General features: G+C 73.1%; 50 protein-coding genes, 4 pseudogenes and 1 riboswitch (1 of these 55 only partly in view). Of the genes and pseudogenes, 25 read left to right on the top strand and 29 right to left on the bottom strand.

From position 1 onward, the window contains the following. A protein-coding gene (locus ACGF5U_RS00390; RefSeq protein ID WP_392714419.1) for a MarR family winged helix-turn-helix transcriptional regulator crosses the window boundary here: on the bottom strand, positions 1–23 show its beginning. It extends 460 nt beyond the left edge of the window; 23 of the gene's 483 nt are visible here — the first part of the coding sequence; its start codon is at positions 21–23; its stop codon lies beyond the left edge, outside the window. A gap of 313 nt (positions 24–336) precedes the next feature. Here ACGF5U_RS00390 and ACGF5U_RS00385 point away from each other — a divergent pair, with 313 nt between their 5' ends. Beyond that, entirely contained in the window at positions 337–1,410 is a 1,074-nt protein-coding gene (locus ACGF5U_RS00385) for an alkene reductase (protein ID WP_392714308.1), read from the top strand. Between the two features lie 69 nt (positions 1,411–1,479). Here ACGF5U_RS00385 and thpD read toward each other — a convergent pair whose 3' ends face one another. The 4 genes and pseudogenes from thpD to ectA form a co-directional block, all read right to left on the bottom strand. Next, entirely contained in the window at positions 1,480–2,334 is an 855-nt protein-coding gene (thpD, locus tag ACGF5U_RS00380; RefSeq protein WP_392714310.1) for an ectoine hydroxylase, read from the bottom strand. A gap of 2 nt (positions 2,335–2,336) precedes the next feature. Beyond that, a complete protein-coding gene (locus ACGF5U_RS00375; RefSeq protein ID WP_392714311.1) occupies positions 2,337–2,735 on the bottom strand; it encodes an ectoine synthase in 399 nt (132 codons plus the stop codon). Between the two features lie 199 nt (positions 2,736–2,934). Beyond that, the gene (gene ectB / locus ACGF5U_RS00370) at positions 2,935–4,203 is read right to left on the bottom strand and encodes a diaminobutyrate--2-oxoglutarate transaminase (protein WP_392714421.1); all 1,269 of its coding nucleotides are present in this window, start codon (positions 4,201–4,203) and stop codon (positions 2,935–2,937) included. Between the two features lie 176 nt (positions 4,204–4,379). Further along, positions 4,380–4,970: pseudogene (ectA, locus tag ACGF5U_RS00365) on the bottom strand (diaminobutyrate acetyltransferase); the annotation flags it as partial. A gap of 629 nt (positions 4,971–5,599) precedes the next feature. Between ectA and ACGF5U_RS00360 the strand changes: the two are divergent. Further along, a complete protein-coding gene (locus ACGF5U_RS00360) occupies positions 5,600–6,550 on the top strand; it encodes a LysR family transcriptional regulator (protein WP_392714312.1) in 951 nt (316 codons plus the stop codon). Positions 6,551–6,598: 48 nt separating this feature from the next. Here the strand turns inward: ACGF5U_RS00360 and ACGF5U_RS00355 are convergent, their stop codons facing one another. Beyond that, positions 6,599–7,699, bottom strand: a complete 1,101-nt coding sequence (locus ACGF5U_RS00355) for a pyridoxal-phosphate-dependent aminotransferase family protein (RefSeq protein WP_392714314.1) — start codon at positions 7,697–7,699, stop codon at positions 6,599–6,601. 95 nt (positions 7,700–7,794) lie between these two features. On the opposite strand from ACGF5U_RS00355, the gene ACGF5U_RS00350 reads away from it, so the two are divergent. Together ACGF5U_RS00350 and ACGF5U_RS00345 are read left to right on the top strand one after the other, a co-directional pair. Continuing rightward, complete coding sequence (locus ACGF5U_RS00350; protein ID WP_392714316.1) at positions 7,795–8,886, top strand: amidohydrolase family protein; 1,092 nt, start codon at positions 7,795–7,797, stop codon at positions 8,884–8,886. 386 nt (positions 8,887–9,272) lie between these two features. Then, positions 9,273–10,304, top strand: a complete 1,032-nt coding sequence (locus tag ACGF5U_RS00345) for an SCO1860 family LAETG-anchored protein (protein WP_392714318.1) — start codon at positions 9,273–9,275, stop codon at positions 10,302–10,304. A gap of 100 nt (positions 10,305–10,404) precedes the next feature. On the opposite strand, the pseudogene cobC reads toward ACGF5U_RS00345, so the two are convergent. The 8 genes and pseudogenes from cobC to ACGF5U_RS00305 form a co-directional block, all read right to left on the bottom strand. Then, a pseudogene (cobC, locus tag ACGF5U_RS00340) lies at positions 10,405–12,146 on the bottom strand (Rv2231c family pyridoxal phosphate-dependent protein CobC). A 61-nt stretch (positions 12,147–12,207) separates the two neighbouring features. Beyond that, a complete protein-coding gene (locus tag ACGF5U_RS00335) occupies positions 12,208–13,566 on the bottom strand; it encodes a cobyrinate a,c-diamide synthase (RefSeq protein WP_392714320.1) in 1,359 nt (452 codons plus the stop codon). Beyond that, positions 13,560–14,168, bottom strand: coding sequence for a cob(I)yrinic acid a,c-diamide adenosyltransferase (gene cobO / locus ACGF5U_RS00330; protein WP_392714322.1), 609 nt, complete (start codon positions 14,166–14,168; stop codon positions 13,560–13,562). The genes ACGF5U_RS00335 and cobO overlap by 7 nt, the downstream gene beginning before the upstream one ends. Beyond that, entirely contained in the window at positions 14,168–16,234 is a 2,067-nt protein-coding gene (locus tag ACGF5U_RS00325) for a putative cobaltochelatase (RefSeq protein ID WP_392714324.1), read from the bottom strand. Before ACGF5U_RS00325 ends, cobO begins: the two co-directional genes overlap by 1 nt. Next, complete coding sequence (locus ACGF5U_RS00320; RefSeq protein WP_392714325.1) at positions 16,231–17,796, bottom strand: cobyric acid synthase; 1,566 nt, start codon at positions 17,794–17,796, stop codon at positions 16,231–16,233. The genes ACGF5U_RS00325 and ACGF5U_RS00320 overlap by 4 nt, the downstream gene beginning before the upstream one ends. Beyond that, on the bottom strand, positions 17,793–18,743 hold the full coding sequence (locus ACGF5U_RS00315; protein ID WP_392714327.1) for a cobalamin biosynthesis protein: 951 nt from the start codon (positions 18,741–18,743) through the stop codon (positions 17,793–17,795). The genes ACGF5U_RS00320 and ACGF5U_RS00315 overlap by 4 nt, the downstream gene beginning before the upstream one ends. Before the next feature lie 130 nt (positions 18,744–18,873). Continuing rightward, positions 18,874–18,952: riboswitch (cobalamin riboswitch) on the bottom strand. Between the two features lie 216 nt (positions 18,953–19,168). After that, the gene (locus ACGF5U_RS00310) at positions 19,169–19,390 is read right to left on the bottom strand and encodes a hypothetical protein (RefSeq protein WP_392714329.1); all 222 of its coding nucleotides are present in this window, start codon (positions 19,388–19,390) and stop codon (positions 19,169–19,171) included. 12 nt (positions 19,391–19,402) lie between these two features. Beyond that, positions 19,403–20,686: an anion permease gene (locus ACGF5U_RS00305; protein ID WP_392714331.1), complete on the bottom strand. Its 1,284-nt coding sequence runs from the start codon at positions 20,684–20,686 to the stop codon at positions 19,403–19,405. Positions 20,687–20,953: 267 nt separating this feature from the next. Between ACGF5U_RS00305 and ACGF5U_RS00300 the strand changes: the two genes are divergently transcribed. From ACGF5U_RS00300 to ACGF5U_RS00290, 3 genes are all read left to right on the top strand, one after another. After that, positions 20,954–21,604, top strand: a complete 651-nt coding sequence (locus ACGF5U_RS00300; protein ID WP_392714333.1) for a class II aldolase/adducin family protein — start codon at positions 20,954–20,956, stop codon at positions 21,602–21,604. A gap of 101 nt (positions 21,605–21,705) precedes the next feature. Further along, the gene (locus tag ACGF5U_RS00295) at positions 21,706–22,833 is read left to right on the top strand and encodes an alpha/beta hydrolase (RefSeq protein WP_392714334.1); all 1,128 of its coding nucleotides are present in this window, start codon (positions 21,706–21,708) and stop codon (positions 22,831–22,833) included. Positions 22,834–22,976: 143 nt separating this feature from the next. Beyond that, positions 22,977–24,422 carry a hypothetical protein gene (locus tag ACGF5U_RS00290; protein WP_392714335.1) on the top strand — a complete coding sequence of 482 codons (1,446 nt, stop codon included), beginning with the start codon at positions 22,977–22,979 and terminating at the stop codon, positions 24,420–24,422. A gap of 58 nt (positions 24,423–24,480) precedes the next feature. Here the strand turns inward: ACGF5U_RS00290 and ACGF5U_RS00285 are convergent, their stop codons facing one another. Beyond that, positions 24,481–24,882 (bottom strand): VOC family protein, encoded by a 402-nt coding sequence (locus tag ACGF5U_RS00285; RefSeq protein ID WP_392714336.1) that lies wholly within the window; start codon positions 24,880–24,882, stop codon positions 24,481–24,483. 270 nt (positions 24,883–25,152) lie between these two features. Here ACGF5U_RS00285 and abc-f point away from each other — a divergent pair, with 270 nt between their 5' ends. From abc-f to amaP, 8 genes and pseudogenes are all read left to right on the top strand, one after another. Next, positions 25,153–26,751, top strand: a complete 1,599-nt coding sequence (gene abc-f, locus ACGF5U_RS00280; protein WP_392714337.1) for a ribosomal protection-like ABC-F family protein — start codon at positions 25,153–25,155, stop codon at positions 26,749–26,751. Between the two features lie 324 nt (positions 26,752–27,075). Further along, positions 27,076–27,297 (top strand): helix-turn-helix domain-containing protein, encoded by a 222-nt coding sequence (locus ACGF5U_RS00275; protein WP_006123601.1) that lies wholly within the window; start codon positions 27,076–27,078, stop codon positions 27,295–27,297. Between the two features lie 168 nt (positions 27,298–27,465). Next, entirely contained in the window at positions 27,466–28,266 is an 801-nt protein-coding gene (locus tag ACGF5U_RS00270) for an enoyl-CoA hydratase/isomerase family protein (RefSeq protein WP_392714339.1), read from the top strand. Between the two features lie 178 nt (positions 28,267–28,444). After that, positions 28,445–28,868 (top strand): annotated as a pseudogene (locus tag ACGF5U_RS00265) (Asp23/Gls24 family envelope stress response protein). A gap of 21 nt (positions 28,869–28,889) precedes the next feature. Further along, a complete protein-coding gene (locus ACGF5U_RS00260) occupies positions 28,890–29,081 on the top strand; it encodes a hypothetical protein (protein ID WP_392714340.1) in 192 nt (63 codons plus the stop codon). A gap of 8 nt (positions 29,082–29,089) precedes the next feature. After that, entirely contained in the window at positions 29,090–29,713 is a 624-nt protein-coding gene (locus ACGF5U_RS00255; protein ID WP_392714342.1) for a hypothetical protein, read from the top strand. Further along, positions 29,710–30,318, top strand: a complete 609-nt coding sequence (locus ACGF5U_RS00250; RefSeq protein WP_392714343.1) for a DUF6286 domain-containing protein — start codon at positions 29,710–29,712, stop codon at positions 30,316–30,318. Before ACGF5U_RS00255 ends, ACGF5U_RS00250 begins: the two co-directional genes overlap by 4 nt. Before the next feature lie 5 nt (positions 30,319–30,323). Then, complete coding sequence (gene amaP / locus ACGF5U_RS00245) at positions 30,324–30,905, top strand: alkaline shock response membrane anchor protein AmaP (protein ID WP_392714345.1); 582 nt, start codon at positions 30,324–30,326, stop codon at positions 30,903–30,905. A gap of 160 nt (positions 30,906–31,065) precedes the next feature. Here amaP and ACGF5U_RS00240 read toward each other — a convergent pair whose 3' ends face one another. From ACGF5U_RS00240 to ACGF5U_RS00220, 5 genes are all read right to left on the bottom strand, one after another. Next, the gene (locus tag ACGF5U_RS00240) at positions 31,066–31,821 is read right to left on the bottom strand and encodes an SDR family oxidoreductase (RefSeq protein WP_392714347.1); all 756 of its coding nucleotides are present in this window, start codon (positions 31,819–31,821) and stop codon (positions 31,066–31,068) included. Positions 31,822–31,826: 5 nt separating this feature from the next. Further along, on the bottom strand, positions 31,827–33,611 hold the full coding sequence (locus tag ACGF5U_RS00235; RefSeq protein ID WP_392714349.1) for a glycoside hydrolase family 15 protein: 1,785 nt from the start codon (positions 33,609–33,611) through the stop codon (positions 31,827–31,829). Positions 33,612–33,641: 30 nt separating this feature from the next. After that, entirely contained in the window at positions 33,642–34,430 is a 789-nt protein-coding gene (locus tag ACGF5U_RS00230) for an SURF1 family protein (RefSeq protein ID WP_392714351.1), read from the bottom strand. A 199-nt stretch (positions 34,431–34,629) separates the two neighbouring features. Further along, positions 34,630–34,863, bottom strand: coding sequence for a hypothetical protein (locus ACGF5U_RS00225; protein ID WP_392714353.1), 234 nt, complete (start codon positions 34,861–34,863; stop codon positions 34,630–34,632). Between the two features lie 132 nt (positions 34,864–34,995). Then, on the bottom strand, positions 34,996–35,973 hold the full coding sequence (locus ACGF5U_RS00220) for a DEDDh family exonuclease (RefSeq protein ID WP_392714355.1): 978 nt from the start codon (positions 35,971–35,973) through the stop codon (positions 34,996–34,998). A 279-nt stretch (positions 35,974–36,252) separates the two neighbouring features. Here ACGF5U_RS00220 and ACGF5U_RS00215 point away from each other — a divergent pair, with 279 nt between their 5' ends. Then, positions 36,253–36,891, top strand: coding sequence for a VIT family protein (locus ACGF5U_RS00215; protein WP_392714423.1), 639 nt, complete (start codon positions 36,253–36,255; stop codon positions 36,889–36,891). Between the two features lie 46 nt (positions 36,892–36,937). Here ACGF5U_RS00215 and ACGF5U_RS00210 read toward each other — a convergent pair whose 3' ends face one another. Then, a complete protein-coding gene (locus ACGF5U_RS00210) occupies positions 36,938–40,051 on the bottom strand; it encodes an NACHT domain-containing protein (RefSeq protein WP_392714357.1) in 3,114 nt (1,037 codons plus the stop codon). 178 nt (positions 40,052–40,229) lie between these two features. Between ACGF5U_RS00210 and ACGF5U_RS00205 the strand changes: the two genes are divergently transcribed. Both ACGF5U_RS00205 and ACGF5U_RS00200 read left to right on the top strand, forming a co-directional pair. After that, a complete protein-coding gene (locus tag ACGF5U_RS00205; protein WP_392714359.1) occupies positions 40,230–41,114 on the top strand; it encodes a sterol desaturase family protein in 885 nt (294 codons plus the stop codon). After that, positions 41,111–41,827 carry a lysoplasmalogenase gene (locus ACGF5U_RS00200; protein ID WP_392714361.1) on the top strand — a complete coding sequence of 239 codons (717 nt, stop codon included), beginning with the start codon at positions 41,111–41,113 and terminating at the stop codon, positions 41,825–41,827. Before ACGF5U_RS00205 ends, ACGF5U_RS00200 begins: the two co-directional genes overlap by 4 nt. Here ACGF5U_RS00200 and ACGF5U_RS00195 read toward each other — a convergent pair. Together ACGF5U_RS00195 and ACGF5U_RS00190 are read right to left on the bottom strand one after the other, a co-directional pair. Beyond that, entirely contained in the window at positions 41,749–43,257 is a 1,509-nt protein-coding gene (locus ACGF5U_RS00195) for a CoA transferase (RefSeq protein WP_392714363.1), read from the bottom strand. The two genes, ACGF5U_RS00200 and ACGF5U_RS00195, sit on opposite strands and share 79 nt — an antisense overlap. 153 nt (positions 43,258–43,410) lie before the next feature. Continuing rightward, positions 43,411–44,946, bottom strand: a complete 1,536-nt coding sequence (locus tag ACGF5U_RS00190; RefSeq protein WP_392714365.1) for a S8 family serine peptidase — start codon at positions 44,944–44,946, stop codon at positions 43,411–43,413. A gap of 234 nt (positions 44,947–45,180) precedes the next feature. Between ACGF5U_RS00190 and ACGF5U_RS00185 the strand changes: the two genes are divergently transcribed. From ACGF5U_RS00185 to moaA, 3 genes are all read left to right on the top strand, one after another. Then, the gene (locus ACGF5U_RS00185) at positions 45,181–45,546 is read left to right on the top strand and encodes a DUF485 domain-containing protein (protein WP_392714367.1); all 366 of its coding nucleotides are present in this window, start codon (positions 45,181–45,183) and stop codon (positions 45,544–45,546) included. Further along, positions 45,543–47,189 (top strand): cation acetate symporter, encoded by a 1,647-nt coding sequence (locus tag ACGF5U_RS00180; RefSeq protein WP_392714369.1) that lies wholly within the window; start codon positions 45,543–45,545, stop codon positions 47,187–47,189. The genes ACGF5U_RS00185 and ACGF5U_RS00180 overlap by 4 nt, the downstream gene beginning before the upstream one ends. A 153-nt stretch (positions 47,190–47,342) precedes the next feature. Beyond that, on the top strand, positions 47,343–48,332 hold the full coding sequence (moaA, locus tag ACGF5U_RS00175) for a GTP 3',8-cyclase MoaA (protein WP_392714370.1): 990 nt from the start codon (positions 47,343–47,345) through the stop codon (positions 48,330–48,332). Positions 48,333–48,338: 6 nt separating this feature from the next. Here the strand turns inward: moaA and ACGF5U_RS00170 are convergent, their stop codons facing one another. Next, the gene (locus tag ACGF5U_RS00170) at positions 48,339–48,569 is read right to left on the bottom strand and encodes a hypothetical protein (RefSeq protein WP_392714372.1); all 231 of its coding nucleotides are present in this window, start codon (positions 48,567–48,569) and stop codon (positions 48,339–48,341) included. 184 nt (positions 48,570–48,753) lie between these two features. Next, a complete protein-coding gene (locus ACGF5U_RS00165; protein WP_392714374.1) occupies positions 48,754–49,209 on the bottom strand; it encodes a DUF3099 domain-containing protein in 456 nt (151 codons plus the stop codon). A gap of 193 nt (positions 49,210–49,402) precedes the next feature. On the opposite strand from ACGF5U_RS00165, the gene ACGF5U_RS00160 reads away from it, so the two are divergent. After that, a complete protein-coding gene (locus ACGF5U_RS00160) occupies positions 49,403–49,678 on the top strand; it encodes a GlsB/YeaQ/YmgE family stress response membrane protein (RefSeq protein WP_392714376.1) in 276 nt (91 codons plus the stop codon). Positions 49,679–49,808: 130 nt separating this feature from the next. On the opposite strand, the gene tyrS is transcribed toward ACGF5U_RS00160, so the two are convergent. From tyrS to ACGF5U_RS00145, 3 genes are read right to left on the bottom strand one after another with little or no spacing between them, the layout of a single operon-like run. Next, entirely contained in the window at positions 49,809–51,077 is a 1,269-nt protein-coding gene (gene tyrS, locus ACGF5U_RS00155) for a tyrosine--tRNA ligase (RefSeq protein ID WP_392714377.1), read from the bottom strand. 51 nt (positions 51,078–51,128) lie between these two features. Beyond that, positions 51,129–52,523: a metallopeptidase TldD-related protein gene (locus ACGF5U_RS00150; protein ID WP_392714424.1), complete on the bottom strand. Its 1,395-nt coding sequence runs from the start codon at positions 52,521–52,523 to the stop codon at positions 51,129–51,131. Between the two features lie 5 nt (positions 52,524–52,528). Beyond that, entirely contained in the window at positions 52,529–54,091 is a 1,563-nt protein-coding gene (locus tag ACGF5U_RS00145) for a TldD/PmbA family protein (RefSeq protein WP_392818301.1), read from the bottom strand. A 146-nt stretch (positions 54,092–54,237) separates the two neighbouring features. Between ACGF5U_RS00145 and fabG the strand changes: the two genes are divergently transcribed. From fabG to ACGF5U_RS00130, 3 genes are all read left to right on the top strand, one after another. Next, positions 54,238–54,957: a 3-oxoacyl-[acyl-carrier-protein] reductase gene (gene fabG / locus ACGF5U_RS00140; protein WP_392714380.1), complete on the top strand. Its 720-nt coding sequence runs from the start codon at positions 54,238–54,240 to the stop codon at positions 54,955–54,957. 4 nt (positions 54,958–54,961) lie between these two features. Next, positions 54,962–55,729, top strand: coding sequence for an enoyl-ACP reductase FabI (gene fabI, locus ACGF5U_RS00135; RefSeq protein ID WP_392714382.1), 768 nt, complete (start codon positions 54,962–54,964; stop codon positions 55,727–55,729). Positions 55,730–55,908: 179 nt separating this feature from the next. Further along, positions 55,909–56,301 (top strand): hypothetical protein, encoded by a 393-nt coding sequence (locus tag ACGF5U_RS00130; RefSeq protein ID WP_392714384.1) that lies wholly within the window; start codon positions 55,909–55,911, stop codon positions 56,299–56,301. Here the strand turns inward: ACGF5U_RS00130 and ACGF5U_RS00125 are convergent. Next, positions 56,264–56,611 (bottom strand): annotated as a pseudogene (locus tag ACGF5U_RS00125) (FadR/GntR family transcriptional regulator); the annotation flags it as partial. The gene ACGF5U_RS00130 and the pseudogene ACGF5U_RS00125 sit on opposite strands and share 38 nt — an antisense overlap. Between the last annotated feature and the right edge of the window lie 132 nt (positions 56,612–56,743).

Genomic DNA, 56,743 nt, shown 5'->3' with positions numbered 1-56,743 from the left:
CCCCGCGCCGCCGTGGGCAGCAGCCCGTCGGGGCACGTGCCGGTTCGCGGCCCGGCGACCCGGGTGGCGGTACGCGGCTCCGCCTCCCCGGCGGCCCCGGCGGCGGTGCGCGGTGAAGGCGGCGACGGCTCGGCCGGTCCCGTGCCGGTTCGCGGGGCCTCCGGGCCGGTGCCGGTTCGCGGCGCCTCGGGGCTGGTGGCGGGCATCGGTCGTCCTCCCGGTCGGGTGCCTTCAGTCTATCGACGTCGGCCGCTATTGCTTGGTCGGCCAACCATTGGGGTAGGGTGGCGTCACCGGCACATAGTTGGCCGACCACATATTTCTTTGGGGGCATCCGTGACCACCGCGTTCGACCCGATCGACCTGTCCGGTACGCAGCTGTCCAACCGCATCGCCATGGCACCCATGACCCGGGGGCGGGCGGCCGGCGGCCGCGTACCCACCGACCTCATGGCCACGTACTACGCCCAGCGCGCCTCGGCCGGGCTGATCATCAGCGAGGGCATCCAGCCGTCACCCGCGGGCCAGGGCTACCCGAACACCCCCGGCCTGCACTCCACCGAGCAGACCGCCGCCTGGCGCACCGTCACCGACGCCGTCCACGCCGCGGGCGGCCGGATCTTCGCCCAGCTCATGCACACCGGCCGCATCGGCCACCCGTCGCTCGTCGCCGACCACCCCGGCGACCTCCACCCCGTGGCGCCGTCCCCCGTACGGGCCGCAGGACAGCTTTTCACCGCCGACGGCCTGAAGGACTTCGTCACGCCCCGCGAACTCACCGACGCCGAGGTGCGCGAGGTGATCGCCGACTTCGCGGCGGCCGCGCGCAACGCCGTCGACGCGGGCTTCGACGGCGTCGAGCTGCACGGCGCGAACGGCTATCTCATCCACCAGTTCCTGGCGCCCGGCACCAACCGGCGCACCGACGCGTGGGGCGGCTCCGTCGAGGGCCGCGTCCGCTTCGCCGTCGAGGCCGTCCGGGCCGTCGCCGCCGAGATCGGCGCCGCGCGCACCGGCCTGCGCGTCTCGCCCGGGAACCCGTACAACGACATCGACGAGCCCGAGCCCGAGGCCACGTACACCGCGCTCGTCACGGCGATCGAGCCGCTCGACCTGGCCTACCTGCACGTCCTGGAGGCCGCCCCCGGCACGCGCGACCTCACCGTCGCGCTGCGCAAGCGGTTCCCGGGCACGTTCATGCTCAACCCGTTCACCGAGGAGGCGACCGGCACCGAGTCGCTCGCGCTCATCGAGAACGGCACCGCCGACATGCTCGCGTACGGCAGGCTGTTCCTCGCCAACCCGGACCTCCCGGCGCGGCTCGCCGCCGGTGGCCCGTTCAACACGCCGGACGAGCGCACGCTCTACGGCGGCGACCACACGGGCTACACCGACTACCCGTCGCTGTAGCCACCGGGGGAGCGGGGCCCGCCACCGTTTTCAGGTCGGTGGCGGGCCCCGCCGCCGTGGACGCGCGGCTCACCGCACCGGGGTGAAGTCCCGTGCCCCGATGAACTCGGGCCGGCGCACCGGCGCCGCGAACGGCTCCACCGCCGCGTTCTCCACGCTGTTGAACACGATGAAGACGTTGCTGCGCGGGTACGGCGTGATGTTGTCGCCGGAGCCGTGCATGCAGTTGCAGTCGAACCAGGTCGCCGACCCGGCCCTGCCCGTGAACAGGCGGATGCCGTGCGCGTCCGCCAGCTTTGTCAGCGCCTCGTCCGACGGCGTGCCCGCGTCCTGCATCTGGAGCGACTTCTTGTAGTTGTCCTTCGGCGTGGCGCCCGCACAGCCCAGGAACGTCCGGTGCGACCCGGGCATGATCATCAGGCCGCCGTTGGTGTCGTGGTTCTCGGTCAGCGCGATCGACACGGACACGGTCCGCATCCGCGGCAGGCCGTCCTCCGCGTGCCACGTCTCGAAGTCCGAGTGCCAGTAGAACCCGGACGCGCCGAAGCCCGGCTTCACGTTGATCCGCGACTGGTGGACGTACACGTCCGAGCCGAGGATCGCCCTGGCCTGCCCGACCACGCGCTCGTCGCGCACCAGCCGCGCGAACACGTCGCTGATCCGGTGGACCTCGAACACCGACCGTACGTCCTGGGACGTGGGCTCGATGATCGCGCGCTCGTCCGCCCGTACGGCCGGGTCGGCGATCAGCCGGTCGAGTTCGGCGCGGTACACCGCGACCTCGTCGTCGGCGAGCAGGTTCTCGACCGCGAGGAAGCCGTCCCGGTCGTACGACTCGAGCCCGTCGCGCGGGCCCCAGACGACCGGGTCCTGACGAGGCGTCAACACCTCGGCGGCTCCGCGAGTGGGGTACAGGTCCTCCATGGTCAGTCCTCCTCCGTCAGCAGCGGGTAGACACCGTTCTCGTCGTGGTCCTCCCGTCCCGTGACGGGCGGGTTGAAGACGCACACGCACCGGAAGTCGGTCTTCGGACGCAGGGTGTGCCGCTCGTGGCCGTCCAGCAGATACATCGTGCCGGGCGAGATCCAGTGCGTCTCGCCCGTCTCGCCGTCGGTCAGCTCGGCCTCGCCCTCGACGCACAGCACGGCCTCGATGTGGTTGGCGTACCACATGGACGTCTCCGTGCCCGCGTACAGCACGGTCTCGTGCAGCGAGAAACCGACCTTCTCCCGGGCGAGGACGATGCGTTTGCTCTCCCACGTCCCTGACGCGGACCTCACATGACGCTCGGTGTTCTCGATGTCCTTGAGCGATCGGACGATCACTGCGGCTTCCTTCCTTCGTCCCTGTGTACGTACGCTTCGGGTGGTGCGGGGCGCGCCGTTTCCTCCGCCGCTGTCTCCGGCCGCCACTCCCGACCGCTCCTCCCGCCGTGTGGCGGGCCGTGTGGCGGGTCGTGTGGCGGGCCGGGTGTCGCGGGTCGTGTCGCGGGGCGGCTCACGCGGCCGCGCCCCGGGTCGTGTCTCAGGCCGTTTCGCGGACCGCGCGGGCCAGCGTGCGCAGCCCCTCGTCCAGCTCCTCCGGCGTGACGGTCAGCGGCGGCAGCAGCTTGACCACCTCGCTCCGCGGGCCCGACGTCTCCAGCAGCAGCCCCAGGTCGAACGCGCGCCGGCAGATCGCGTCGGCGCGCGCCTTGTCCGAGAACTCCAGGCCCCAGACCAGGCCCCGGCCCCGGTAGTGGGCGCCGTCGGCGGAGTTCTCGTCGCAGATCGCCAGCAGCGTCTGCTCCACCTGCTCGCCCCGTACGACGGTCTGCTTCTCCATCTGGCCGTCGGCCCAGTAGGTGTCCAGCGCGGCCGTGGCGGTCACGAAGGCCGGGTTGTTGCCGCGGAACGTGCCGTTGTGCTCGCCCGGCCCCCACACGTCCAGCTCGGGCCTGAACAGGCAGAGCGACATGGGCAGTCCGTACCCGCTGATCGACTTCGACAGGGTGACGATGTCCGGGGTGATGCCCGCCTCCTCGAAGGAGAAGAACGCGCCGGTACGCCCGCATCCCATCTGGATGTCGTCGACGATCAGCAGCATGTCCTGGCGCCGGCACAGCTCGGCCAGGGCCCGCAGCCACTCCGGGCGGGCGACGTTGATGCCGCCCTCGCCCTGGACGGTCTCCACGATCACGGCGGCCGGCTTGTTGAGGCCGGAGCCCTGGTCCTCCAGGAGCCGCTCGAACCAGAGGAAGTCCGGGACGCGGCCGTCCAGGTAGTTGTCGAAGGGCATCGGTGTGCCGTGCACCAGCGGGATGCCGGCCCCGGCGCGCTTGAACGCGTTGCCGGTGACGGCGAGCGAGCCCAGCGACATGCCGTGGAAGGCGTTGGTGAACGACACGATCGACTCGCGGCCCTTCACCTTGCGGGCCAGCTTCAGCGCCGCCTCCACGGCGTTGGTGCCGGTCGGGCCGGGGAACATGACCTTGTACGGCAGGTCGCGCGGGCGCAGCACCACGTTCTGGAAGGACTCCAGGAACGCGCGTTTCGCGGTCGTCGCCATGTCCAGGCCGTGGGTGATGCCGTCGCGCTCCAGGTAGTCGAGCAGCGCGCGTTTCAGCACCGGGTTGTTGTGGCCGTAGTTGAGGGATCCGGCCCCGGCGAAGAAGTCCAGGTAGGTGTGTCCGTCCTCGTCGGTGAGCCGGGCGCCCTGCGCGCGGTCGAACACGGCGGGCCAGCCGCGGCAGTAGCTGCGCACCTCCGACTCCAGGGTCTCGAAGACACTCAGGGCGGGCGGGGTGATGGTCACAGCGGTCACTCCAGAAGGGGGTGAGGGGTGGTCGGGGCGGCCGGGGCCGCTCAGACGGCCGGGGTGCCGGCCTGGGTGGTCGCGGGGGCCGACGGCGCGGACGGCGAGGGGGCCGGTGGCGCGGAGGGCGACGGCGAGGGGGCCGAGGGCGCGGACGGCGGCGCCGGGGTGTCGGCGGCGACCGGGCTGATGCGGTACAGCACCTCGGGCTCGTGCGTGCCCTCGGGGAACAGGCCACCGTCGAAGAGGACTTCGCGCTCCAGTGACGCGCCCCGGCGCTGTGCGAACGACGTGAACAGCCGGTCGGACGCGATGTTGTCCGGCGTGACGGTGGTCTCGACGGTACGGATGCCCTGCGGCGCCAGACGCGTGGTCAGCGCGTCCAGCAGCACACCGGCCAGGCCCTGACCCCGGTGGTCGTGGTCGACGGCCACCTGCCACACCACGAGCGTCCCCGGCCGCTCGGGCCGGACGTAACCGGTGACGAAGGCGACCGGTTCGCCGTCGGCGCCCCGGGCCACGAGCGAGGTGGCGGCGAAGTCCCGGCACCAGAGGAGGTAGCTGTACGAGGAGTTGAGGTCCAGGACCTCGGAGTCGCGGGCGATGCGCCAGATCGCGGCCCCGTCCTCGACGCGTGGCGTGTCGACGCCGATCGCCTCAGGGAATTCGCTCGGTGATTCGGTTCGGTGCGCCGTTCGGGACGCTGTTCCGGATGTGGTGGGTGAATCGGTACGGGCACGTGCAAGGTCTGCTTGTGCGGCGGTCATGCGGAGAAAACTTACCGAGCAATTTCTTTTATTGCATGGGGGTGAGGGGTTGGGTGACGTGCCGTTCTGTGTTATCACGCGGGCGTGAGATCCCAGCGAATGCCCTGGTGGATCGTGTCGTTTGTCCGGGTATTACCGGACGAAAGGGATGTGATGTGGAGTGCGTCACACTGCGGCAACCCGCTTGACATGTAACCGTATTGCCCGTCGAATCGTGTTGAAATCTTGGCGTTTAAGGCCGGGGAAACCGGGCAGAAGAATGCGGGGAGCTGCCCACTGGAAAAGGATGCCGGAATTGCGCCGGGAATTCGGTGTCGATTCCCGTTCCCCCCTTGTTCGGCCTCTGTTCCGGCCTCTGTTCCGGCTCCTGTTCCTGCGGCGCCGGCCCATGTCCGCCCCGCGTCGACATCCCGTCCGGCATCGCGTCCGGCATCGCGTCCGGCATCGCGTCCGGCACCCTGTCCGGTCGGCGCCCGCCGCGTCTCCGCCGGCCCTTCCACCGGGCGTTCCGTCGCGCTTCCGCCGCGCTTCCTCCGCGCGGCGACGGCCGATACGCCCTGGCAGAGGCGCCGGACCTGTCATCCTGGCCTCATCGTCGTCACGAACAGCGGTGGGTGGGGGGCCCGGCAGTGGAACTGCGTCAGCTGGAGTACGTCGTCGCCGTCGCGGAGGAACTCGGCTATGGCCGGGCCGCCGAACGGCTGCGCACCGACCCGGACAGCGTGCGCGTCCGGATCGCCCATCTGGAGCGCGAGCTGGGGGTGCGGCTCTTCGACGGCGCGTCGGGCCACCTGCGGCTCACCTCGGCGGGCGAACGGCTGCTGCCCGAGGCGCGGGCGGCGCTCGCGGCCGCCGCCCGGGTCCGGGAGACGGCCGCCGGTATCACCGCGGGCACCGTGGGCCTGATCCGGCTCGGTACGAGCCGTGCCTTCGCCGACCGCGTCTACCGCGCCCTCGGCACGCTCACCGCGCACCGCCCCCGGCTGCGCGTCCGGCTGGAGCGCGCCCCCCAGGCGGCGCGGCTCGCGGCGGTGCGCTCCGGCACGTTCGACGCCGCGCTCGTCCGTACCGTGGCCCATGCCGACGGGGTGGCCCTGCACCCCGTCTGGTCGGACCCCCTGATCGCCGCGCTGCCGGCCGGGCACCCCCTCGCCGACGACGATCCGCCCCGGCTGGAACGGCTGGCCGCGCTGCCGCTGCGGCTCGCCCCGCGCGAGGCCAATCCGGCCTTCCACGACCTGATCACGGCCGCGCTCCCGGACTGGACGCCGGGGCCGCCGTTCACCACCCTCCGGGAGACGCTGCGCGAACTCGCCGCCACCCCGCAGCCCTCCTGGACCGTCTTCTACCCGATGGGCGTCCTGGCGCCGACCCGGCGGCTGGTGTTCCGTACGCTCCCCGGCCTCCGGGTCCCCGTGTCGCTGGCCACCCCGCCGGGCCCGCTGACCCCGCCGGTGCGCGCCCTGCTGGACGCCCTCACCAGCGGCCCTGTGACCGAGCCGGATACGCCCGCGCGGGGCACCCGACCCGTCGTGCCAGGCCCCACCGCGCCCGGCGGGAGCAGGGTGCCGAGACCCTGACCCGCCCCCGACCCCCCGGCCCCCGCTCCGACCCCGCTACCGCTACCGCTACCGCCACGCCTCGTCCACGGCGCGCCGCGCCGCCGCCGGGGTGACCGTCGCGCCCGTACCGCCGAGTGCCGCGCCCAGGGCGTCCAGGCAGGCCCGTACGGTGTCCGGGGTGGCGTCCATGCCGTAGTGGTTCACCCGGATCATCTCCCGGGCGAGCGCACCGCCGCCCGCGACCAGCGGCAGCGACGGGTCCGCGGCCAGCGCCTTCGCGACCAGCTCCGCCGCGTCGACGCCCGCCGGGGTGCGCAGCGTCGTCGCCACCGGGGCGGCCTCCCGTGCCTCGTACACGTACGGCTCCAGGCCGCCGCCGAGGGCGAGCGCCCCCGCGCGGGTCGCCGCGGCGGCCGCCGCGTGCCGGGCCATGGTCGTCTCCAGGCCCTCCGCCTCGATGCGCTCCAGGCACGCGTCCAGCGCGAGCACCTCCAACTGCGCGGGGGCGTGCGGCAGCGTCGTACGGCCCCGGTCGATCCAGCGCTCCTTCCAGTCGACGAGCGACAGATACGAACGCCGGGGCGCCGCCGGGTTGGCCGCGAACCGCTGCCACGCGCGCTCGCTCACCGACACCGCCGAGACGCCCGCCGGGCCGGCCATGGCCTTCTGCGCGCCGATCACGCACAGGTCGACGCCCCACGCGTCCGGCAGCAGCGGCTCCGCGCCCACCGACGCGACGGCGTCCAGCATGAACAGCGCGCCGTGCGCCCGGACGACCTCGCCGATCTCCGCGACCGGGTTGGTGTTGCCGGTCGCCGCTTCGGCGTGCACGAGCGACACGAAGTCGATCTCCGGGTGCTCGGCGAGCGCCCGCTCCACCTGCTCGGCGGTGACGGCCGTGTGGAACGGCACCGCCAGGTCCACGACCGTCGCGCCGCAGTCGCGCAGCCAGTCGCCGAAGGTCTGTCCGTACGGGCCGGTGACCACGTTCAGCGCGGTCGAACCGGGCCGTGCGCCGCCGCGGATACAGCCCTCCAGCGGCAGCAGCGCCTCGCCCTGGGTGATCACCACGTCCTGCTCGGTGCCGAGCAGCGCGGCCACGCGCCGCTCGACGGCCGCGAAGCGGGCGGCGGTCAACGGGGGGAGGTCGAGGAGGGGGTGGACCACGGTGATCTGCTCTCTTCTCTCATACGGAGGCTGCGGCGAACGCTGCGACGGGACTGCTCCGCCGAGCGTACCCAGGGCCTCGTACAGTGCTGGATATGAGCGATCACGTGGTGCTGCATGTGAAGGGGCGGGTGCTCGTCGGCCCGGAGGACGTGCGCGACGAGCTGTGGGTCGTGGACGGTCGCGTGAGCTACGACAGGCCCGCCGTCGCGGCCGACATCAGGACGGTGACGGGCTGGGCCCTGCCCGGCCTGGTCGACGCGCACTGCCACGTGGGGCTCGACCGGCACGGCGCCGTGGACGAGCAGACCAGCGAGAAGCAGGCGCTGGCCGACCGGGACGCGGGCACGCTGCTCATCCGCGACGCGGGATCCCCGGCCGACACCCGGTGGATCGACGCCCGCGACGACCTGCCGAAGATCATCAGGGCGGGCCGGCACATCGCCAGGACCCGCCGCTACATCCGTAACTACGCGCATGAGATCGAGCCCGCCGACCTCGTCGCGTACGTCGCGCGGGAGGCGCGGCGCGGCGACGGCTGGGTCAAGCTGGTCGGCGACTGGATCGACCGGGACGCGGGCGACCTGGCGGCCTGCTGGCCGCGCGCGGAGGTCGAGGCCGCGATCGCCGAGGCGCACCGGCTGGGTGCCCGGGTCACCGCGCACTGCTTCGCCGAGGACTCCCTGCGCGATCTGGTCGAGGCGGGCATCGACTGCGTCGAGCACGCGACGGGCCTGACCGAGGACACCATCCCGCTGTTCGCGGAGCGCGGTGTCGCGATCGTGCCGACGCTCGTCAACATCGCCACGTTCCCGCACCTCGCCGCCGGGGGAGAGAGCAGGTTCCCGCGCTGGGCCGACCACATGCGCCGACTGCACGAGCGCCGGTACGACACGGTCCGCGCCGCGTACGACGCGGGCATCCCCGTCTTCGTCGGCACCGACGCCGGCGGCTCGCTGCCGCACGGCCTGGTCGCCGCCGAGGTCGCCGAGCTCGTCACGGCCGGCATCCCGCCGCTGGATGCCCTGTCGGCGACCACCTGGGCCGCCCGTGCCTGGCTGGGCCGCCCGGTCCTGGAGGAGGGCGCACCGGCGGACCTGGTCGTCTACGACGAGGATCCGCGCGCCGACGTCCGCGTCCTCGCGGCACCGCGCCGCGTCGTCGTGAACGGGCGGGTCGTCGACTAGGCCGGCCGTGGACACGGGTGGTGCCGTGGACACAGGTGGTGCCGTGGGCCCGTCGTGCCGCCCGCCAGGTGGTGCCGTGGGCCCGTCGTGCCGCCGCCAGGTCGTCTCGTGGGGAGCCGGCGGCCGTCCCGCCTTGACGGCACGTCAACCTTCCCGTCAACCGCCCGCGCCGCACGTCATGCGACCGGGGGGCGTCCGGGAACGTCCGTGCCGAAAGATTCGAATGCGTACGCGGAAATCCCCCTTTGGGGTGAACTCACGTCAGGTGCCCGCCCGTTCACCCTCCGTGCGTCAGGATGCCGGTGTCTCACGTCGCCGCACCGGCCGCACACGTGTCCCCGTGGCGGATGTCCGGCGACACCGTCTTCCGTGGGGGTTCCACCACCGTGAACAGCACCACCTTCCGCATGCCCGCACGCGGCCGTCGCGCCCAGGCCCGCTCCCGGCGCTGCGGCGCGGCCGCGGCCGCCGTCGCCCTGGCCGCCGCGCCCTCGGCCATCGCCGCCCCGGCCGCCCACGCCACCGGCGGCGAGGGCCGCGCGAGCGCCGTCGTCCTGCGGACGGAACTCGACGTCTCCCTGCTCGACAAGGGCGCGCGGATCCCGCTCGAAGCCACGCTCAACGAGGTCACCGCACCGGCGACGGCCGAGCGGACCGCGCTGACCGTACGGCTGGACGGCGTCCACCAGGGCGGCACCGTGCGGCTGCTGCGCGCCGACGCCGCCACCGCGAGGGCGACGTCCGACGCGCACCGCGCCGAGGGGTACGCCCGCCTCGCCAAGGCGAAGGTCCATGTCCCCGGGCTGCCGCTGCTGTCCCTGATCGAAGTCGAGAACGTCACGTCCCGGGCGGTGTGCGTGGCCGGCGAGCGGCCGGTCGCCGAAGCGAACCTGCTCGGCCGCGTGACCGTGCTCGGCAAGCGGGTCACCCTGACCGCCGACGGCCCGACCGTCGTCGGTGTGCCGGGCGTCGGCACGGTCACGGTCGACCTGTCCAGGACCCGTACGACCTCCCGTACGGCCGCCGCGACCGCGCTGGAACTCAAGGTGGCGGTCGACCCGTTGAAGCTGAACGTCGCCGCGGTCCAGGGGACCGTCACCCTCGCGGGGGCCACCTGCGAGGCGCCCGCGCCCACCGCCTCGGCCCCCGGCGGCGGGAGCCCCGAACCCGGCGCCACACCCGGGACGTCCGGGACGACGGGCTCGACGGGCGCGACGGGGACGTCCGGCGCGGCCGGTGGGCCGGATGCCCGGACGGGCGGCGAGAGCCCGGTACGGGAGGCGGCCGCGACCGAGACGCTCGCCGAGACCGGCGGCGGCTCCAGGACCCCGTACATCGCGGGCGCCGCCGTCGCCCTCCTCGCGGCGGGCGGCGCCTCCCTGGCCCTCACCCGCCGGAAGGCCCGTGCCCGGAACTGAGACCGGACCCACGACCGGCGCGGCGCCGTCCTTCCGGCGCACCGGAACCGGCCGCCGCCGCCCCTCGTCGAACGGGCGGCGGCGGCCGGGGGAGCCGGGCTCACGCGTACGGGCCGTCGTCCTCCGGGTGGTCGGTCGCGCAGCCCGCCATCACCAGCGCCTGGTCCAGGGCCTGGAGGAAGCGGTTCGTGGTGGCCCGGTCCCGGACCGCGAGCCGCAGCCACTGCGGGCCGAGCCCGGGGAACGTGTCACCGCGCCGCGCCGCGAACCCCAAATCCCGCAGCCGCTCCCGTACGACGTCCGCGCCCTCGATCCGGACCAGCACGAACGGCCCCTCGGCCGCCTCCACCGCCTGCACCTCGGCGAACTCCGCCAGACCCGCCAGCAGATGCGCCCGGTCCAGCGCGCCCCGGTGCGCCGCGTGCTCCGCCTCGGCGAGCGCCACGCGCGACATGCACGCCTCGGCCGCCACCAGCGCCGGCGTCGACACCGGCCACAGCGGCTGCGCCCGCTCCAGCAGGGCGACCGTCTCCGGCCGCGCCAGCACGTAGCCGATCCGGAGTCCGGCCAGGCCCCAGGTCTTCGTCAGGCTGCGCAGCACCACCAGGCCCGGCACGTCCGTCCGCCCGGCCAGCGCCTCGCGCTCGCCGGGAACGGCGTCCATGAACGCCTCGTCCACCACGAGCGTGCGCCCCGGCCGGGCGAGCCGCGCCAGGGTCTCCGCCGGGTGCAGCACCGACGTGGGGTTCGTCGGATTGCCGACCACCACCAGGTCCGCGTCCTCCGGGACCAGGTCCGGGTCCAGCCGGAACCCGTCCTCCTCCCGCAGCAGCACCCGCCCGACCTCGTGCCCGGCGTCCCTGAGCGCCGCCTCGGGCTCCGTGAACTGCGGATGCACGACGACGGGCCGCCGTACCGGCAGCGCCCGCGCCAGCAGGACGAACGCCTCGGCGGCGCCCGAGGTCAGCAGGACGTGTTCGGGCGGCAGCCCGTGCCGCTCGGCGACCGCCGCCCGCGCGGCCCGGCCGTCGGGGTAAGCGGCCAGCCCGTCGAGCGCGTGCGTGATGCGTTCTCGCAGCCAGTCCGGCGGCGTGTTCGTGCGGACGTTGACCGCGAGGTCGGTCAACTTCTCGTCCCTGACCTCCACGTCGCCGTGGTGCCTCAGGTCGTGCGACGGGTTGTCGTCGTCGATGCGTCTGCCGGTTCCGGTGTCAGTGTGCGTACTCATGGCCGCCATGGGGGTGGGTGAAAGTGGGGGGTGACCGGAAGGCCGACGACAGCGGCGGCCATCCGGTAGCGCTCCATGACCAGGTCGGACATATCCGGTGTGGACGTGTGGTGCGGGCAGTGACACGTACGCCGCCTCCCCACCGGGATACCCGTGCCCTCCGCCGGACAACCGCCGGAGGAACGTGGCTGTCAGTATCTCGCCTTACTCATGGACCACACAGATCGCGTGCATCACATTCTGCGGGCCGCGACCGCACAGGTGACCCGCCCGTTCGCCGCTTTCTGCTTCGGTACGAGGAGTTCGCCGCCGCCCGCGAGCGCCGCAGCCTCCGCCACCGACGGCGTCCCGGCGGCGGACAGCACGGCGTCCGAGGGATGCGGTACGGCGACCAGGGCCAGCTCCCGCGCGGCGTGGGCCCGCAGGGGCACGCCCAGCCGCGCCGCGGCCGCCACGATCCCCGGTTCCCGGGCCTTCGTGTCCACGGTCGCCACCTCCACGACACCGGCCGGCGGCAGCCCGGCGCCGCGCAGGGCGTCCACGACCGCCGCCAGCACATCGGCGGCGGACACGCCTTGGCGCGCACCCACACCGACGACCAGACCGACCGTCACAGCGGCCCCCGCACCGCGCCCGTCACGGCGCCCCGCCTCACCGCGCCCGTCACGACGACTCTCAGCGCTCGCCTGGCCCGGCGCAGAACCCGACGAACCGGCGCGCCGTCTCCGGTACCGCCGCCCAGTGCGTATGCACGTAACTCGCGTGCACCCCGCCCCGGACGAAGCCCTCCACCCGCCGTTCCGGCACCCGCATCCCCCAGGCCGGCGAAGGACCCGCGCCCGGCTCCAGCACCGTGCGGTGGAACTCGTGGCCCCGCATCCGCGTCCCGGACGCCGCCACCGGACTGTCGTGCAGCGCCACCGCGTCCCGGTAGCCCAGCGTCAGCCGCTCCGACATCCGCGCGTCCGCGTCCAGCACCCCGCACATGGGGCGGCCGTCCAGGGACCTGGCCAGGTACAGCAGCCCCGCGCACTCGGCCGCGACGGGCGCACCCGACCGTGCCAGCGTCGCGACCGCCTCGCGCAGCGCCGCGTTCGCCGACAGCTCGGGCCCGTACATCTCGGGGAAGCCGCCACCGATCACCAACCCGCGCGTGCCGTCGGGGAGTCTCTCGTCCCGCAGCGGATCGAACGGCACCACCTCGGCGCCGGCAGCGGTCAGCAGCTCGGCGTGCTCCGCGTACGAGAACGTGAACGCGGCCCCACCGGCCACGGCGACGACCGGCCGCTCGGCCGTGACCGGCTCCACGTCCGGCGACCACGCGGGCCCCGGCAGCTCCGGCGCGCTCCGCGCCAGCGCCAGCAGCGCGTCCAGGTCGCACCCCGCCCGTACCTGCTCGGCCTGCGCCCGCACCGCGTCCACCGCGTCGGCGTGCCGCTCCGCCACCGGGACCAGGCCCAGGTGCCGGGACGGCGTCGACACGGCGGGCGCCCGCCGCAGCACGCCCAGCACCGGCACTCCCGACTCGCCGAGCGCCTCGCGCAGCAGGTGCTCGTGCCGGTCCGTGGCGACCTTGTTCAGGATCACCCCGCCGATCCGCACCTCCGGGTCCCAGGACGCGAACCCGTGCACCAGCGCGGCCACCGACCGCGACTGGGACGACGCGTCCACCACCAGCACCACCGGTGCCTTCAGCAACTTCGCCACCTGCGCCGTCGACGCCAGTTCGCCCTGGTCGGCGGCGCCGTCGTACAGACCCATGACCCCTTCGACCACGGCCACGTCACAGCCGCGCGCACCGTGCGCGAAGAGCGGCGCGACCAGGTCCGTACCGCACATGAACGCGTCGAGGTTCCGGCCGGGGCGCCCCGTCGCGAGCGCGTGGTAGCCCGGGTCGATGTAGTCGGGTCCGACCTTGTGCGGCGACACCGCGAGACCCCGCCCCGCGAGCGCGGCCATCAGACCGGTCGCGACCGTGGTCTTGCCCGCCCCCGACGACGGCGCGGCGATGACGAGACGTGCTACCGCTACCACTCGATGCCCCGCTGGCCCTTCTGACCCGCGTCCATCGGGTGCTTGACCTTCGACATGTCGGTGACGAGATCGGCGAAGTCCACCAGCTCCGGAGGCGCGTTGCGCCCGGTGATCACCACATGCTGCTGACCGGGACGGTTCCGCAGCACCTCGACCACCTCGGCCGTGTCCACCCAGCCCCAGTGCAGCAGGTAGGCGAACTCGTCCAGCACGTAGAACCGGTACGTCTCCGCGGCCAGGTCCCGCTTGACCTGCTCCCAGCCCTCCCGGGCCTTCTCCTCGTGCGACGGCTCGCCGTCCTTGGGGTCGCGCTGGATCCACGACCAGCCCTCGCCCATCTTGTTCCAGGTGACGGTCCCGCCCTTGCCGGTCTCGCCGAGGGCCTTCAGCGCGTTCTCCTCGCCGACCTTCCACTTCGCCGACTTGACGAACTGGAACACCCCGACGGGCCAGCCCTGGTTCCAGGCGCGCAGCGCCATCCCGAACGCGGCCGTCGACTTGCCCTTCCCGACGCCCGTGTGCACCATCACCAGCGGCCGGTTGCGGCGCTGACGTGTCGTCAGACCGTCGTCAGGTACGACGGTCGGCTGTCCCTGCGGCACTATGCGGCCCTCCTGCTTCCTTGAACGTCCTTGACCAGCCCGGCGATCGAATCGGCGCGCAACTCGTCCAGCGTGACGGCGGAGCCCCCGAGGTTACGGGCCAGTTCCCCGGCGAGACCCAGCCGTACGGGCCCCGTCTCGCAGTCCACGACGACCGACGCCGTGCCGTCGGCGGCGTGCAGACCCGCGGCACGCGCCGCCAGCCGCAGCGGGTCCGGGCCACCGCCGGTCGCCCGGCCGTCCGTGACGACGACGAGCAGCGGCCGCCGCGCCGGATCGCGCAGCCGCTCCACCCGCAGCACCTCATGGGCCTTCAGCAGCCCCGCCGACAGCGGGGTCCGCCCACCGGTCGGCAGCCGCTCCAGCCGTACCGCCGCCGCGTCCACCGAGGACGTCGGGGGCAGCGCCACATCGGCGCCCTTGCCCCGGAACGTCACCAGACCGACCTTGTCGCGCCGCTGGTAGGCGTCCAGCAGCAGCGACAGCACCGCGCCCTTCACGGCGCCCATCCGCTGCCGGGCCGCCATCGAACCGGACGCGTCCACCACGAACAGCACGAGGTTGCCCTCGCGCCCCTCGCGCACCGCCTGCCGCAGATCGTCGCGCCGGACGACCAGCCCCGGGCCCGACCGGCCCCGAGCCCGCTGGTGCGGGGCGGCGGCGTGCACGGTCGCCGCGAGGTGCAGCTTCGTCAGGGCGCCCTGCGGGCGGCGCGCCCCGGTCGTCCGCCCCTGCTCGGTGCGGGCCCGGGAGCGGCGCCCGGCGGCACCGTCGCCGAGACCAGGCACGGTCAGCACCTTCGTACGGAACGGCTCGGCCGCCTTGACGGGTTCCCCCGAGCTCTCGGCTTCGCTCGGGCGGGGGGTACCCCCCTGCTCGGGGGCGGGGCCCGCACCGGGGGAGGGGGCGGCACCCGGGGACGACTCGGGCTCCGGCTGCTGCCCTTGCCCCTCTCCCGCGTCGGGCCCCTGCGACTGCGGCGGCACGCCACCACCGCCACCGGGACCATCCCCCGGACCCTCCGGGTCAGGCTCGGGCTCGTCGTCCCCGCCGCCGAACTCCTCCAGCGTCTGGTCCAACTTGTCCTCGTCCAAGCCCGGCGCGTCGAAGGGGTTCCGCCGCCGCCGGTGCGGCAGCGCCAACAGCGCCGCCTGCCGTACGTCGTCCACGGTCACATCGGTCCGCCCCGCCCACGCGGCGAGCGCCGTCGCGGTCCGGGCCATCACGATGTCGGCGCGCATGCCGTCCACATCGAACGCCGCGCAGGTGGCGGCGATCTGGCGCAGCGCGTCATCGCCCAGCACCACCTGCGGCAGCAGCGCTCGCGCGGCCACGATCCGCTCCCGCAGCGCGGCCTCGTCACCGGCCCAGCGCGCCGTGAACCCGGCCGGGTCGTCGTCGTACGCGAGCCGCCGCCGCACGACCTCGACCCGCTGCTCCGGGTCCCGCGAAGCGGCCACCTCCACGGTCAGCCCGAACCGGTCGAGCAGCTGCGGCCGCAGCTCACCCTCCTCGGGGTTCATGGTCCCGACGAGCAGGAACCGCGCGGCATGCCGCACGGAGACGCCTTCACGCTCGACGTGGGAGGCCCCCATGGCGGCGGCGTCCAGCAGGTGATCGACGAGGTGGTCGTTGAGGAGATTGACCTCGTCGACGTACAGGATCCCCCGGTGCGCCCGCGCCAACAGCCCCGGCTCGAACGCCTTCACGCCCTCGGACAGCGCCCGTTCGATGTCGAGCGCGCCGACGAGCCGGTCCTCGGAGGCGCCTACGGGCAGCTCGACCAACCGCGTCGGACGCGAGACGCCCGCCCCCCGCTCGTGCGGCCCGTCAGGGCACTCCAGGTCGGGCGCTTCGGGTGCGCAGGAGAATCGGCAGCCCGGGACGACGTCCATGGCGGGCAGCAGAGAGGCGAGAGAGCGTACGAGCGTCGACTTGGCGGTGCCCTTCTCACCTCGGACCAGCACACCGCCGATGTTTGGTGCGACGGCGTTGAGCAGCAGGCTCAGCCGCATGTCGTCCATGCCGACGACGGCGGTGAACGGATAGTGGGGTGCGTGGCTCATGCGAGTGCTCCGAGGGTTCCGGGTGCTCCGGGTGCGGCGGACGGTGCGGGTGTTCCGGGTGCTCCGGGCGGGATGAAGGGGAGTCCTGAGGGTGCGCCGGACTCGATGAGCTTCCACAGCGCGTCCGTGTCCGCGTGTTCCTCGATCAGGTCGCCGAGCCTGTCCAACTGCTCCTCGCGCAGCGCGCCGAACGAGGTGTCGGGCGCCGGGACGAACCGTCGCCCGGCGGCGCTGGCGACCTCGCGCAGGAACGCCCGGCGGAAGCCGTCGCTCTCCAGCGAGCCGTGCCAGTGGGTGCCCCAGACGGCGCCCACCCGGCAGCCGTCCAGGAACGGCTCACCGCCGGTCACCTCGGCGACACCGTGGTGGATCTCGTACCCCTCCACCCGCTCGCCGAGCGCCTCGCCCACCGGTCTCGCGAGGGTCTTCTCGGGCGCGAACCGCACGCGTACGGGAAGCAGTCCGAGCCCGGCCACCTCGCCCGCCCGGGACTCGACGTCGTCCCGGATGTGCTCGCCCAGCGCCTGGAAGCCGCCGCAGACGCCGAGTACGGGCCGCCCCTCGGCCGCGCGCCGCGCCAGCGCGTCGGCGAGGCCCCGTTCGCGCAGCCACGCCAGCGCCCTCACCGTGCCGCGCGTACCCGGCACGACGACGAGGTCGGCGTCCACGAGCTCTTCGGGCCGGTCGACGAACCGCACGACGACACCCGGCTCCGCGGCCAGCGCGTCGACGTCCGTGAAGTTCGACATCAGCGGTACCGCGCACACGGCGACGCGCAGCACGTCCTCACCGACCGGCGGCGCGACGACCGACTCGCGGACGGCCCCCCGCAGGGAGACGCGGAGCCCGTCCTCCTCGTCGATGCCGAGCCCGTGCGCGTACGGCAGGACGCCGAACGTCCGCCGCCCGGTCAGGTCGTACAGCATGTCCAACCCGGGCTCCAGCAGCGTCACGTCACCGCGGAACTTGTTCACCAGGTATCCGGCGATCAGTCCCTGGTCCTCCGGGGCCAGCAGCGCCGTCGTCCCGAAGAACTGCGCGAAGACGCCGCCCCTGTCGATGTCGCCGACCACGACGACGGGGAGGCGCGCGGCCCGCGCGATGCCCATGTTGACGATGTCGTTGCGGCGCAGATTGATTTCGGCGGGGCTGCCGGCGCCCTCGCAGACGACGGCGTCGTGCGTGGCCCGCAGCTCTTCCAGGCACTCCACGACCGTGCCGAGCAGCGCCTGCTGCCGGCCCCCGTGGTAGCCGCGGGCGGTCAGCTCGCCGACCGGCCTGCCCATGAGGACGACCTGGCTGGAGCGGTCGCTGCCGGGCTTGAGCAGCACCGGGTTCATCAGCGCGGTCGGCTCGACGCGCGCCGCCTGCGCCTGCATGGCCTGCGCCCGCCCGATCTCCGCGCCCTCGCGCGTCACGAACGAGTTGAGGGACATGTTCTGCCCCTTGAACGGCGCGACCTTCACGCCCTGCCGGACCAGCCAGCGGCAGATGCCGGCCGTCACGACACTCTTGCCCGCGTCGGAGGTCGTCCCCGCGACGAGCAGCCCCCCACCCCTCATGAAGTCCTCCGCTTCCACGCGCCGTACGCCAGCCGCCCGCCGGCGCAGACCGCCAGCGCCAGCACGCTCACCCGGCGCGACAGCCGCACCGCCCGTTCGATGTCCGCCACGTCGACGGCCCGTCCCTCCTCGTTCAGGACCGGCCGGTGCTCGACCCGCCCCCCGTACGAGAGGGTTCCCCCCAGCCGTACGCCCAAGGCTCCCGCGAACGACGCCTCCACGGGGCCCGCGTTCGGGCTCGGGTGCCTGCGGGCGTCGGCCCGCCAGGCGCGAACGGCTCCGCGCGGGTCGCGGCCCGCGAGTACGGCGAGCCCGGCGGTGAGCCGGGCGCCCGGCCAGCCGGCCACGTCGTCGAGCCGGGCCGACGCCCAGCCGAAGCGGCGGTGGCGCGGCGACTTGTGACCGACCATCGCGTCCAGGGTGTTCACCGCCCGGAACCCGGCGAGGCCCGGCACGCCGCCGAGCGCGCCCCACACGAGGGCGCCGACCACGGCGTCGGAGGTGTTCTCGGCGACGGACTCCACGACCGCCCTGGCGATGCCGGGACCGTCCAGCGCCTGCGGGTCGCGGCCGCACAGGTGCGGCAGCCGTTCACGGGCGACGTCCAGGTCTCCGGCGGCCAGCGCCCCGCCGACGGCGCGCGCCTCGCGCCCCAGCGACGTACCGCCGACGACGGCCCACACGGTGGCGGCGGTCAGCGCGACGGACGCGGCGTTCCGGCCCCGTACGGCCCGCGCGGCGAGCGCGGCGGCACCCACCGTGCCTCCGGCGCACACGGCGGTGTGCAGGGCGCCCCAGCCGCGATGGTCGCGCCACAACGTCCGCTCCACCGCGCTCGCGGCCCGCCCGAACGCGGCCACCGGGTGGCCGCGGCGGGGATCGCCGAGAAGGAGGTCGCCGAGGAGTCCGGCGGTGGCTCCGTACGCGAATGCTCGATCGGGTCGCATCGGCTCAGCCGACCGCTGTGCCGGGCAGACCGTTCGTGCACGAGGTTCCTGGCAAGGGGAAGAGGCTGCCGGACATGGCGCATTGTCCTCACTCAGGGTCCGCGCCCTGGCTCGACGTGACCGGCGGCGAGAGTTCCTGGCTTCCGGGGACGCGGGGCGTCGCCCGGTGACAGTGGCGGGACCGCGCCGGATTTCCACCGGCTTCCTCTGCTGCCGCCGTAGTTGGCCCGGGCAGTCCACCACGCCCCGCGAAGGCCCGTCAACTCACTCTTGACCTGCGGCGGGACAGTGTGCCGAGCCCCACAGCACGACGGCGGGGCCGGTCCACCGAAGCGGTGGGACCGGCCCCGCCGGGCACGATCGGACATCGTCGTCCCGGCCGTCGCGGACGGGACGGATGCCGTGTCACGACACGATCGGACGGATCACGACACGATCAGATAGATACCGAAGGCGACGGCCGCCGCGCACAGCGCGAAGCAGGCGTACGCGCCGGTGCGGGCCAGGGCGGCGGAACCGCCCTGCGCCGATGCCTGCTCCTGCTTGGAGAGGCCCGCGATACCGAGGGTGAACAGGCCCACCAGGGCGATGGTGGCCACGAGGCTCACACCGAAAACGGAGCCGAGAGCTGCCCAGTCGATCTTCATGGCGTTCTTTCCTTACACCGCGGCCGTGGGGGCCGCGTCGGTCGCCGCGGCCGCGGCCGCAGCCGCAGCCGCCGTGGCCGGAGCCGGGATGGTGGTCTTGATGCCGTCCGCGTCGGCGGCCTCGGCGGCGAGGGCGCCCGCGGGGGGCGGGGTGACGGCCGCGATCGCGGTGGTCACGACGCCCGGGGCCTCGGTCTCGACGTCGTTCACGTTGGTGTGGTCGACGACCTGGCGGCGGGAGTAGAACCAGATCGCGACGCAGGAGGCGACGAGGAAGACCGCGACGGCGGCGACACCCCAGTCGCCCTGCTTGGTCACGAACTCCGAACCGGCGGCGACCAGACCGGCGGCCGGCAGGGTCAGACCCCAGGCGACGAACATCCGGGTGGCGGTCGACCAGCGGACGACACCGCCCTTGCGGCCCAGGCCCGCGCCCATCACGGCGCCGGAGCAGGAGTGCGTCGTCGAGAGCGAGAAGCCCAGGTTCGAGGAGGAGAGGATCACGGCCGCGGCGCTGGTCTGCGCGGCGAAGCCCTGCTGCGGCTGCAGGTCGGTCAGGCCCTTGCCCATGGTGCGGATGATGCGCCAGCCGCCCAGGTAGGTGCCCAGCGCGATCGCCACACCGGCGGAGACGATGACCCAGACCGGCGGGTTGGAGCCGGGGGCGAGCACGCCGCCGGTGACCAGGGCGAGGGTGATGATGCCCATCGTCTTCTGCGCGTCGTTCGTGCCGTGGGCGAGGGAGACCAGGCCGGCGGAGGCGATCTGGCCGGCGCGGTAGCCCTTGGCGCCGGTCTTCTCGTCCACGTTCGCGTCGGCCTTGTACGTCAGCCGGGCGGCGAGCATCGCGGCGAGACCCGCGACGAGCGGGGCGGCGACGGCCGGGATGAGGACCTTGGTGACCACCACGCCGCCGTTGACGCCGCTGAGGCCGACCGAGGCGATGGTGGCGCCGATCAGACCGCCCATGAGGGCGTGCGAGGAGCTGGAGGGGAGGCCGACCAGCCAGGTCAGCAGATTCCACAGGATGGCGCCGACGAGCGCCGCGAAGATCACCTCTGGCTTGATGCCTTCCTCGTTCACCAGACCGCTGGAGATCGTCTTGGCGACCTCGACGGAGAGGAACGCGCCCACCAGGTTGAGCACGGCGGACATGGCCACCGCCGTCTTGGGCCGCAGAGCGCCTGTCGAGATGGTCGTCGCCATCGCGTTGGCGGTGTCATGGAAACCGTTCGTGAAATCGAACACGAGAGCTGTCACGATCACAATCGCAAGCAGCAGCGTGATGTGTTCCATTTACCCAGGCAATCGTTCGACGTCAGTAGCCCGCCGAACGTAGGTAACCTGGGTGAACGGAAGGTGAACTGACGCGGGCCGAGGGGTGTCCCGAAGCGGGTTCTGGTCATTCCGTTTACCGGCCGGTCACCCCTGGACCCCCATTTCCCGGGGCTTCCCGGGGCGCGGGCCCCACGGGGGGACACCACGGGTCACACTGAAGAGATCCTGGTCACTCCGGACGATTCGCCCGCCGTGCCACCACCCGCGGGCTGTCAGGATCGGCGCATGACGCATCACCCGATCGAAGGGGCCTGGGACGCGCTCGTCGCCACCGCCCGCAGAACCGTCACGGACGGACTCGTCGTCGGCACCTCGGGCAATGTCTCCGTACGCGTCGGGGACCTGGTGCTCGTCACCCCGACCGGTGTTCCGTACGACCGGCTCACGCCCGCCGACACGGTCGCCGTCGACCTCGACGGGCACCGGGTGCGCGGACGGCTCACGCCCACCAGCGAACTCCCCATGCACCTGGCGATCTACCGGGGCACCGACGCCCGCGCGGTCGTGCACACCCACGCCGTGCACGCCACGGCCGTCTCCACGCTCGTGCCCGAGCTGCCGCCCGTCCACTACATGACCGGCGCACTCGGCGGACCCGTGCGGGTCGCCCCGTACGCCCTGTACGGCAGCCGCGAACTCGCCGACGGCATGATGCGCGCCCTCAGCGGCCGTACCGGCTGCCTCCTGCGCAACCACGGCACCGTCACCTACGGCGACTCACTCGACCAGGCATACGACCGCACCGCGCAGCTGGAGTGGATGTGCCGGCTGTGGCTCACCGCGAGCTCGGTCCCCGGCCACACACCCACCCTCCTGACCCCCGCCGAACTCGACCGGGCCGCCCGCAAACTCCAGGGCTACGGCCGCCACGACTGACCGGCCCCGCCGGGGCGCTCACCCCGGCCGGCCGACGCGGCCGGGAACCGGGCGGCGGCCTTCCGCTGGCAGCGGCGGGCGGGCGAACCGAGACTGGAACGGTGCGCCCAGCTACAGCGACGGCAGCGGCCGTCACGACCCTGATCGGCGCCGGCGCGGCAGCCGTGGCCGCCGGCCGGTACGCCAGTGACGCCGCCCTCAAGCCCAGGCCCGGCCGCCCCCTCCCCGGCGAACCCGCGCTGACCGTGCACGCCACGGCACCCGGGCGGATCACCCTGACCAGGGGACTCGTCTCGCTGCGCCCCGGCACGTACGGCCTGGAGGGGCCCGGCGTCCACGCCGTCGTCGGCCCCGTCCTGGACGGGGTACCGCACTCGGCCGACACCGTCGTACGCCGTCTGGAGGGTGTCCACCACGGCACCCTCGCCGCCGGCAGCCGCGTCCGGCTCACCCCCCAGCTGTACGCGGGCACCCCCGCCACCGCCCTGGGCCTCGACCACCAGGACTGGGAGGTCCCCGGCGAGCTCGGCACCCTGCCCGCCTGGCACCTCCCCGGCACCCGAGGCACCTGGGTGATCACCGTGCACGGCCTGGGCACCACCCGCGAGCACACCATGAACCTGATCGGCTTCCTCACCCGCAGCCGCCTCCCCGTCCTCGCGCCCTCCTACCGGGGGGACGCCGGCGCCCCCCGCCCGGCCGACGGGCTCGGCCACCTCGGCGACTCGGAGTGGCGTGATCTGGACGCCGCGATCCGCCACGCCGCGCGGCACGGCGCCCGGCGCATCGTCCTCCACGGCTGGTCCACCGGCGCCACCATGGCCCTGCACGCGGCCGCCCGCAGCGGAGTGCGCGACCGCGTCATCGGCCTCGTCCTGGACTCACCCGTCCTCGACCGGGAGGCCACCGTGCGCGCCCTCGCGGGGGCGCGCCGCGTCCCCTCCTTCCTGCTGCCGCTCGCCGTCCGCGCCGCCGAGGGCAGGACGGGCCCGCACGGCGACGGTCTCCGCGAGGCCGCCGACCCCGACGCCCTGCGCGTTCCGACCCTCGTCTTCCACGGCCCCGACGACCACATCGCGCCCTGGGACCGGTCCCGGGAGCTCGCCGAGCGCCGCCCCGGGCTCGTCACGCTCCACACCGTCAGGAGCGCACCCCACGCGGCCATGTGGAACGCCGACCCGGACCGCTACGAGGAGGCCCTGCGCCGCTTCCTCACCCCTCTCGTCTAGCGCCTCCCCGGCCTCTCCTCCGGCGCTCGTCCCGCCCGTCCTCCGGCCTCACCCCGCTCCCCGTATGCGCCTCCGGGGCGGCCACGCACCGGCGAACCGCATTCCGTTTGGGCTTTCGGGCCGTCAGCGGGAAGACTGCTCCCGTGACGTCTCGAAAGCCTGATGAGCAATTGGCGCGCAACTCCAGACTCCGACTCGTCCGTCCGCGGCCTCTGGCGACGGCCCGACGGGCCGTGACGACCCGGCGTATGCGTCCGGCGCCGCGACCGCCGGAGGGCACGCCACCTCCGGCCGAGCTGGCCCGTCAGGCCAGGCGCGTCCTCGCGGACGCCGTACGCATCGCCCGCTGGGCCGCCGTCGACCGGGGCCCCACGACCGTTCCCGCCCAGGAACGGGCCGCCGAGGCCCTGCGGTTGACGCCGGACCAGATCCGCGCCGGCTGGGACCGGGCACGGCTCGCCGGACTCGTCGAACTGCACGGCGGCACCGCCCGCCCCGGCTGGCGGCTGCGCGCCTGGGACCGCGACGACAGCGCCGTGCTGCGCGGCTGGGTCGCCCTCTTCGACGCCTGGTCGCTCGTCCACCCGGCGCCGGCCGACGCCGCCCCCACCTCGGTCGCCGAGGTCGTGGAAGCCGTCCCCCAGGTGCTCTCCCTCCTCCAGCTCTCCGCCGGTCCGGTGGCAGTGCCCGCCCTGCTCGACCTGCTCCAGCAGCGCGTCGAGGAGCTCCGCGAGGAGCGCTGCGAGGTGCCGGAGCCTTACCCGTCGACCGAGCCGTACCCCTCAGCCGGGGCGTCCGGGGCCCCGGACGCCCCAGGGGCGGCCGGGCCGTCCTCCGGGCCGGTGCCCGGACTCCCGCTCGCACCCGCGTCCCTGTCCCGGCTGCTCGACTGGGCCCTGGAGGGCCTCGCCGCCGTCGGGGCGCTGACCCTCGGCTACGGCCAGGCCACCCTGACCCCGCTCGGCAACTGGGCGGTCTGGGTGAAGCTGGAACAGATCTGCGTCGCCGCGCAGAGCCCCGCCGGCCATATCGAGCAGTCCGCCGAGGACATGCTCCGAGGCGCCGCCCGGCTCACCCCCGGCCCCGCCCGTGCCGAGTACCGCGCCTGGCTGGCCGCCCGCCCCGCGCGCAGCGCCGTCACCGAGCTCCTCACCGTCGCCCGCGGCGAGGACGCCCTGCTGCGCGGCCTCGCCTTCGAGGCGCTGCGCGTCGTCGGAACCGCAGCCGAGGACGACGTACGCGCGGTCGCGGCCGAACCGTCGCTGCGGCCGTACGCCCTGCTGTGGCTGGCCGAGCACGAGGGCGCCGACCCCGACGACGCGGCCGACGTCCTCACCCGGGAGGAGGCCACCTGGCTCTGGGTGGACACCGCGGCGGCCGTCGCCGACCACGGGGAGAGCACCCTGCTGGTCCGCCACCTGGACTCCGCCGTGCAGGGCACCGTGCCGGCGCTGCTCGACGAGGTCCGGGCGGTCGGCCACCCCCGTACCGTGCAGGTCCTCGTCGCGCTGGCCGCCGCGCACCCCGACCCCGCCCTGGCCAAGGCGATGCGCCGCGCGGCCTTCCAGGTGCACACCGGCGGGGCGTGACCGCCCCGGGGCCGGCCGCTGACCCCTCCCGTCCCGGGTCCGGACCCGGACCCGGAGGCTAGCCGGAGGCGCCGGGGGCGTACGTCCCGAAACTCCAGACGTTCCCCTCGGCGTCCCGGGCCATGTAGTCCCGGGAGCCGTAGTCCTGGTCCGTGGGCGGCATGAGGATCTCCACGCCGTGCCGCACGGCACGGGCGTGATGCGCGTCCGGGTCGTCCACGACCACGTACACCCCGACCGGCCCCGCGCCCGCCATGGCCTTGGCGAAGACGCCCTCACCGCCCTTGGTGCCCAGCATCACCGTGCCGTTGCCGTAGGACAGTTCGGCATGGACGACATAGCCGCCCTCGCCCTCGTACAGACTCCGTTCGGTGAACCCGAAGGCCTCCTTCAGCAGCGTGACGGCCGCCTTCGCGTCCTCGTACAGGATCGTCGGGCAGATGCTCGGCACCTCAGCCATGCCGATCACTCCTCTCTCGGTTCTCGTCCTGCCTCGCCCCGGTCTCATGTGATCCGCGTCTCACCGGTTTTCAGTCTGGCACCCACCACTGACAACGCCCGCTCACGCGACGCCCGCTCAGGGCCGGGCAGCCCCGGAACTCGGGCGGAAAAGCAGTTGCATCCGCCCGTTAGACTGAGCCGTATGGCCATTCTCCCTGTGCATTAGACCGGCGTCGAAGCCACCGCACCTGCCGCCCTTCCGCCGTCCATACCGCCCTGGAGTCTGTCCGTGATCACCGCTTCCGGCATCGAGCTGCGCGCCGGTGCCCGCGTTCTCATCGAGTCCGCTTCCTTCCGGGTCGCCAAAGGCGACCGCATCGGTCTCGTTGGCCGCAACGGCGCCGGCAAGACCACGCTCACCAAGTGCCTCGCGGGTGAGGGCATCCCCGCCGCCGGCACCATCGCCCGCTCCGGCCAGGTCGGCTACCTGCCGCAGGACCCGCGCACCGGAGACCTCGACGTCCTCGCCCGCGACCGGATCCTCTCCGCCCGCGGCCTCGACGTGCTGATCCGCAAGATGCGGACGAACGAGGAGCGCATCGCGACCGGCCAGGGCGCCACCCGCGAGAAGGCGCTCAGGCAGTACGAGCGCCAGGAGACCGAGTTCCTCACCAAGGGCGGGTACGCCGCCGAGGCCGAGGCGTCCACGATCGCCGCCGCGCTCGGGCTGCCCGACCGGGTCCTCGGCCAGCCGCTGCACACCCTCTCCGGTGGCCAGCGCCGCCGTATCGAACTGGCCCGGATCCTCTTCTCGGACGCCGACACCCTGCTCCTCGACGAGCCGACCAACCACCTCGACGCGGACTCCATCGTCTGGCTGCGCGACTACCTGAAGACCTACCGGGGTGGCTTCATCGTCATCTCCCACGACGTCGACCTGGTCGAGACGGTCGTCAACAAGGTCTTCTACCTGGACGCCAACCGGTCCACGATCGACGTCTACAACATGGGCTGGAAGCTGTACCAGCAGCAGCGCGAGGCCGATGAGAAGCGCCGCAAGCGCGAGCGCCAGAACGCGGAGAAGAAGGCTGCGGCCCTCAACTCGCAGGCCGACAAGATGCGCGCCAAGGCGACGAAGACCGTCGCCGCGCAGAACATGGCCAAGCGCGCCGAGCGGCTGCTGTCGGGCCTGGAGGCCGTCCGCGTCTCCGACAAGGTGGCCAAGCTGCGCTTCCCGGACCCGGCGCCCTGCGGCAAGACCCCGCTGACCGCCGAGGGCCTGTCGAAGTCGTACGGCTCCCTGGAGATCTTCACCGACGTCGACCTGGCCATCGACAAGGGTTCCCGCGTGGTCATCCTCGGCCTGAACGGCGCCGGCAAGACCACCCTGCTGCGTCTGCTGTCCGGCACCGAGAAGCCGGACACCGGCGTCGTGACCGCCGGGCACGGGCTCAAGCTCGGCTACTACGCGCAGGAGCACGAGACCCTCGACCCGGACCGTACGGTCCTGGAGAACATGCGGTCCGCCGCCCCCGACATGGACCTGGTGGAGGTCCGCAAGGTCCTGGGCTCGTTCCTGTTCTCCGGCGACGACGTCGACAAGCCGGCGGGTGTGCTGTCCGGCGGTGAGAAGACCCGTCTGGCCCTGGCCACCCTGGTCGTCTCGTCCGCCAACGTGCTCCTCCTGGACGAGCCGACGAACAACCTCGACCCGGCCAGCCGCGAGGAGATCCTCGGCGCGCTGCGCACGTACAAGGGCGCGGTCGTCCTCGTCACCCACGACGAGGGAGCGGTCGACGCCCTCCAGCCCGAGCGGATCATTCTGCTGCCGGACGGCATCGAGGACCTGTGGGGCGCGGACTACGCGGATCTCGTGGCGCTGGCCTGATCATCCCCGTCTGGATCATTCGGCCTACGTGTGATCCTTCATCTGAGTGAGAGCCTCTGGTACCTCGGCGTGGCATCGGGCGGATTTCCGCCGTCCGGTGCCGTGCCCGGGGTTGCTCCTTACCGCCCCCCGCTGACCTGCCACTTCTCCGCAGGGTTCGGTGGCGCGCGGCGATCGCGACCATCGGAATCGGGGATTCCGGACGCTTTCGCTCACGGAATTCGGCCCAACCTTGTGTCACGGACCTTGTCGAATGGCTGGCCAGGAAGCCCACAAGGGGTGATCATGAGAAGTCCAGAGCGCACTTCCCATGAGGAGGCACGGGTGGCCGAGACTCTGAAGAAGGGCAGCCGGGTGACCGGCGCCGCGCGCGACAAGCTCGCGGCAGACCTGAAGAAGAAGTACGACTCCGGTGCGAGCATCCGGGCGCTGGCCGAGGAAACCGGCCGGTCCTACGGATTCGTCCACCGGATGCTCAGCGAATCCGGAGTCACGCTGCGTGGACGCGGCGGAGCGACGCGAGGCAAGAAGGCCGCTTCGGCCTGACGACCACGCGCGGCTCATCCGGCCCACTGGTTCCTACAGGGGCCACCCGGCCGATCCTGCGGTCGGCCGGGTGGTTACTGTGCAGTCACTTATGGGGTGTCGCCTGTCCGACGACAGGCGGCTCCGCATCCTCGCTGCACGTACCCGGACCCGGAACCGGAGGGCCTCATGACCTCGCTCGACCCTGTCCTCGAAGTGCTCGACAAGGACGGTGTACGGCTCACCGTCGAGGACGCCGTCGCCACGGTGACCCTGACCAACCCGACCAAGCGCAACGCCCAGTCCCCCGCTCTGTGGCGGGCGTTGACCGAGGCCGGGCGGTCGCTGCCGGGCAGCGTGCGGGTCGTGGTCCTGCGCGGTGAGGGCAAGTCCTTCTCCGCGGGGCTCGACCGGCAGGCGTTCACGCCCGAGGGCTTCGACGGCGAGCCGTCGTTCCTGGATCTGGCGCGCTCGTCCGACGCCGAGCTCGACGCCGTCATCGCCGAGTACCAAGAGGCGTTCACCTGGTGGCGCCGCAACGACATCGTGTCGATCGCGGCCGTCCAGGGGCATGCGATCGGGGCCGGATTCCAGCTCGCCCTCGCCTGCGACCTGCGGGTCGTCGCGCAGGACGTGCAGTTCGCCATGCGCGAGACCAGCCTCGGTCTCGTCCCCGACCTCACCGGTACGCACCCGCTGGTCTCGGCCGTCGGCTACGCCCGCGCCCTGGAGATCTGCGCCACCGGCCGCTTCGTCCACGCGGACGAGGCCGAGCGCATCGGTCTCGCCAACCTGGCCGTGCCGGCCGAGGAGCTCGACGGTGCCGTACGGGACCTCGCGGCCGCGCTGCTGGCGGCGCCCCGTGACGCGGTGATCGAGACCAAGGCCCTGCTCCGCGGCGCGGGCGGTCGCACCTACGAGGAGCAGCGCGTCGCCGAGCGCGCGGCCCAGGCGCGGCGCCTGCGCGACCTCGCGGGCCTCGCCGACTGAGAATCCCGCGCGCCCGGCACCGCAGGTCCGCGGTGACTGCCGCAGGGGCGGTTCTCCCCACTCGGGGAAGCCGCCCCTGTGGCGTTCCTCCGGGCTGCCGTCTTTCTGGAGCGGTACCGGCGAACCGCGCCTAGGGTGAGCGAAGGGGGTCGATCCCGTACGGAAGGGACGAACGTCCATGACCGACACGGCACCGGTCGGCGGCGGTGGCGATCCCGCCCTGCGCGGCCGTACCACCCATCACCGACGGGGTGGTCGAGAAGATCGCCGGGCTCGCCGCCCGTGACGTCGTGGGCGTCCACGCGCTGGGGAGCGGGGCCGCGCGCGCCCTGGGCGCCGTGCGCGACCGGGTCCCCGGCGGCAGATCCGCCGTCACGCGCGGGGTGAAGGCCGAGGTCGGAGAGGTGCAGACGGCCATCGACCTGGAGATCGTCGTCGACTACGGAGTGGCGATCGCCGACGTCGCCCGTGCGGTACGGGAGAACGTGGTCATGGCCGTGGAGCGGATGACCGGACTGGAGGTCGTCGAGGTCAACATCGCCGTCACGGACGCGAAGCTGCCCGAGGAAGACGACGAGGAACCGGAGCCCCGGCTTCAGTAGCCGGGCGGACAGGAGCGCGCGATGAGCATGTCGGTGGTCGGCCTGGTGGCCGGGATGGCGCTCGGCTTCGCCGGGTTCTTCGGCGGTTTCGGGGCGTTCCTGCTGGTCGCCGCGATGGGCGCGGTCGGTTTCGTGGCCGGACGGTTCCTCGACGGCGACCTGGAGCCCGGTGACTTCTTCCGGGTCCGCGAGCGCGGCGACCGGCGGCGGTGACGGCCGTGATGGCCGGGCGGGACGGGATGGACAGGGCGGACGGGACGGACGCGACGGACGGGACAGGCAGGGCGGACGGGACGGACGGGGTCGGCCGGGTGGGCGGTTCGGGCGGGCGGCCGGGGAGCGGGGCCGGCCCGGCCGCCGCCTGGCGGAGCGGGCCGGCCGGGCGGATCGCGGCGGCGGACCGGGGCGCGACCACCGTCGCCGACCGAGTGGTCGCCAAGATCGCGACTCAGGCGGCACGGGAGGCGCTCGCGGGTGCCCGCGAACCCGTCGTACCCGGCCGCGCCGCCGTATCGGGCGGGACGGTGGCGCCCGGCGCGACCACCCTGCCCGGCGGGGCCGTCGTACCGGCCGTCGGGCGTGCCCGCTCCGGGGCGGGCGGCCCGCCCGGCGGCGTTCCCGGGCCGCACGCGACGGTGGTCGTCCACCGGGGCATCGCGCACGTCGGCGTCACCCTCGAACTCGCCTACCCGTCCGACGTCGCCGCCCAGTGCGGCGCCGTCCGCCGCCGCGTCACCGAGCGGGTCGAGGCGCTGGCGGGGCTGGCGGTGCACGAGGTGACCGTGCAGGTGGAGCGGCTGCACACCCCGTACGGCCGGCGCGCCGACCGGGGGAGGGTCCGATGAACGACGTGCGGGAGCCCCCTTCCGCGCCGGTACCCGTGCTGGAGGAGCGCCGCGGGCACCGGGGCACCGGCCGTTTCTGGTCCGTGCGGCGCGTCCCGGCCGGGTTGACGGCGCTGGCGGTGCTCGTCGGCGCGGGACTGCTGCTGTACGACGTCGCCGCCGTACGCGCCGACCGGCCGGCCATGCGCTGGCGGCGCGCGCTCGCCGGCGACCTTGCGACGCTGCCCCTCGACGATGCCCGGATGCTGGGCGCGGCGGCCGCCGCGTGCGCCCTCGGCGTGTGGCTGCTGGCGCTCGCCGTCACGCCGGGGCTGCGTGCCGTCCTGCCGATGCGCCGCCGCGACGAGTCCGTCCGGGCGGGTATCGACCGGGACGCCGTGGCCCTCGTCCTGCGCGACCGGGTGCAGGAGGTGCCGGGAGTACGGTCCGTACGGGTCCGGGTCCGACGGGCCAGGGCCGTCGTACGGGCCGTGTCCCACTTCCGCGAACTGGACGACGTGCACGCCGACGTGGAGGCCGCGCTGGCGGGAGCCGTCGAGGAGTTGGGCCTGGCCCGGTCGCCCGCCCTGTCGGTGCGGGTCGTCCGCACGGAGAGGAAGGGGTGACCGGCATGGCGCTGCGGACCGTCAACCGGGCGCTGCTCGGCCTCGCCGGGCTGGTGCTGCTCTGCGCGGGCGGCGCGGTGCTGTCGGCCGGCCTCGACATGGGCGTCCCGTCGTGGTGGCCGTGGCACGGCCCGGACGCGGTGCTCCTGGAGGCGGACGAGCGGCGGCGGTGGAGCGGACAGGGCTGGTGGTGGCCGGTCGTCATCGCCGCGCTCGCGGTACTCGTGGTGCTGGCACTGGTGTGGCTGCTCGCCCAGTTCCGGCGCCCCCGGCCGGCCGAGATCCTGGTCGACACCCGGGACGGCGAGGAGGCGGCGGTGCGCGGCCGGGCCCTGGAGGGGGCCATGGAGGAGGAGGCGGAGACCCTGGAGGGCGTGGCCCGTGCCCACGTCGGGCTGACCGGCCGCCGTACGGCGCCGACGGCGCGCGTGACCCTCCAACTGGAGCCCTACGCCTCCCCTGGCGCGGCGCTCGCGGCCCTCACGGACGAGGTGCTGGCCCACGCCCGGAGCTCCACGGGCCTGCGCGGCCTCCCCGCGGAAGCCCGCCTGCGAGCCGCCGGCCACGGCCCCCGCCGCGTCACCTGATCCGCGCCGCGTCACCTGGTCCCCGCGGGGAACCCGGACCCGCCCGCCGCCGGTCGGGAGAGCGCCGCCGTGAGAGCGCCGTGGTGAGAGCGCCGCCGGGGGAGCGCCGCCGTGAGAGCGCTGCCGGGAGAGCGCCAGGGCGCCGAGCGCCAGGGCGTCGTCAGAAGCCGTGCCGCGCGCCGCCGTCCACCGGGAGCATCACGCCCGTCAGATAGGAGGCCGCAGGGGACAGCAGGAACGCGGCCGTCCGGCCGAACTCCTCCGGCGTGCCGTACCGGCGCAGCGGGATCCGTGCCTCGTTCGCCGCGCGGGCGGCCGCCGCGTCGCCGGAGAGGGCGTCCAGTTCGCGGACCCGGTCCGTGTCGATCCGCGCCGGGAGCAGGCCGACCACGCGGATGCCGCGCGGGCCCAGTTCGTTCGCGAGCGACTTGGCGAACCCCGCCAGGCCGGGGCGCAGGCCGTTGGAGATGGTGAGGCCGTCGATGGGTTCGTGGACCGAGCCGGACAGGACGAACCCGATGACGCCGCCCTCGCCCAGCGCGGCGGCCGCGGCGCGGGCCATCCGTACGGCGCCCAGGAACACCGAGTCGAACGCCGACTGCCACTGCTCGTCCGTATTGTCGGCGGCCCAGCCGGGCGGCGGACCGCCCACGCTGATGAGGACGCCGTCGACGCGGCCGAACCGCGACCTGGCGGTGGCGACGAGGCGCTCGGCGGTGGCCGGGTCGGCGTTGTCGGCGGCTACGCCGACCGCGTCCTGGCCGATCCCGGCGGCGGCCTCGGCGACCGCCTTCTCGTCGCGCGCCGCGACGACCACCTTCGCGCCCTCCGCCGCGAGCGCCCGCGCTGAGGCGTTGCCCAGCCCTCGTGACGCACCGGTCACGACGTACACACGGTCCTTCAGTCCAAGATCCATGCGGTCTATCCTGCCGCGTCGTCCCGGGCCAGCGCGAGGGCGGCGTTCACCAGCCCGATATGGCTGAACGCCTGCGGGAAGTTGCCGAGCTGACGGCCGGTCGCCGGGTCGTACTCCTCGGCGAGGAGTCCCACGTCGTTGCGGAGTGATACCAGCCGGTCGAACAGCTCATGGGCCTCGTCGGTCCGGCCGGTCATCCGCAGGGCGTCCACCATCCAGAACGAGCAGACGAGAAACGTTCCTTCGCCGCCGGGGAGCCCGTCGACACCGATCCCCTCGGTGCTGTACCTGCGGATGAACCCGTTGTTGCCGAGCTCCGCGCGCACCGCGTCCACGGTGCCGACCACCCTCGGGTCGTCGGGCGGCAGGAAGCCGACCCGGGGGATCAGCAGGGTCGCCGCGTCCAGGTCCGCCGAGCCGTACGACTGCGTGAACGTGTTCCGTGCCGGGTCGTACCCCTTCTCGCACACGTCCCGGTGCACCTCGTCGCGCATCGCCCGCCACCGCGCGGCGTCACCGGGCAGCGACGGGTTCGCCTCCAGGATCCGTACGGCCCGGTCGGCCGCCACCCACGCCATCACCTTGGAGTGGACGAAGTGGCGCCGGGGCCCGCGCACCTCCCACAGCCCCTCGTCGGGCTGCCGCCACGTCGACTCCAGGAACCCGAGCAGGCTCAACTGCAGCGCCCAGGCCTGCGGCTCCGGGTCGAGACCCGCCTGCCGCGCCAGATACAGCGCGTCGATGACCTCCCCGTACACATCGATCTGCAGCTGCCGCACGGCGGCGTTCCCGGTGCGGACGGGCGCGGAGCCCGCGTAGCCGCGCAGCCACGGCAGCTCGGTCTCCGGCAGTCGCCGTTCGCCCGCGAGCCCGTACATGATCTGCAGGTCCGCCGGGTCGCCCGCGACGGCCCGTAGCAGCCAGTCCCGCCAGGCCGCCGCCTCCTCCATGTAGCCGGCGGAGACCAGCGCGGCCAGGGTCAGCGTCGCGTCCCGCAGCCAGCAGTACCGGTAGTCCCAGTTCCGTACGCCTCCGATGTCCTCCGGCAGGGACGTCGTCGCGGCGGCCACGATCCCGCCGGTCGGGGCGTACGTCAGCGCCTTCAGGGTGATGAGCGAGCGGAGCAGGGCGTCCCGGTGCGGCCCCTGGTAGGTGCACCGCGCCGCCCAGGCCTTCCAGTCCTCCAGCGTGTGCTCCAGCGACTCGTACGGGTCGACCAGCGGCGGGCGCGGCTCGTGCGACGGATGCCAGGTGAGGACGAACGCCACCTGATCGCCCGGCCCCACCGTGAACGACGAACACGTGCTGTACTGCTGGCCCCAGGTCTTGACTTCGGGTTCGCTGCGCAGCCACACGGAGTCCGGGCCGGCGATCGCGACCCGGTGCCCGTCCGCCCTCCGCATCCACGGCACGACCGACCCGTAGTCGAACCGCAGCCGCAGGACCGCCGACATCTCGACCCTGCCGCTGACGCCTTCCACGATCCGGACGACATCGGGGGAGCGGTCGCGCTGCGGCATGAAGTCCACGACCCTGACCGTGCCGCCGCGGGTCTCCCACACCGTCTCCAGGACCAGGGAGTCACCCAGGTAGCCGCGGCGCGCGCAGTGGCGCGCGCCGGCGGGAGCGATCCGCCAGTGACCGTTGTTCTCGTCACCGAGCAGCGCCGCGAAACAGGCACCCGAATCGAAGCGCGGCAGACAGAGCCAGTCGATCGAACCGTCCTTGCCCACCAGCGCGGCGGTCTGCAGATCGCCGATGAGGGCATAGTCCTCGATACGTTGGGTCACGCTCTGGCGTGTTCCCGTCCCGGCCGAAAGCTAAGCAGTCACGGACGCGGGCTCACTCGTGGACGGCGCGGCGGCGGCCGCGCGGTCCCGCCTCTCGCGGCGGACCAGCACCACCCAGCCGACCGGCACGCCCGCCGCGAACAGCCACCACTGGACCGCGTACGCCATGTGCGCGCCGATCGAGTCGTGATCCGGCTCCGGGATCAGCTCGGGCGTGCCGCCGGACGGCTCGGGCGCCGTCTGCTCCAGATAGCCGCCGAGCACGCGTCGCCCGAGCGCCCCGGCCTGCTGCTCGCTGTTGATCAGCATCACCTGGCGCGGCGGCAGCCCCTTCAGGTCCTTGATGCCGCTGGCACCGGTCGTCTCGTCAGCCTTCAGCCGGCCGGTGACGGTGACCTGCCCCTTGGGTGCCGGTGGCACCTGGGGATACGTCGTCTGGTCGGGGGCGGCCGGGATCCAGCCCCGGTTGACCAGGACGGCCCGCCCGTCGGCGAGGACCAGCGGGGTGAGCACCAGCACGCCGACCTTGTCGTCGGCGTTGGTGCGGCGGCGGACGACCACCTCGTGGTCCTGGTCGAACGTGCCGGTCGCGGTGACGGCGCGCCAGTAGTCGGCACGCGGGACCGAGTGTCCGGGGGAGGTGAGCTCGGTCACGGGGACCGGCTTCGCCTGCAGGTTGTCGGCGATCAGGGCGTTCTGGGTGACCCGGCGCTCATGCCGGTGGAACTGCCAGAAGCCCAGCTCGACCATCACCGGGATGAGGACGAGCGCGACGAGGGTGAGGATCACCCACTGCCGGGACAACAGGAAGCGGTACACGCGTCGACCGTACCTGCTGCCGTCCCGGGCCCCGACGGTGGGTCTCCGGCGGTGGGGCTCCGACGGTGGTCCCCGTCCCGTGGTCCGGGCTCCCCTGCTGCGTGACCGACCGGCCTCCGGGCCGGGCGTCCCGTGGTCCGGGCCTGCAGTCCGGGCCGGGCCCCGTGGTCCGGGCCTGGGCTCCGGGCCGGGACTGGGGTCAGGCTCTGTCGACGATGCCCACCTTGCCCTCCGCGCGGGCGCAGTGGGCGCCGCAGTACCAGTGCCCGTCGGCCTCCACACCCTGGCCGATGATCTGGACCCGGCAGTGCTCACAGATGGGCGCCATGCGGTGGATGGCGCAGGAGAAGCAGTCGAAGACGTGCACCGCGCCCTGCGCGTGCACCTCGAAGGACATGCCGTAGTCGTTTCCGCAGACCTCGCAACGTGCCATGCGCCACAGGGTGGAGTGCCGGGCGCCCGAAAGGGAGGCGGCACGCCCGATGACGGCGCGTCGGTCACCCGTCTGCTGAATCCGTTCTGCTCGGTCGCCCCATAGCCTCCGGGGCGCGGCGGTGCGCTCCGGTCAGGCGTCGTCGGCCGGGGCGACGTCCCGGAGCAGATGGGTGAAGGCGGCCTCGTCCAGGATCGGCGTCCCGAATGACTTCGCCTTGACCACCTTCGACGTGTGCGAGTCGGGGTCGTTGGTCACGAGCAGGCTCGTCAACCGCGAGACGCTGGTGGCGACATGCAGACCCGCCTCGGTCGCGCGGTCCTCCAGCAGATCGCGATCGATGGACGTATCACCCGAAAACGCCACCCGCATGCCCTGCTTGAGCGGTTTGTCCGCTTCGTAGCGCCCTGGATTCGGATACGGGCACGTCGGCCGCTTCTTCGACGGGCGCCAGCCGCCGGACCGGTACGACGCCTGACGGCCGATGAGCGGCCTGGCCGGCCCCGGTGCCCATTCGGTGAGCGGCCGGCACTCCAGCAGCGGCAGCCGCACCCCGCGCTCGGCCGCCGCGTGCAGGCTCGGCCGGAACGCCTCGGCCAGCACCCTGGCGTCGTCCAGCGCGTTGTGCGCCCGCTGCTGCACCACGCCGAAGTGCGCGGCCAGGGACTCCAGCTTCCAGTTGGGCAGCGGCAGGTCCAGCTCCTTGGCGAGCGTGATGGTGCACAGCCGTTGCCGCACCGGTGCCGTACGGTCCGCGCGGGCGTACTCGCGGGCGATCATCGACCAGTCGAAGAAGGCGTTGTGCGCGACCAGCACCCGGCCGTCGAGCCGCTCCGAGAACTCCGCCGCCACGTCCGGGAAGAGCGGTGCGCCCTCCAGGACGTCACTGGTCAGCCCGTGGATCCAGACCGGTCCGGGATCCCGCTCCGGATTGACCAGCGTGTACCAGTGGTCCTCCACATCGCCGTGGGCGTCGAGCCGGTAGACGGCAGCCGACACTATCCGGTCGTCGCGGGCGAGTCCGGTGGTCTCCACGTCGACGACCGCGTACCCCTGTGGGTAGGCGGTCGGCCACGGTGCTGCAGTCGTACGGTCGTCGAGCATGGTCATTGAGAATAGAGCCCGCCACTGACAGCTCCACCCCCGGGCGCCTCTCGCACCGCCCCGCGAGGGCGCGGCCTGTTGACGCACCATCGACGCGGGCGCCGCGCCGTGCGCGCCCCGCGCGTGCCGCTGCGCGCCCTGACGGCGCCGGAGTGAGACCCTCCCGTCGTGAGGGAACCGACGCCGGGCGAGACGCCTCCGCCCCAGGGATCCGGGCAGCCGGACCAGCCCCACGAGCCGCATGACACCGGGTTCGGCGCCCGGCTCAACTGGCTCCGGGCCGCGGTGCTCGGCGCCAACGACGGCGTCGTGTCCACCGCCGGGCTCGTCGTCGGTGTCGCCGGCGCCACCGACCACCGCGCGACGCTGCTCACCGCGGGCCTGGCCGGACTGCTGGCCGGCTCCATGTCCATGGCGGCGGGCGAGTACGTGTCCGTGTCCACGCAGCGCGACTCGGAGAAGGCCGCGCTCGCCCTGGAGCGGCGGGAGCTCCGCGAGCAGCCGGAGGCGGAACTCGACGAACTCACCGACCTGTTGGCGGAGCGCGGTCTGTCCAGGGAGGTGGCGGGCGAGGCCGCGAGGCAGCTCACCGAACGGGACGCGCTGCGGGCGCACGCGCGCGTGGAGCTGGGGATCGACCCGGACGACCTGACCAACCCCTGGCACGCCGCGGCGGCCAGCTTCCTCGCCTTCACGGTCGGCGCGCTGCTCCCGCTGCTGGCGATCGTCCTGCCACCGGCCGGCGCGCGGCTGGCCGTCACCGTGGTGTCCGTGCTCGCCGCGCTCTGCCTCACCGGCTGGTGGAGCGCCCGCCTCGGCGCGGCACCGGCCCGGCCCGCCGTGGTCCGCAACGTGACCGGCGGAGCCGTGGCCATGGCCGTGACCTACGCGGCCGGCTCGCTGCTCGGCGCCGTCGGGGTATGACCCCCGGCCGCCCCGGAGCCGAGGGCGGCCACAGGGGGAGAGGGCCTCAGTAGCTGGAGCTGCGCCGCATGACGCGGCTCTCCGGGAAGTCGCCCGTGACCGGGAGGTCGTCGTTGAGGATCACCGTCAGGGACGTCAGGTCCCCCAGCGGGCCCAGGTCCACCGGCCGGTCGGCCGAACCGCACCGCCACAGGTCCAGCGACGTCAGATAGGGCAGCTTCCGCAGGTGCTCCAGGCCGTCCACGACCCGGCAGTGCGAGATGTTCAGATGGTGCAGCTGCCGCAGCGGCGCCACCAGCTCCAGGTCGAGGTGGTCCTGCCAGGTGATGTGGAGGTTCCGCAGCCGGGGCAGCCCGGCGAGCGCGGGCAGCCCGGCGGCCTGCCGCTCACCCGACAGATGCAGGTGCCGCAGCCGCCACCAGCGGTGGATCCCGTCCAGCGGTACGGCCCCGGTGTTCCGCTGGAGCACCAGCACCGACAGCTCGGGACCGACGGGCAGCTCGCCCGCGCTCGCCACGGGCAGCGGGTAGTTGAGCGACAGGTGCTGGAGCCGGGGCATGGCGGCGAGCGGGTCGAGGGCGAGGCCGGGCGTCATGTCGTGCAGGTACAGCCGGGTGAGGACGTGGGCCGGCAGCGGCGTCAGGTCCTCCAGGGCGCGGCAGGCCGCGAAGCCGACCGTGTCGAGGTCGGTGAACCCGGTCAGCGGCGACAGGTCCGTGAGCCCCGGGTTGCTGTGGAAGAACAGCCACTCGGGCCGGTCGAGCGAGCCCAGCGGCGCCAGGTCGGGGAACGAACCGGTCACATGCACCCGCCGCGCGCCGGTCGCGGGCAGCGCCGCGAGCTGCTCGGCGGTCCGTACGTGGAGGTACGACGAGGTCCAGGTGCGGTGCGCGAGCACGGCCCTGGCGTACCGCTCCGTGTCGAAGGACCCCCACCCCTGGGACACCTGGACCGCGACGGGCGTCCGGGTGTCGTCCTTGAACCGGGCGATCACCTCCATCGCGGCGTCGCCGCCCACCAGCGCCGCCGTCCGCACCACGGCCGCCGCGGTCGCGTCGGGCAGCCCGTCGGGCTCCGGGAGCAGTTCGATGACGAGCTCGCCGACCTTCGCGAGCTCCTCCGCCTCCTCCAGCGACCTCGGCGGCAGCAGTCCCGCCGTCCTGGCCTGCACCTCGGCGCGTACCCCGGGGTCGAGTTCCGGGGCGTGCTCCAGGCACGCGGCGGCCAGCAGCACCAGCCGGTGGCGGTGGTCCGGCTCCAGGTCGGCGCGGCGCAGCAGCCCGCGCAGCAGCGCGGCACGCTCGTCCACGCGCGCGTGCCCCACCGCCATGCGCACCACGTCGTCCCACTGGTCGTCGTTCGCCTGCCGTACGAGGACCCCGAAGTCCCGCTGCTCCACGGCGGCCTTGGCGCCCAGATAGTCCTGGAACGTGCGGTGGACGAAGTCCACGGCGCCGGGGACGGCCTCGCGGAGCAGCCCGCTGCGGATCAGCAGATGCGAGAAGACCCGGGACGCGTCGCCCTGTTCGCGGACCTGGGGCATGGCCGCCAGCCATTCGTCGATCATGGCGACGGCGTCCTCCCGGTCCGCCTCCACCTGGCCGTTGCGGATCAGCCAGTAGGCGAGCCGCTGCAGCAGCACCGTCTGCTCGTCCCGGGTGAGGCGGACGCCCTCCACGCCGGTGATCTCCCGCTCCGTGTCACGGCGCACGAGCAGCATCTCCAGCGCCGCGTCGTACAGCTCCTTGCGGGCGCGCGGCAGCTGCATCCTGCGGTCCCGGTTGAGTGCGCACAGCAGCGCGCACATCAACGGGTTGGTGGCGAGCCTGCCCAGGTCGCGGCGGGAGGTGACGGCCTGGTGGAGGGCGCGCTCATAGGTGTCGAGGAGCTCCCGTTCGGTGTCGCTCGTGGCTTCCTGGCGCGCCGAGTCGTGCCAGTGGCCGACGAACGCGCGGATGTCGTCGCGCTCCATCGGCAGCAGCGAGTGCGCGACGAAGCCCTGACCGGAGAGCCAGCCCTCGGGGACGGCCGAGGGGCGCGTCGTCACCACGTACCGGGCGCGCGGGAACGCCGTGATGAGCTGTCTCAGCCAGTCCTCGGTACGGCGGCGCAGCCGCGTCGGGACCTCGTCCACGCCGTCCACGAGGACCAGCGCCCGGCCGCTCGCCAGCAGCGACTCCGCCCAGCCGGCCGGCGCCGAGCCGTACAGCGGCACGCCCGTCGTCCGCAGGAACTCCTCCGGCATCGGCAGCGCACCCGACGAGGTGAACGAGCGCAGCCGCAGGACGAACGGCACGCACCGGTTCCAGTCGGCGAGCTCCCAGCCGAAGCTGCGCCGCGCCGCGTTGAGCGCGATCCACTGGACGAGCGTGCTCTTGCCGGAGCCGGCGGGCCCCCGGAACAGCAGCCGTTCCGCCCCGGACAGGGCGGCCTCGGCGCGGACGGGCGTCCGGCCGGTGCGCGGCAGCCGACTGCCCTCCCGGTGGGCGGGGGCGCGTTCACCGCTGACGCTGAGGCTGATGTACGCGGTGTCGAGCGGCCACTCGTTGTTGACGTGGCCGAGGGTCAGCCCGAACAGCTCCAGACGGCGGTGCGTCTCGGCCACGAAGTCGGCGTACCGCTGCTCGAAGGCCAGCGCGGCCGCCTCGGGGCGGGGCGGCTGACGCTCGGCCAGCTCCTGGACCGCCGCCTCCGTGCGGGAACCGGCGCGGGCGTGCTCGACGGCGGCCCGCGCGGCGAACGACGGGTCGGCCGTGATCTGCTCGACCACATGCGCGCAGCACAGTCCCAGCAGCTCGTCGTGGAGCGCCTGCGCGGCCGGGCTCAGACCGGGCACGGGCGCGCGCAGCTCGTCCCGTAACCGGTCCGGGTCGAGCCCCAGCGCGAACAGCCGCCCGGCGTCGATGGCGCCCGCCCGCGCGAACCGGTCCCGTACGGCGTCGACGGCCGCGAGCCGCTCGTGCTCGGGGAGCGCCGTATGACCGGCGGCGAGGCGCCCGCCGAGCACGGTGACCAGCCGGTCGGGCGAGGCCGGCCGGGGCAGCGGGCGCACCCGGTCCGGTACGAGCCCCGCGCCCGCGGGGGGCTTCAGCAGCGACGTGGCGACGGCACCGGCCACGGTGCCCGCGAGCCGGACGAGAACGAGCTCGATTCCCTGCACGTGCTACCTCCGCTGCCTCCCCGGTGCGTCCGTCCCGGGGACGGACGCGAAGCGGACCTGAAGCCTAGGCCGCCGGGCCGCTTGGTGGAAGTCACCAAAGACCGTTGACAAGTCGTCTCGCATACTTGTCGGTAACCACATCTAGCCCTGCCCCGACACCCGGCTCTACGGTGCTCGCATGCCGCCGAACCTGCCCGATGTCGTGCTGTGGTCGATACCCGCGTTCGTCCTGCTCACCGTCCTGGAGATGGTCAGCTACCGGCTCCATCCCGACGAGGACGCCGCCGGGTACGAGGCCAAGGACGCCGCGACGAGCATCGGCATGGGACTCGGCAGCCTCGTCTTCGACCTGCTCTGGAAGATCCCGATCGTCGCGGTCTACATGGCCGTGTACGAGCTGACGCCGGCCCGGGTCCCCGTCCTGTGGTGGACGATCCCGCTGATGCTGCTCGCCCAGGACTTCTTCTACTACTGGTCCCACCGGGGCCACCACGTCATCCGGATCCTGTGGGCCTGCCATGTCGTCCACCACTCCAGCCGCAAGTTCAACCTCACGACCGCGCTCCGCCAGCCCTGGACCACCTGGACCGTGTGGCCGTTCTACCTGCCGCTCATCGCCTGCGGCGTCCACCCGGCGGCGCTCGCGTTCTGCTCGTCGGCGAACCTCGTCTACCAGTTCTGGGTGCACACCGAACGCGTCGGGAAGCTGCCGCGCCCCTTCGAGTACGTCCTGAACACGCCGTCCCACCACCGGGTGCACCACGCCTCCCAAGGCGGCTACCTGGACCGGAACTTCGGCGGCATCCTCATCGTCTGGGACCGGATGTTCGGCTCGTTCACGCCGGAGACCGAACGCCCCGTGTACGGCCTCACCAAGAACATCGACACCTACAACCCGCTGCGGGTCGCCACCCACGAGTACGCCGCCATCGCCCGCGACATCCGCGCCGCGCGCACCTGGCGCGAACGCGCCGGCCGCGTCTTCCGCGGCCCCGGCTGGCAGCCGGAGCGGCCCCAGGGTCCCGCGACCGTCCCGGAGCCGGCGGCGGAGCGCGCCGCGTGACACGCGACCGGACGCCCGCCCGGCAACGGGTACCGGCCGGCCGGGAACGGGCACTGCGGGGCGCCTTCCTGGTGGCCGTCGGCGCCGATCTGCTGTCCCTGCTGGCCGGCTGGGACACCGGGCACCTGATCGCCAAGCCCCTCCTGATGCCGCTGCTCGCGGCGTACGCGCTGCTGCGCGGCGCGCCCCGGGCGCTGGTCGCGGCGCTGCTCCTCGGCTGGGGCGGTGATGTGTTCCTGCTGTCCGGCGCCGACTGGGCCTTCCTGGTCGGTATGGGCTCCTTCGCCGCCGGACACGTCTGCTACCTGCTGCTGTTCGGCCGTGTCCGTACGTCCCCGGTGCTGGGCGCCGGATACGGCGCGGCGCTCGTCACCGTCGTCGCCCTGCTCTGGCCGGACCTCCCGCCCGACCTGCGCGTCCCGGTCGCCGGGTACTCCCTGCTGCTCACCGCCATGGCCTACCGCGCCAGTGGGCTCGGCCTCGCCGCCGGGGCGGGCGGCGCGCTGTTCCTGCTCTCCGACACCCTCATCGCGACCGGAGTGGCGGGCCTGCCGCAGCCGCCCGCCCCCGACTTCTGGATCATGCTGACCTATACGGCCGCCCAGTACCTGCTGGTCACAGGCGTCCTCGCGCGTCAGTCCGTGACCCAGCGGGCCGGGTCCGTGCCCCACAGGCCCGGCGGGCGAGCCCAGTCCGCCGGCCCGCCCGCGTAGGTCACGGGCGACCGGGCGTACCGCAGCCGCCCCAGAGGGGTGTCCCGTTCCACGAGCCACCGTTCCGGGTCGTACGGGGCGCTCCCGGCCGCCTCGTCCGCCGAGCCGTCCGCCGAGCCCTCGGCCGGGCCATGCGTCAGGCCGTGCGTCAGCCAGTGCGCGGTCTGCGTCAGGGCGAGCCGCGCCACCCGCGAGCCGCCGCCCTCCCGGTGACGCTCCGTCAACGCCCGGAGGACGGCGGCTGCCAGGAGGTAGCCGGTGCCGTGGTCCAGCGCCTGGGCCGCGAGCGCGCCGGGCTTCGCGGAGGCGCCCTCCGGCGCGGCCGCCGGAACCTGCGCGGTGTCGCGGGCCTGCGCGGCCTCGCGGACCCGCCCGGTCTCGCGGACCTGCGCGGCCTCCGACAGCGCGATGCCCGTGGCGGCCTGGACCAGGCTGTCGAAGCCGCGCCGCTCCCGCCACGGCCCGTACCGGCCCCACGCCGACAGTTCGGCCACGACCAGACCCGGGCGGCGCTCCACCAGGGCCCCGGCGTCGAGCCCGAACCGGTCCAGGGCGCCGGGCCGGTAGCCGGTGACGACGACGTCGGCGCCCGACAGCAGCTCATCGAACACCCGGCGGTCCGCGCCGCGCGCCAGGTCGAGCAGCGTGGACCGCTTGCCGAGGCCGGTGTCGTTGTGCGTCTCCTGGCTCTCGGGCAGCCCCGGCGCGTCGACCCGCAGCACGTCAGCGCCGAGCAGCGCCAGCGTCCGCGTGGCGATCGGCCCGGCCAGTACCCGGGTCAGGTCCAGCACCCGCAGCCCGGCGCACGGCAGCGCGTCACGCCCCGCGTCCCGTACCGGCTCGCCGCCCCCGCCGACGCGGTCCAGCGTCAGCAGCGGCTGCTTCGCCACCAGGGCGCCCTGCTCGTGCGCGGCCCACTCGTCGGCGCTCCGCACGGCGACGGCGAGCCCGCCCGCCGCGTACACGACCGCCTCCACATCGGCGGCCGTCCGTCCGCCGACGGCTTCGGCCACCGCGTCGGCCCCGGCGTCCGGTGGCAGGCCGAGGGCGGCGACCAGACGGGCCCGGTGGTGCGGGTAGTTGGCGTGCGTGCGGACCCAGCCGTCGGCGGCCCGCCAGAACCGCGACAGCGGTGCGAAGGTGTCCCAGGCCCGTCCGTCCAGCGTGACGAACCGGTCGCTGCGGAACGCCGTGGCGACCGCGGCCTCCGCCACCCGTACCGGCGGTACCGCGCGCCGCCCGGCACGTACGGCCGAGAGCTCGGCCGCCGCGAGCGCGCACACCGCGACGGTGGCCCGCGCCAGTTCCCCGACGGGCAGCCGACCGCTCAGCTCGCTCGACGGATGGTCGAAGGTGACCCGGTCCAGCAACCGGGAGTCGGCACCGAGTGCCGCCCAAGCGGCGGTCGTGCCGGGCGATTCTGTGGTCATACCCCTCACTGTGGCACTCAGTGCCATGTGGTGGGAACCCGGGAACGGCAAGAGCCCGGACGCTCGACCCCGCGTCCGGGCTCCCCTCCTCAAGCGGCCCCGGCCACCGTCGAACGGTGCCGTGGCCCCATGCCGGCTGTCACCAGCGGGGTGTTACCAGCGCACGGCGTCCAGGGCGTCGACCATGCCCGTCCCGTAGAAGCCGTTCTTGTGCTTACCGCCCTCGCACACCGCGTCGACGGTGCCGTCACCGTTGATGTCGTACGGCTCACCGCACGCCTTGTCGTCGGCCTGGCCGTACAGCATCGCCTTCACCATGCCCGGCGTGGCGTACGGGTGCTTCGACTTGATGAGCGCGACGACACCCGCGACGTGCGGCGACGCCATGGACGTACCGGCCTTGTAGTTGTAGCCGCCGTTCACGGTGGTCGACAGGATCAGACCGCTCGTGGCCGGGGCCTCGGGCGCCTGGTACCGCGTCGAGTCACCGCCGGGGGCGGCGATGTCCACCACACCCAGGCCGTAGTTCGAGAACGAGGCCTTCAGGCCCTTGGCGCCGGTCGCCGAGACGGTGACCACGCCGGGCAGCATCGTCGGAACATCCGGGCACTCACTCGGGTTTACGACCCGTTCGACCGTCTCGGAGTCGTTCGGGCTCGTCGTGTCGGTGACCGCGTCGGACGCCAGGTCCGTACGCGAGTTGCCGGCCGCGGCGACATTGACCGCGCCCTTGCGCTCCGCGTACCGCGTGGCGCGCTGCAGGGCCTCCACGAGGGCACCCTGATCGGCGTCGTTCTTGCAGGTGTACAGCCACGGGTCCACGTAGTAGCTGTTGTTCGTCACCTCGACACCGTGGTCGGCGGCCCACATGAAGCCGCAGACGACGGCCTCGGTGTAGAAGAACCCGTCGGGGTTCGACACCTTGATGCCGGAGACCTTCACACCCGGGGCGACACCGGTCACGCCGATGCCGTTCTTCGCCGCCGCGATCGTGCCCGCGACATGCGTACCGTGGTCGCTCTCGCCGGGGGCGGGACGCCACGAGCCCTCGGTGGTGTCCGCCTTGCCGCTCACACAGTTGGCGGACGCCGCGCGGTCGAAGTTCGGCGCGAGGTCGGGGTGCGTGTCGTCGACACCGGTGTCGATGACGGCGACGGTCACCTTGTCGCTGCCGAGGGTCCTCTCCTGGGCCTTGTCCGCCTTGATGGCGGGCAGACTCCACTGCAGCGGCTCAAGCGGGTCCTGGTCGGCCTCCGCCAGGGCCGCGGCGGCCTTCGCCGCCTCCGGCGTCAGCGGCTCGGCGGCCTCGGCGACGTCCGTGGTCGCCGTCGGGACCAGCGGGGTGGTACGCGTCGCGCCGGCCGACTGGACCCCGGCGACGCCCCGCATGGTGGCGCCGAACGCAGGGTTCTTCGAGTGGGCGACGATGACGCCGATCTTGTCGTACGACGCCACGACCGTGCCGCCGGCGTCGGCTATCGCCTTCTTGACGGCCTTGGCCGCGGTGCTGCCGCTGTCGATGTTCACGACGTACGAGAGGTTCGGGCCGTCCGTGGCGACGGTGGCCGGAACATCGTCCGCCGTGGCGGCCGTGGCCACCCCCGCGGGCAGGAAGCCGAGGGAGGCCGTGAGCGCCAGGCCGGCGGGCAGAGCGATGACGCGCCCGCGCCTGGATCCCAGATGAGCCATGGGTTCTCCACATCATCCGTGACGTACGCCCGCACACATGTATGGGCGGGTACATGACGAGCGAAACTATCGCCGATCATCGCCGCGCAGCAATGAGTTCACGCAGAAAAACGGCGGAGGTGAACCGCTTCGCCCCGCTGCCCGTGCCGTTGTCCAGGGGAGAGCGTCATCCCTCCCCGAACTCATGAGGTCACCCTGCCCATGCACAACGCACCCGCGTCGCGAGGAGTCTCCGTGGCAACCGAAGCACCGCCGCCCCGAGGGGGCACGGACACCAGCCCCGTCCAGCCCACGACAGAGTCGTTCGTCGAGGTGCAGGAGAGTGCGGAATTCGGCGAACTGCGCCGCACGTACCGCTCCTTCGCCTTCCCCCTCACCATCGCCTTCATCGCCTGGTACCTGCTGTACGTCCTGCTGTCGAACTACGCCGGCGGCTTCATGGGCACCAGGGTCTTCGGCAACATCAACATGGCCCTCGTGCTGGGCCTCGCCCAGTTCCTGACCACCTTCCTCATCGCCTGGTTCTACTCGCGGCACGCGGCCGAGAAGCTCGACCCGAAGGCGGAAGCCATCAAGTCCCGTATGGAGGCCGACGCATGAGCGCCACCCTCGCCCCGCCGGCGGCCGACAGCACCGGCCTCGTCCTGGCCGCCGGTGCCGGGGAGCACCGTCCCCTGATCATCACACTCTTCGCGTGCTTCGTCGTCGCGACCCTGTTCATCACCGTCTGGGCGGGCCGCCAGACCAAGAGCGCCGCCGACTTCTACGCCGGCGGCCGCCAGTTCACCGGCTTCCAGAACGGCCTGGCCATCTCCGGCGACTACATGTCCGCCGCGTCGTTCCTCGGCATCGCCGGTGCCATCGCCCTCTTCGGCTACGACGGCTTCCTGTACTCCATCGGCTTCCTCGTCGCCTGGCTGGTCGCCCTGCTGCTGGTCGCCGAGCCGCTGCGCAACTCCGGCCGCTTCACCATGGGCGACGTCCTCGCCTACCGGATGCGGCAGCGGCCGGTCCGTACCGCCGCCGGCACCTCCACCATCGTCGTGTCCATCTTCTACCTGCTGGCGCAGATGGCCGGCGCGGGCGTTCTGGTCTCGCTGCTCCTCGGCATCACCAGCGACGCCGGGAAGGTCGCGATCGTCGCCCTGGTCGGCGTACTGATGATCGTCTACGTGACCATCGGCGGAATGAAGGGCACCACGTGGGTCCAGATGGTCAAGGCCGTCCTGCTGATCGCGGGCACCCTGCTCATCACCTTCCTGGTCCTGCTGAAGTTCAACTTCAACGTCTCCGACCTGCTCGGCAAGGCCGCGGAGAACAGCGGCAAGGGCGCGGCGTTCCTGGAGCCCGGCCTCAAGTACGGCCTGACCCCCACATCGAAGCTGGACTTCCTCTCGCTGGGCATCGCGCTCGTGCTCGGCACCGCGGGCCTGCCGCACATCCTGATCCGCTTCTACACCGTGCCCACGGCCAAGGCCGCCCGCAAGTCCGTCAACTGGGCGATCGGCATCATCGGCGGCTTCTACCTGATGACGATCGCCCTGGGCTTCGGCGCCGCCGCGATCGTCGGGCCCGCCGAGATCACCGCCTCGAACAAGGCGGGCAACACGGCGGCGCCACTGCTCGCCCTGCACATCGGCGGAGTGGACTCGGCGGGCGGCGCCATCCTCCTCGCCGTGATCTCCGCGGTCGCCTTCGCCACGATCCTCGCGGTCGTCGCGGGACTCACCCTCGCCTCGTCCTCGTCGTTCGCGCACGACATCTACGCCAACGTCATCCGCAGGGGCAAGGCCACCGAGCAGGAGGAGGTCCGCGCGGCCCGCTGGGCGACCGTGTTCATCGGAGTCGTCTCGATCGCCCTCGGCGCGCTCGCCCGCGACCTGAACGTCGCCGGACTGGTCGCGCTGGCCTTCGCGGTCGCCGCCTCCGCCAACCTGCCGACCATCCTCTACAGCCTGTTCTGGAAACGCTTCACCACCCAGGGCGCCCTGTGGTCGATCTACGGCGGCCTGACCGCGTCCGTGCTCCTCGTCGTGTTCTCGCCGGTCGTCTCCGGCAAGGCCAGCTCGATGTTCCCCGGCGTGGACTTCGCCTGGTTCCCGCTGGAGAACCCCGGTCTCATCTCCATCCCGCTGGGCTTCCTGCTCGGCTGGGTCGGGTCCCTGCTGTCGAAGGAGGGGCCCGACAAGGGGAAGTACGCCGAGCTGGAGGTCAAGTCCCTCACCGGTGTCGGAGCGCACTGACCCGGTCACCGTACGGAGTGGGTGCGGACCGCGTCGTAGGGTCCTACGACGCGGTCCCACCCCTCCTGGGGAAAACGGGCCCTGATGTTGTCGGTGGTGTCGCGTAGTCTCAGGAGGGACGGAACCGGTACACCCGGGGGAGGGGCGCTCAGCGTGCTCATCGATACCTACGGCCGCGTGGCCACGGACCTGCGGGTCTCGCTCACCGACCGGTGCAATCTGCGCTGTACGTACTGCATGCCCGAAGAGGGCCTGCAGTGGCTCGCGAAGCCCGATCTGCTCACGGACGACGAGATCGTCCGCCTCATCCGCATCGCCGTCACACGGCTCGGTGTCACCGAGGTCAGGTTCACCGGCGGTGAGCCCCTCCTGCGCCCCGGTCTGGTGTCCATCGTCGAGCGGTGCGCGGCCCTGGAGCCCCGCCCCAGGATGTCGCTGACGACCAACGGCATAGGTCTCAAGCGCACCGCCACCGCCCTCAAGGCCGCCGGCCTCGACCGGGTCAACGTCTCGCTGGACACCCTGCGCCCTGACGTCTTCAAGACCCTGACCCGCCGCGACCGCCACCACGACGTCCTGGACGGCCTGGCAGCCGCCCGCGACGCCGGGCTCACCCCGGTCAAGGTCAACACGGTGCTGATGCCGGGCCTCAACGACGACGAGGCCCCCGACCTGCTGGCCTGGGCCGTCGCCCACGACTACGAGCTGCGGTTCATCGAGCAGATGCCGCTCGACGCCCAGCACGGCTGGAAGCGCGACGGAATGATCACCGCCGGCGACATCCTCGCCTCACTGCGCACCCGCTTCACCCTCACCGAGGAAGGGGACGAGACGCGCGGCTCGGCGCCCGCCGAGCGCTGGCTCGTCGACGGCGGTCCGCAGCGGGTCGGCGTCATCGCCTCCGTCACCCGCCCGTTCTGCCGGGCCTGCGACCGGACCCGGCTCACCGCCGACGGTCAGGTGCGCACGTGCCTGTTCGCGCGCGAGGAGACCGACCTGCGTGCCGCACTGCGCTCGGACGCGCCGGACGAGGAGATCGCCGGGATCTGGAAGGTGGCCATGTGGGGCAAGAAGGCCGGTTCGGGCCTGGACGACCCGAGTTTCCTGCAGCCCGACCGCCCGATGTCGGCGATCGGCGGCTGAGGGGCGTCAGCGCTCGGAGGGGGACTCCCACTCGGCGAGCGTCACGACGTCCTTGAGGAAGCCCCGTACGCCCAGGAACTGGGACAGGTGCTCCCGGTGCTCGTCACAGGCGAGCCAGGTCTTGCGGCGCTCCGGGGTGTGCAGCTTCGGGTTGTTCCACGCCAGCACCCACACGGCGTCGGCCCGGCAGCCCTTGGCGGAACAGACCGGACGGCTCTCGTCGCTCACCACACACATCCCAACACCAGCCGCGGACAAAAGGCGACGCCGGGCAGCCACGGGGGGAGCTGCCCGGCGTCGGTCCGTCGCTCCGACGGGGGATGCGGAGCGCCTACGCAGTATGTCACGCACAATGGGGTGCGGTGCACTGGAACGTCATGATTGATCTGAGCTTTTCTTGAGCTTTGCGACAAGCAGACGATCATCTCGGGCCGTACTGCTGTTCGTGCGACCGCTCGTGCGGCTCCTCGTGTGGACGGTCGTCCGCCCCCGCATCCGGCTGTCCGTGCGGCTGCCCGCGCCGAGGGGTGCCGTCCTCCGTGTCCCGTTCCGCGCCGCCCGCCGCTCCGGGCCCCGGCGCCTCCAGCGCGGGACGGACGACCGGGGGCGCGGAGACGATGGTCGACGGCAGTGACGGGGCGCTCTCCCGGCCCGCGTTCGCGATGACCACAGCGATGTACGGAAGCACAGCGCCCAGCACCAGCGCCACGATCGCCACATGCCGCTCGACGTTCCACAGGGCCGCGGCCGCGATCACGGACACGGTCCGGACCGACATCGAGATCACGTACCGTCGCTGGCGGCGCCTCACGTCGTCCGCCAGGCCCTGACGCGCCCCGGTGATCCGGAAGACCTCTTCGCTCCTGCGCTTCCGCATCGCGTTCCACCACCGACCTCACGTGCCGGACCCTCCCCGGACCGGCTCTTCCTCCACGGTACGCCGCGCCCGCATCCCCTCGGCGACCGGGGCCCGGCGGGTCACGTACGGCCGAGTCCGACATGCGGCGTACGGGAAAAGGGCCGAGACTGACGGGGACTGCTCACGTCGATCCGTTACCGAGGAGGCAGCCATGGGCTGGTTGTGGGCGATTATCGTGGGGTTCGTGCTGGGCCTGCTGGCGAAGGCCATCCTGCCAGGCAAGCAGCACAGCCCCCTCTGGCTGACCACGATCTTCGGCATCATCGGAGCCATCGTCGGCAACGCCCTCGCCCGGGCCTTCGGCATCGAGGCCACCCCGGGCATCGACTGGGGCAGGCACGTCCTCCAGGTCGTGGCCGCCGTCGTGATCGTCGGACTCGGCGACATGCTGTACATGTCCATGCGCGGCAAGAGACGAACCACCTGACGCGCGTATGACGGCGGCCCGGAAGCCCACCGCTCCCGGGCCGCCGTACGCGACCGCTCGGGCCGCCGCCGTACGCACTCGCTCGTGTCGTGCCGTACGGCCTACGGCCCCGCTCGTGTGGTGAAGAGCGTCAGCCGGCCGTGACCTCGATCGCCGCCAGGTTCTTCTTGCCCCGGCGCAGCACCAGCCACCGGCCGTGCAGCAGGTCGTCGGCCGACACCACGGCGTCCTCGGCGGTCACCTTGACGTTGTTCACGTACGCGCCGCCCTCCTTCACCGTGCGGCGCGCCGCCGACTTGCTCGCCACCAGACCGACCTCGGCGAACAGGTCCACCACCGGGCCGGGCTCGGCGACCTGGGCGCGCGGCAGCTCCGAGAGCGCCGCCTCCAGCGTCGCCGCGTCCAGCTCCGCCAGATCGCCCTGCCCGAACAGGGCTTTCGACGCGCCGATCACGGCGGCGCACTGGTCGGCGCCGTGCACCAGCGTCGTCAGTTCCTCCGCCAGCGCGCGCTGCGCCGTCCTGGCCTGCGGGCGCTCCTCGGTGAGCCGCTCCAGCTCTTCCAGCTCCTCGCGGCTCTGGAAGCTGAGGATCCGCATGTACCGGGAGATGTCCCGGTCGTCCGTGTTCAGCCAGAACTGGTAGAACGCGTACGGCGTGGTCATCTCCGGGTCCAGCCAGACCGCGCCGCCCTCGGTCTTGCCGAACTTGGTGCCGTCCGCCTTCGTCATCAGCGGCGTCGCCAGCGCGTGCGCCACCGCGTCCGGCTCCAGACGGTGGATCAGGTCGAGACCGGCCGTGAGGTTGCCCCACTGGTCGCTGCCGCCCTGCTGGAGCACACAGCCGTACCGGCGGTACAGCTCCAGGAAGTCCATGCCCTGCAGCAGCTGGTAGCTGAACTCGGTGTAGCTGATGCCCTGCTCGGACTCCAGCCGCCGGGCCACCGAGTCCTTGGTCAGCATCTTGTTGACCCGGAAGTGCTTGCCGATGTCCCGCAGGAACTCGATGGCGGACAGCCCCGCCGTCCAGTCCAGGTTGTTGACCATGACCGCGGGGTTGTCGCCCTCGAAGGAGAGGAACGGCTCGATCTGGGCCCGCAGCCGCTTCACCCAGTTCGCGACCGTCTCCGGGTCGTTCAGGGTGCGCTCGGCCGTCGGCCGAGGATCACCGATCTGGCCCGTCGCGCCGCCCACCAGCGCCAGCGGCCGGTGCCCGGCCCGCTGGAGCCGGCGCATCGTGAGGACCTGCACCAGATGTCCGACGTGCAGGCTGGCGGCGGTCGGGTCGAAGCCGCAATAGAACGTGACGGGACCGTCCGCGAGAGCCTTGCGCAGTGCGTCCTCGTCGGTGGACTGGGCGAACAGCCCGCGCCACTTCAGCTCGTCGACGATGTCCGTCACGGTCTCGTGCCTCCTAGGTTCCTGTGGTTCCGCCCCGCCAGTCTATGGGCGTCACACGCCCTGACTGACCGAGCTCATGTTGAAGTCGGGCACCCGCAGCGGCGGCATCGCGGTCCGGGTGAACCAGTCGCTCCACTCGCGCGGCAGCGTCCGGTCCGTACGGCCGGCCTCCGAGGCCCGCGACAGCAGGTCCACCGGCGACTCGTTGAACCGGAAGTTGTTCACCTCGCCGACGACCTCGCCGTTCTCCACGAGGTACACGCCGTCCCGGGTCAGCCCCGTCAGCAGCAGCGTCGCCGGGTCCACCTCGCGGATGTACCACAGGCACGTCAGCAGCAGCCCCCGCCCGGTCGCGGCCACCATGTCCTCCAGGGACCGGTCGCCGCCGCCGTCCAGGATCAGGTTGCCCGCCCCCGGGGCCACCGGCAGCCCGGTGAGCCCGGCGCTGTGCCGCGTCGTGACCAGGTGCTCCAGGCGACCGTCCCGCACCCAGTCGACCGGGGTCAGCGGCAGCCCGTTGTCGAACACCGACGCGTCGTCGCCCGAGGCGTGCGCGATCACGAACGGCGCCGATTCGAGACCCGGCTCGTTCGGATCGCTGCGCAGCGTCAGCGGCAGTTCGGAGAGCGTCTCGCCGATACGGGTGCCCCCGCCCGGCTTCGAGAAGACCGTACGGCCCTCCGCCGCGTCCCGGGCCGCCGACGACCACAGCTGGTAGATCAGCAGGTCCGCGACGGCCGTCGGCGGCAGCAGCGTCTCGTACCGCCCGGCCGGCAGCTCGATCCGGCGCTCCGCCCAGCCGAGGCGCCGCGCCAGGTCGGCGTCGATCGCCGTCGGGTCCACGTCCTTGAAGTCCCGCGTCTGGCGGCCCGCCCACGCCGACCGCGTACGGTCCGGCGACTTGGCGTTCAGCTCCAGCGTCCCGTTCGGCTGGTCGTGCCGCAGCCGCAGCCCCGTCGACGTACCGAGGTAGGTGGACGTCAGCTCGTGGCTGGCGAACCCGTACAGCTCACGGCCCCCGGCGCGGGCCCGCGCGAACGCCTCGCCCAGCGCGGGCGCGAAGTCCCCGAACACCGCGGAGGAGGTCTCCGCGGGCGCGTCCGTGAAGTCCGGCGACCCCGGCACGCCCGCCACCAGCGGCTGGGCGTCCTCGGCGGGCCCCGCCGCCCGCGCGGCCTCCTCGGCCGCCCGCACCAGCGGCTCCAGGTCGTCGGCGGTCACCGCCGACCTGGACACCACACCGGAGGCGGTGCCCCGCGCCCCGTCGACGGTCGCGACGACGGTCAGGGTGCGGCCGCGGGTGACACCGTTGGTGGTCAGCGCGTTGCCGGCCCAGCGCAGATTGGCGGACGAGTGCTCGTCCGCGATGACGACACAGCCGTCCGCGCGGGACAGCTCCAGGGCCCGCTCGACGATCTCGTGCGGCTTGCCCGCCCGCGGGTTCACGGAACTCATCGACCGGCCTCCTGGGTCGTGTTCAAGATGTTGATGCCGCGGAACAGGGCGGAGGGGCAGCCGTGCGAGACCGCCGCGATCTGTCCCGGCTGCGCCTTGCCGCAGTTGAAGGCGCCGCCCAGCACATAGGTCTGCGGGCCGCCGACCTGCTCCATCGCGCCCCAGAAGTCCGTCGTCGTCGCCTGGTACGCGACGTCCCTCAGCTGCCCGGCCAGCCGGCCGTTCTCGATCCGGAAGAACCGCTGCCCGGTGAACTGGAAGTTGTAGCGCTGCATGTCGATCGACCACGACCGGTCGCCGACGACATAGATGCCGCGCTCCACGCCGCCGATCAGGTCCTCCGTCGACAGCCCGCCCGGATCCGGCCGCAGCGACACGTTCGCCATCCGCTGCACCGGCACGTGCGAGGGCGAGTCCGCGAACGCGCAGCCGTTCGACCGGCCGAGCCCCGTCAGCTTCGCGATCCGCCGGTCCAGCTGGTAGCCGACCAGCCTGCCGTCCCTCACCAGGTCCCACGACTGGGCCTCGACGCCCTCGTCGTCGTACCCGATCGTCGCCAGACCGTGCTCGGCCGTGCGGTCGCCGGTCACGTTCATCACGGGCGAGCCGTACGTCAGCTTCCCCAGCTGGTCGAACGTGGCGAACGACGTGCCCGCGTACGCCGCCTCGTACCCCAGCGCCCGGTCCAGCTCGGTCGCGTGCCCGATCGACTCGTGGATCGTCAGCCACAGGTTCGACGGGTCGATCACCAGGTCGTACGTCCCGGCCTCGACGCTCGGCGCGCGCATCTTCTCCGCCAGCAGCTCCGGCAGCCCGGCCAGCTCGGCGTCCCAGTCCCAGCCGGTGCCCGTCAGGTACTCCCAGCCGCGCCCCACCGGCGGCGCGATCGTCCGCATCGAGTCGAACTCACCGGTCGTGCCGTCCACCGCGACCGCCGTGAGCTGCGGATGCAGCCGCACCCGCTGCTGCGTGGTGACCGTGCCCGCCGTATCCGCGTAGAACTTGTTCTCATGGACGGTCAGCAGCGACGCGTCGACGTGCGCCACCCCGTCCGCCCGCAGCAGCCGCGCGCTCCACTCCGCCAGCAGCCCGCTCTTGTCCGCGTCCGGCACGGCGAACGGATCGATCTCGTACGAGGAGATCCACGTCTTCTCCGCGTGCACCGGCTCGTCGGCCAGCTCGACCCTCTCCTCCGACCCGGCCGCCGCGATCACCCGCGCCGACAGCTTGGCCATCGCCACGGCCTGCGAGGCCACCTTCGCGGCGGCGTCCATGGACAGATCGACCCCGGAGGCGAACCCCCACGCCCCGCCGTGCACCACGCGCACCGCGTACCCGAGGTCCGTCGTGTCCGACGATCCGGCGGGCTTGGCGTCCCGCAGCCGCCAGGCCGCGCTGCGCACCCGCTCGAACCGGAAGTCGGCGTGCTCGGCGCCGAGGGCCCTCGCCCGTGCGAGCGCCGCGTCGGCGAGCGCCCGCAGCGGCAGTGCCGTGAAGGCTTCGTCGATGGAATGAGGCACGAATGTCTCCTGTCGTATGAGACCGGTCCCACCGATCATGTCGCGCCGACGGGGGAATGCACACCCTTTTCTGTAGGGATCCGACAGCGACTCTCCTACGCCACTGTCAGGGGTCGATTCCCCGTAGGACGGACCGGACCGATAGGTTTTCGAGGAACCACACCGCTAGGGGAAAGGGTGATCCGTTGAGCCGCTCGGTTCTCGTCACCGGAGGAAACCGGGGCATCGGCCTCGCCATCGCCCGCGCATTCGCCGAGGCAGGCGACAAGGTCGCGATCACGTACCGGTCGGGGGAGCCGCCGGCGGCCCTCACCGAACTGGGCTGCCTCGCCGTCCGCTGCGACATCACCGACTCCGAGCAGGTGGAGACGGCCTACAAGGAGATCGAGGAGAAGCACGGTCCGGTGGAGGTGCTGGTGGCCAACGCCGGTGTCACCAAGGACCAGTTGCTGATGCGGATGTCGGAGGAGGACTTCACGTCCGTCCTCGACACCAACCTCACGGGCACGTTCCGGGTCGTCAAGCGCGCCAACCGAGGCATGCTGCGCGCCAAGAAGGGCCGCGTCGTGCTGATCTCCTCGGTGGTCGGGCTGCTCGGCTCCGCGGGCCAGGCGAACTACGCCGCCTCCAAGGCGGGCCTTGTCGGCTTCGCCCGGTCGCTCGCCCGTGAGCTCGGGTCCCGCAACATCACGTTCAATGTCGTCGCACCCGGTTTCGTCGACACCGACATGACCAAGGTGCTGACCGAGGAGCAGCGGGCCGGCATCGTCGCCCAGGTGCCGCTCGGCCGCTACGCGCAGCCCGAGGAGATCGCCGCCGCGGTCCGCTTCCTCGCGTCGGACGACGCCTCGTACATCACTGGAGCCGTCATCCCGGTTGACGGCGGATTGGGCATGGGTCACTGATCACATGAGCGGAATTCTCGACGGCAAGCGCATCCTCATCACGGGGGTGCTGATGGAGTCCTCCATCGCCTTCCACACCGCCAAGGTGGCTCAGGAGCAGGGCGCCGACATCATCCTCACCGCCTTCCCTCGGCCCACGCTGACCGAGCGCATCGCCAAGAAGCTCCCCAAGCCCGCGAAGGTCATCGAGCTCGACGTCACCAACGACGAGCACCTGGCCCGCGTCGAGGGCGTGGTCCGCGAGGAGCTCGGCGGCCTCGACGGCGTCGTCCACTCCATCGGCTTCGCCCCGCAGGACGCGCTCGGCGGCAACTTCCTGAACACGCCGTTCGAGTCGGTCGCGACCGCGATGCACGTCTCGGCGTTCTCCCTGAAGTCGCTGACGATGGCCTGCCTGCCGCTGATGCGGGACGGCGGCTCGGTCGTCGGCCTGACCTTCGACGCGCAGTACGCGTGGCCGCAGTACGACTGGATGGGCCCGGCCAAGGCCGCGCTGGAGGCCACCAGCCGCTACCTGGCCCGTGACCTCGGCAAGCACAACGTCCGCTGCAACCTCATCTCGGCCGGCCCGCTCGGCTCGATGGCCGCCAAGTCCATCCCGGGCTTCGGCGACCTGGCCAAGGTCTGGGACGAGCGCTCCCCGCTGGAGTGGGACATGTCCGACCCGGAGCCCGCGGGCCGCGGCGTCGTGGCGCTGCTGTCGGACTTCTTCCCGAAGACGACCGGCGAGATCATCCACGTCGACGGCGGCGTGCACGTCATGGGCGCCTGACGCCCCTCCGGCACCCCGCCTGACCGGCGGTTTCCCACTCGAAGGCCGCGCGGCCGTCCCCCGGACGGCGCGCGGCCTCCGTGCGTCTACGGCACACTGGGCAGACCGGACATTTCCCATGGAGGCCGCGGCCCGTCCGGGCTCGGGTCCCTTCCGGTGCTCGGGGAGGAGGTGTGGCTGTGCGTACGAAACACCGCCGCGCGGCGGCCCTGGCCGCCATCTCGGTCCTCACGACCGGACTGACGCTCACCGCTCCGGCCGGCGCCGCCGCCGGCACGGGTGGCGGCGCGGCCGCCCCCGAGGCCGACCGCGACCGGCAGGGCGGCTGGGCGGCCACCTGCCGCACATCGGTCGAGGGGTCCCGGGTCATCGCCCACTGCCACAACCCGTACCCCCGTACGGACCGGGTCCAGCTGCACGTCGAGTGCGAGCGCTGGTGGGACATCGACGCGGACAGCGAGCCCGTCGACCTCGGCCCCACCGCCTACGCCGAGCTCAGCGAACGCTGCTGGAAGGAGGTCAGGGCCGTCTGGATCAGCCACCAGGCCGTGCCGGACTCCGCAGGCAGATGAACGGGTAGCCGGCCGCCTCCGACGCCGCCGTCCGCGCGTCGCCCGCCCGGATCGCCTCCACCAGGCGCGCGTGGTCCATGTGGTTCTCCGGCAGCAGCTCGGTACCCACGTCGTCCCTGAGCCAGTCCCGCAGCAGGTGCCCCAGGTCGGCGTAGAGCTCGCTCAGCACCTCGTTGTGCGAAGCGGCCACGACGGCCAGGTGGAACGTCGCGTCGGCCGCCACGAACCGCTCCGCGTCCCCCGCCGCCCACGCCTCCTCGCGCCGTGCGAGGAGCGCGTCCAGCTGCGCCATGTCCCTGTCGGTGCGGCGCGGGGGGGGCCCCCCGGCCCCCCCCCCCCCCCCCCGGGGGGGCGCGCCCCCCCCCCCGGGGGGGGGGGCGGGCCCCCCCCCCGCCAGCGAGTGCCCCCCCCCCCGCCGGCTGCGCGCCCCAAAAATGGCCGC

The organism is Streptomyces sp. NPDC047886 (genome assembly GCF_043204435.1).
Lineage (GTDB): Bacteria > Actinomycetota > Actinomycetes > Streptomycetales > Streptomycetaceae > Streptomyces.
Note: the sequence above shows the minus strand (reverse complement) of the source record. Positions and strands in the feature narration are given on the sequence as shown.

Bases quoted from the DNA above. Each gene is read 5' to 3' on its own strand.
- thpD (WP_392714310.1), bottom strand. From the start codon at position 2,334: ATGGAGGACCTGTACCCCACTCGCGGAGCCGCCGAGGTGTTGACGCCT.
- ACGF5U_RS00350 (WP_392714316.1), top strand. From the start codon at position 7,795: ATGAGCGATCACGTGGTGCTGCATGTGAAGGGGCGGGTGCTCGTCGGC.
- ACGF5U_RS00325 (WP_392714324.1), bottom strand. From the start codon at position 16,234: ATGAGCCACGCACCCCACTATCCGTTCACCGCCGTCGTCGGCATGGAC.
- ACGF5U_RS00320 (WP_392714325.1), bottom strand. From the start codon at position 17,796: ATGAGGGGTGGGGGGCTGCTCGTCGCGGGGACGACCTCCGACGCGGGC.
- ACGF5U_RS00315 (WP_392714327.1), bottom strand. From the start codon at position 18,743: ATGCGACCCGATCGAGCATTCGCGTACGGAGCCACCGCCGGACTCCTC.
- ACGF5U_RS00310 (WP_392714329.1), bottom strand. From the start codon at position 19,390: ATGAAGATCGACTGGGCAGCTCTCGGCTCCGTTTTCGGTGTGAGCCTC.
- ACGF5U_RS00305 (WP_392714331.1), bottom strand. From the start codon at position 20,686: ATGGAACACATCACGCTGCTGCTTGCGATTGTGATCGTGACAGCTCTC.
- ACGF5U_RS00300 (WP_392714333.1), top strand. From the start codon at position 20,954: ATGACGCATCACCCGATCGAAGGGGCCTGGGACGCGCTCGTCGCCACC.
- ACGF5U_RS00285 (WP_392714336.1), bottom strand. From the start codon at position 24,882: ATGGCTGAGGTGCCGAGCATCTGCCCGACGATCCTGTACGAGGACGCG.
- ACGF5U_RS00270 (WP_392714339.1), top strand. From the start codon at position 27,466: ATGACCTCGCTCGACCCTGTCCTCGAAGTGCTCGACAAGGACGGTGTA.
- ACGF5U_RS00260 (WP_392714340.1), top strand. From the start codon at position 28,890: ATGAGCATGTCGGTGGTCGGCCTGGTGGCCGGGATGGCGCTCGGCTTC.
- ACGF5U_RS00255 (WP_392714342.1), top strand. From the start codon at position 29,090: ATGGCCGGGCGGGACGGGATGGACAGGGCGGACGGGACGGACGCGACG.
- ACGF5U_RS00250 (WP_392714343.1), top strand. From the start codon at position 29,710: ATGAACGACGTGCGGGAGCCCCCTTCCGCGCCGGTACCCGTGCTGGAG.
- amaP (WP_392714345.1), top strand. From the start codon at position 30,324: ATGGCGCTGCGGACCGTCAACCGGGCGCTGCTCGGCCTCGCCGGGCTG.
- ACGF5U_RS00240 (WP_392714347.1), bottom strand. From the start codon at position 31,821: ATGGATCTTGGACTGAAGGACCGTGTGTACGTCGTGACCGGTGCGTCA.
- ACGF5U_RS00225 (WP_392714353.1), bottom strand. From the start codon at position 34,863: ATGGCACGTTGCGAGGTCTGCGGAAACGACTACGGCATGTCCTTCGAG.
- ACGF5U_RS00220 (WP_392714355.1), bottom strand. From the start codon at position 35,973: ATGACCATGCTCGACGACCGTACGACTGCAGCACCGTGGCCGACCGCC.
- ACGF5U_RS00205 (WP_392714359.1), top strand. From the start codon at position 40,230: ATGCCGCCGAACCTGCCCGATGTCGTGCTGTGGTCGATACCCGCGTTC.
- ACGF5U_RS00195 (WP_392714363.1), bottom strand. From the start codon at position 43,257: ATGACCACAGAATCGCCCGGCACGACCGCCGCTTGGGCGGCACTCGGT.
- ACGF5U_RS00190 (WP_392714365.1), bottom strand. From the start codon at position 44,946: ATGGCTCATCTGGGATCCAGGCGCGGGCGCGTCATCGCTCTGCCCGCC.
- ACGF5U_RS00180 (WP_392714369.1), top strand. From the start codon at position 45,543: ATGAGCGCCACCCTCGCCCCGCCGGCGGCCGACAGCACCGGCCTCGTC.
- ACGF5U_RS00170 (WP_392714372.1), bottom strand. From the start codon at position 48,569: ATGTGTGTGGTGAGCGACGAGAGCCGTCCGGTCTGTTCCGCCAAGGGC.
- ACGF5U_RS00165 (WP_392714374.1), bottom strand. From the start codon at position 49,209: ATGCGGAAGCGCAGGAGCGAAGAGGTCTTCCGGATCACCGGGGCGCGT.
- ACGF5U_RS00160 (WP_392714376.1), top strand. From the start codon at position 49,403: ATGGGCTGGTTGTGGGCGATTATCGTGGGGTTCGTGCTGGGCCTGCTG.
- ACGF5U_RS00145 (WP_392818301.1), bottom strand. From the start codon at position 54,091: ATGATCGGTGGGACCGGTCTCATACGACAGGAGACATTCGTGCCTCAT.
- fabI (WP_392714382.1), top strand. From the start codon at position 54,962: ATGAGCGGAATTCTCGACGGCAAGCGCATCCTCATCACGGGGGTGCTG.